The organism is Burkholderia sp. E168m22 (genome assembly GCF_001319805.1).
GTDB classification, from domain to species: domain Bacteria; phylum Pseudomonadota; class Gammaproteobacteria; order Burkholderiales; family Burkholderiaceae; genus Burkholderia; species Burkholderia orbicola.
In genome coordinates this window covers 57,029-101,438 of sequence record NZ_BBSK01000072.1, presented here as the reverse complement: position 1 = coordinate 101,438, position 44,410 = coordinate 57,029, and the positions used below count along the sequence as shown (strand labels likewise).

The window sequence follows — 44,410 nt, the reverse complement described above, 5'->3', positions numbered from 1 at the left end:
GTCGCTGTAGCCGAGCCAGCCGGCCGACGTCGTGTAGCACGGGTAGCCGTCGCGCTCCAGCGCGGCGATCCGCGCGGCCTTGCCGGGCGCCTGCCGGCGCAGCAGGTCGAGCGCTTCGTCCGGGCTCAGGCAGTCGGTCAGGTAGCGGAAGTCGATCGCCCGCGCCAGCTCCTCCGGGCTCAGGTCGGCAACGAGCCGCCACAGCGGCTTGCCGACGGCCTTCGCCCACAAATCCCACACCGCGTTGACGACGGCGCCCGTCGCCAGGTGGATCGCGCCCTTGTCCGGGCCGATCCAGCGCAACTGGCTGTCCGACGTCACGTGCCGCCAGAAGCGGCCCATGTCCTCGCGAATCCAGTCGAGGTCGAGGCCGACGACGAGGTGACGCATCGCGTCGATCGCCGCGCAGCAGATTTCGTTGCCGCGCCCGATGGTGAACGTGAGCCCGTGGCCTTCGAGCCCGTCGCGGTCGGTTTCGAGCACGACGTAGGCCGCCGAATAATCGGGGTCCGGATTCATCGCGTCGGAGCCGTCGAGCTGGCGCGAGGTCGGAAAGCGCACGTCGAGGACGCGCATCGATCGAATGATAGGCATGACGAACCGTCCGTTGAAGGGAATCAGGCCTGCACGGTACGCTGGCGCTGCTCGCCGAGCCCGTCGATGCCGAGCGTGATCACCTGTCCGGCGCGCAGGTAGACGGGCGGCTTCTGTCCAAGGCCGACGCCAGGCGGCGTGCCGGTCGAGATCACGTCGCCCGGCTGCAGGCTCATGAAACGGCTCAGGTAGCTGATCAGGTGCGGCACGCGAAACACCATCGTCGCGGTCGTGCCGTTCTGGTAGCGGTGGCCGTCCACCTCGAGCCACAGCCGCAGCGCGTGCGGATCGGGCACTTCGTCGGCCGTCACGAGCCACGGGCCGATCGGGCCGAACGTGTCGTTGCCCTTGCCCTTGTCCCACGTGCCGCCGCGTTCGAGCTGGTATTCGCGCTCCGACACGTCGTTCACGACGCAGTAGCCGGCGACGTGCGACAGCGCATCGGCTTCGTCGATATAGCGGCCGCCCTGGCCGATCACCACGCCAAGTTCGACTTCCCAGTCGGTCTTCTCCGAGCCGCGCGGGATCTCGACGTCGTCGTTCGGGCCCGAGATCGCGCTCGTCCACTTGCCGAACACGACGGGCTCCTTCGGCACCTCCATCCCCGATTCGGCCGCGTGGTCGGAATAGTTGAGGCCGATGCAGATGAACTTGCCGACACGGCCGACGCACGCGCCGAGCCGCGGCGTGCCTTCGACGAGCGGCAGCGACGAAGGCGGAATGTCGCGCAGCCGCGCGAGCGACGCAGGCGTCAGCGCGTCGCCGGCGATGTCGTCGATCACGCCGGACAGGTCGCGAATGTGGCCCTGCGCATCGAGCAGGCCCGGCTTTTCATGGTGTTTGTCGCCAAATCTCAGCAGTTTCATAGCGTCATCCGAACGGAAACGGAAAGGGGAAGTGAGCGGAAAGGGGTGGTCAGTTCGACACGGTCAGTTTGACCAGCCGCCGTCGATCAGGTGAATCGTGCCGGTGGTGAACGACGCTTCGTCGGACGCCAGGTACAGCGCGAGCGCGGCCACTTCGTCCGCGCTGCCGATACGGCCGATCGGCTGGCGCGCGACGAACGCCTGGCGCACCTCGTCGGCGGACACGTGGCGCGTGCGCGCCTGGTCGGCGATCCGCTGCTCCAGCGACGGCGATTCGATCGTGCCCGGGCAGATCGCGTTGCAGCGGATGCCGCGTTCGACGAAATCGGCGGCCACCGCCTTGGTCAGCCCGATCACGGCCGCCTTGGTGGTGCCGTACACGAAGCGGTTCGGCACACCCTTCACGCTCGACGCGGCCGACGCCATGTTGACGATCGACCCGCCGCCGGCTTCGAGCATCGCGGGCAGCAGCGCGCGGATCAGCCGGTACATCGACGTGACGTTCAGGTTCAGCGAGAACGCCCACGCGTCTTCGTCGCACTCGAGGATCGAGCCGTGATGCACGTAGCCCGCGCAGTTGAACAGCACGTCGAACGCGCGTTCGCTCGCGGCGAGCGCCGCGACCTCGTTCGTAGCGGTGACGTCGAGCCGCCGCGTGACCAGCCGGCCGCCCGCGCGTTCGGCGTCGGCCTCGAGCCGCACCAGCGCGGCTTCGTTGATGTCGGTCGCCAGCACGTCGGCGCCCTCGCTCGCGAACCGCAGCGCGGTCGCGCGGCCGATGCCCTGCCCGGCCGCCGTCACCAGCGCGCGTTTGCCCTGCAATCTCATGAGCATCTCTCCGAAAAAGCCGGCCGCCAGTCGGCCGATTGGCACAAAGGACTAAAGGTCCAACCAATCATAGGAAGGGATCGCCCGTTTGTCACGAAATCGCGATTCAGTATTTACCCGGGGCGGATCAATCCGTCCGGCACGCAAGAATGCGGCGGGCGAGTGGCGTTGAAGTCCGGCCTCTCGATTCGCGCAAACCCGGTACCGGCGGGCCTTCCAGCCGACTCTTCACCGACGTTCGGGACGACGGCCGCGCCAAACTGACAAAAAAGTCATGTTCGCGTCAGGGTGCCAACGGGTGGCGCACGCCATCATGGCGTTGCCGGACCGCGCTTCCGGTACATCGCCTCCCCGCCCGCGCCGGATCCCTGCGGGCACCTCCGTCCCCTGGCGATGTATCCCGTGACTGGGCGAGCAGACACGGCGCGCGGGCCGATTTTCCGCCCCGGGCTTTCCGTCCGGGGCTTTTTGTTCTTGGTTTTCCAAGAAAATAAGCGTGGATTGTTTCTAAATCGGCAAAAGGTAATTTGAGCCAGACAGGATGTTTTTTCCGGTCACAGACGCTTACATTTAGCGCACCACTCATGGAAACCCCTACGGATTCCCCCTTGGGTAGTGACACCCACTGCCATGGCCGAACCCGCACGGGCTTTAGGAAACGGCAAAATGAAGGCCTCCCAATCCCTGCCTGCGCTCGATCCCGCCGACGTCCACGTCGAAATCCTCGAACGTTCCGATACGCTGCTCGTCGTCCGCTGGGTCGAGCCCGGCCGCTGTCACTACGGCGAGCAACGCTGGCGCCGCCGCTTCGCGCAGCGCACCGGCACCTGCGCGCTGTCGCGCCAGGTCATCCATCGCGGCGACGAAGTGTTCCGCCCGGCCGAGCGTCCGGCCCCCGCGAACGCCGCCGCCATGATCTCCGCCGCCGAGGTACTCGCGCTGGCCGGCAGCAGGTAACACCTGCCGGCCGTGCGCCAGGCTGGCGGCGCCACGCTATCCGCCAGCCAGTCCTAGAAGCGCCGGTCTAATTCCCCTGCTTGTCTGCTCCGTCCGCCCGCACTATCGTTACACCACTCAATGTAACGATTACGTACGGCGGCCGACCGGCCGCGCCGATGGAGGCAGACATGCATGCATGGAGCGCGCGCCACGTCCCGGCGCAAGGCGGCAAGGTCGCGGTCGTGACCGGCGCCAATAGCGGCCTCGGCTGGCACCTCGCGGAAACGCTGGCCGCGAAAGGCGCGACGGTCGTGATGGGCTGCCGCGACGCCACCCGCAGCGCGCAGGCCGCCGACGCGATCCGCCGGCTTCATCCTCATGCACGCGTCGAAGTCGATCCGCTCGACCTCGCCGATCTCGCGTCGATCGCACGCTTCGCGGCCGACGTCGGCGAACGCCACGGCCGCGTCGACATCCTCTGCAACAACGCCGGCGTGATGTTCCTGCCGCTGCGGCACACGCGCGACGGCTTCGAGATGCAGTTCGGCACCAACCACCTCGGCCATTTCGCGCTGACCGGCCATCTGCTGCCGGCGCTGCGCGCCGCACGTCGGGCGCGCGTCGTCACGATGTCGAGCGGCTTCAACCGAGGCGGCCGGATTCGCGTGGACGACCTGCGCGCCGCGCATCGCTACAACCGTTATCTCGCCTATTGCGACAGCAAGCTCGCGAACCTCGTGTTCGCGCTCGAGCTGCAGCGCCGCTTCGAGCGCGCGGCGTTCGCCGGCATCAGCGTCGCCGCGCACCCCGGCTATGCGGCGACCAACCTGCAGTTCGCGGGCCCGGCAATGGACCGCTCGCCCACCCGCGCCGCGCTGATGCGTGCCGCGAACCGTTATCTCGCGCAGCCGGCCGATCAGGGCGCGCTGCCCGCGATTCATGCGGCCACGTCGCCCGATCTGGCCGGCGGCGCGTACATCGGCCCGTCCGGCTGGTTCGAATCGCGGGGGCTGCCGGCACCGGCAAGCGTGCCGCGCGCGGCGCGCAACGTGGCAACGGCGGCGTTGCTGTGGGAAGCCTCGGAAGCCGCGACGGGCGTGCGCTTTCTCAGTTCCGGCGCACCCGCGGGCCGCGCGTCGGGCCGGCCGTTCGATACGGCGGCCGAAGCACGCTGAATCGCGCGTCGCCGGCCACGGCATTCTTCATACCTATTACGCCAACCGAAAGGAAAGCCCGTTGAAAGACTGTTTCGACGCCTCACTGTTACCAGTCAGGAAACAATTTATCGTCAAATTCAGCGTTTACCCTGAACACGCCGGTGACTAACATTTGATCAATCGCTCAAGACATGGTGTCGAGAGCGAACTCAATAAAACACCGGAGGTCACCATGAAATCGCTCGTTTCCGCAGTCGTTGCCGCTGCCGCCCTGTCCGCTTCGTTCGGCGCATTCGCTCAACAAAGCACCGTGACGCGCGCTCAAGTGCGCAACGAACTGGTCCAGCTCGAACAGGCCGGCTACAAGCCGGGCGTGTCGAGCCCGTACTACCCGAACGACATCCAGAGCGCCGAAGCGCGCGTTCATGGTGTCGACAGCAGCGGCTACGGCGCGCAACCGGCGCCGCTCGTCCACTCGGGCGCGCCGGCAGCCGCTTCGTCGAACGCACGCGACTCGATCTTCTTCGGCCAGTAAGCCGATGCGCCCTCGGCGGGCGCCGCGCGTCGCGCGATGAAGTCACGCAGTCCTGACGAGCCCCCTTCGCGGGGCTCGTCTGTTTTGTGAAACGCATACCTCCGCCGCCCGGCAGCGGGTGGCTTCGCCCGGACGCCCGGCGTCCGGGTGCTTTTTCCCGGCGAGGTGTGCAAGAAGACGCCGTGTGTGCCGGTCAGCCGGCCACGGCCGCGGCCCCGGCCGGCGCCGATCGCGACAGCACGCGCCAGCGCGACAGCAACTCATCGCGATCGACGTAACAGCCCTGCAGGTGCCGACGGCCCGTCGACGGATCGAACCCGGTGCGCGCATGCAGCACGCGCCGGTTGTCGAACGCCCACATGTCGCCCGCCCGCAGCCGGCGCTGTACGCGAAAGCGCGGCTCGCGCGCCAGCGCGAGAAACCGCCGGTACGCACGATAGACGGCCGCGACCGAACCGGCCGGCGCATCGAGCGGCCCGCGCAGGAAGTTCGCGACGCGTACTTCCGTCACGTTGCCGCGTGCATCGAGGCCGATCACCGGCGCCGAACAGCGGTAGTCGCTGTTCGCGCTCTTGTTCCAGAACTCGAACGGCGTCGATGCGAGCTGCTCGAAATCGTCCGGATGTTCGCGCCGCAGCGCATCCGCGAGCGCGAAGCCGTCGAGGAAAATGCTGTCGCCGCCCGTCGCGTCGTTCGCGAGGCAATGCAGGAACTGCACGCCCGGCTGCAATTCACGCGTCGGCAGGTCGGTGTGCGGCGGAAGATTCAGCGACGTATACGCATTGCTGTCCGGGCGCGGCTTCGATTCGACGTCGAACAGCACACCGAAATTACTTTCGCGGATCAGGCCGACACGGCGTGCGATCTCGTCGACGCGGCCGCGCTCGGCCGGCACGCCTTCGACGCGCGTGAGCCCCGTGCGCTGCAACGCGCCGAGCCATGCGAGCAACGCACGGTCGTCTTCCATCACGTCGCGCCACGCGAATACGCCGATCGCCGTCGCATCGTCACCGGTCCATACGTGCCGCCCGTGCGCGGCCAGGCGCTCGGCGCGCGACGCGTCGTCGTACGCATGCGCACGCAACCAGCCCGGCGACCACGCGCTGCGGTGCCCGTCGTTCCATTCCACATGCAGCGCGCCGTCGGTCTCGACGTGCACGGTGAGCGCCGACAGATCCTCGCGCGCATCGGCGATCTCGAACACCTGTTCGCGCGTGATCGCATGCACGCACGCGGAACACGCGCAGTTGTCGCGCAGCCAGTCGAAATGGAACGGCGAGCGTCGCGCGTCGCTCCACTCGACCTCCACCGCGTCATCGCCGATCGTCGCCGCCGCGATCGCCGCGTCGGCCGAAAACGTCCGCCAGTCCTCGATACGGTGTTGCGCCGCTGCCTGCATCGTTGCCTCCCGGAAAACGCCCGCTACGCGTGTGGTGCGAGCAAGAACCCGCCGACCAGCCGGTGCATCCGCGCGGCCTGCGGGCTCGTCCCGAGCGCGCGCCAGCAGCCGTGCACCAGCCCCTCTCCCATCCAGTAGCGCGCGATACCGCCCGCCGCGCGAATCCGTTCGACGTACACGCGCGCATCGTCGCGCAGCGGATCATGCTCCGCGCCGATCGCGAGCACCGGCGGCAAACCGTCGAAGCGTGTAGCTTCGAGCGGCACCGATGCACACAACAGCGGGTTGCCGTCGCGCAGCACGTCGGCCAAGTCGCCGCCCCAGTACAGCGCGCGATAGCGATGCACGTCGTCGAGCGTCAGCATCGGCGCGTACGCTTCCGCGTCGCGCGCGGGCGACTGCGGTTCGAAACCGAGCATCGGATAGACGAGCGCGATGCCGTCCACGTTGCGTTCGCCCGCATCGCGCAGCGCGGTCGCCACCGCCGCCGCGAGCATCCCGCCCGCGCTGTCGCCCGCGAGCGTCAGCGGCGGCACGCACGGCCCCAACGGCCGATGCGCATCGCGTGCGGCACGCGTAACTTCCAGGCAATCGTCGAGCGCGGCCGGCGCGCGGTGTTCGGGCGCGAGCCGATAGTCGACGGCGATCACGTCGAGGCCCGTATCGGCTGCCAGTTGCGCGGTGATCAGCGCATGGCTGTCGAGCGAGCCGACGACGAAGCCGCCGCCATGAAAAAACAGCACCGTGCCGCGCGGCGTGCCGTGTGCGCACGTATAGCGCCGCAGTGCGATCGTGCGGCCGCCCGGTGCGCGCCACACGGCGTCGTGCTGCACGATGCCGGCCGGCAGCGCGGCCGGCGTCCATTCGGCCGCGAAGCGGTCGTAGAGACGGCGCTGCTCGTCGGGCGAACGCGCCGCCGCATCGGCCGGATACCACGCGTCGACGGCCGCGACGAACGCCGCGATTTCCGGTTCGAGCATCGTGTGCGCTCCGCGGTCGAAGATGACGATGGAAAAGATGCAGCACGCCGCTAGCGGCGCGGCGGCAGCCCGATCACGCGGCCCGCATACGCAGGCGCCGCGCACTCGCGCTGCAACGCATGCAGTTCGGCCACGCGCGCGGCCACGTCGTCGTCGAACGGTGCCGATTTCGCGCCGTCGCGCGTATCGACGTGCAGCAGCATCTGCTCGCTCGCCGACACCGCGTCGTCATGCCCGTCGGCGAACAGTTCGAGATACAGGTGCAGCCGCTTCGCATCGTGCGCGAGCACGCGCGCATCGACACGCACCGGCGTGCCTTCCTTGATCTCGTGCAGATAGTTCACGTGCGCTTCGAGCGTGTAGACCGAGCGCCCCCGCTCGCGGCGCGCGGCGTCGTCGAGGCCGATGCGATCCAGCAGCGCATCGGTCGCGAAGCTGAAGATCAGCAGGTAGAACGCATCGCGCAGGTGGCCGTTGTAGTCGACCCATTCGGGCCGCACCACGTCGCGGTAAATCGTCAGCGGGGTATCGCCGGTCATCGCCTGTCCTTTAGTCCTCGAATCGCATCCCGTGCCGCGCCTTCACCGCGGCGATCGATTTCAGCACCTCGGTGATGCACTCGTCGCGATAGCGTTCGAGCTCCTTGATGCTGCGCGTGCCCTGCTGTTCGGTCGTGCCTTCGACGACGCTGTCGATCAGCGCGTCGGTGAGCGTCGGCGCGACCAGCTTCGTCCACGGCAGTTCGAGCGCCGGGCCGAATTGCTGCATGAAGTGTCGCATGCCCGCGTCGCCGCCGGCCAGCGTGTAGGTCAGGAACGTACCCATGAACGACCAGCGGATGCCCGCGCCGAAGCGGATCGCATCGTCGATCTCGCCGGTCGTCGCGACGCCTTCGTTGACCAGATGCAGCGCCTCGCGCCACAACGCTTCGAGCAGGCGGTCCGCGATGAAGCCCGGCACTTCCTTGCGCACATGCAGCGGCCGCATGCCGAGCTTGCGATAGACCTCCATCGCGCCCTCGACCGCTTCCGGCGACGTGCGCGCGCCGCCGAGCACCTCGACGAGCGGCAGCAGATAGACGGGGTTGAACGGGTGACCGACCACGCAGCGCTCCGGATGCGTGGCCCGCGCGTAGAAATCGGTCGGCAGTAGCCCCGACGTCGACGACGCGATGATCGCGTCGGGCTTCGCCGCGCGGCTGATCTGCTCGTGCAGTTCGAGCTTCAGCGCCTCGCGCTCGGGCGCGCTCTCCTGGATGAAATCCGCATCGGCGACGCATGCTTCAATCGTCGATACGAAGCGCAGCCGTGCGGGATCGGCGCCCGGCGCGAGGCCGACGCGTTCGAGCGCGGGCCATGCGTTCGCGACGTTCGCGCGCAGTCGCGCTTCGGCGCCCGGCGCCGGGTCCCACACGACCACGTCGAGACCGTGCGCGAGCGCGCGGGAAATCCATCCGCTGCCGATCACGCCAGTGCCGATGGCGGCAAACGTCTTGATGTCGGTCTTCACAGCCATGTCAACGCATCCTTCGAATCAGGGGAAATCGGTCGGCGGCCGCGCGTGGACGCATGCCGCCGTGCCATGTCAGTCGGTGGGTGAAAAAGCTCACGCGAATTCGGCGATCGCGCGACGTTCGAGCGCACGCTCGCCGCGCGCCGGCAGGCCGAGCTTGCGGCGGCCTTCGGCCGGCGTCAGCACGCGGCCGCCGAGGCGCTCGACGATCTCGCGGGCGCGCTCGACGAGCGTGCCGTTGGTCGCATGCACGCCGCGGTCGAGCCAGATGTTGTCTTCGAGGCCCACGCGTACGTGGCCCCCGAGCAGCATCGCCTGCGCGACCATCGGCATCTGCATGCGGCCGATCCCGAAGCCGGCCCAGTGCGCGCCGGGCGGCAGGTTGTCGACCATCGCCTTCATCGTGCCCGTGTCGGCCGGCGCGCCCCACGGAATGCCGAGGCACAGCTGGAACAGCGGCGGATCGTCGAGCAGCCCTTCCTTGAGCAACTGCTTCGCGAACCACAGATGGCCCGTATCGAAGATCTCCAACTCCGGCTTCACGCCGAGTTCCTGGATGCGCTTCGCGCCGGCGCGCAACTGCGCGGGCGTCGACACGTAGATGTAGTCGCCGTCGCCGAAATTCAGCGTGCCGCAGTCGAGCGTGCAGATCTCGGGCAGCAGTTCCTCGACGTGCGCGAGGCGCGTGAGGCCGCCGACCAGATCGGTGCCCTTGCCGAAGCGCATCGGGTCCTCGCCGGGGCCGATCTCGAGATCGCCGCCCATGCCGGCCGTCAGGTTGATGATCACGTCGACGTCGGCCGAGCGGATGCGGTCGACCACTTCGCGATACAGGTTCGGGTCGCGGCTGCCGCGCCCCGTCTGCGGATCGCGCACGTGGCAGTGGGCGACCGTCGCGCCGGCCTTCGCGGCTTCGATCGCGGCGGCCGCGATCTCCTTCGGCGTGACCGGAATCGCCGGATGCTTGCCGACCGTATCGCCCGCGCCGGTGACGGCGCAGGTGATGATGACTTCGTGGTTCATGCTGGATGCCTCGCTTGATTCGGGTTGTGTCGCATTGCTAACAGCGTATGGGCGCAGGCCATCACAGGCCGAGATACGCCTTCACGGCAGGCAGGCCGTCCTTGCCGTCGAACGTCTTGACGCCCGCGAGCCACGGATCGAGCACCTGCGGGTTCTTCTTCAGGTACGCCTTCGCGGCCTCGGCCGGCTTGGTCTTGTTCATCACCGACTGCATCAGCTGGTTCTCGAGCTGCGTCGAGAAGCGCAGGTTCGTCACGAGCTTGCCCGCGTTCGGGCAGCGCGCGATGAAGTCGGGCGCGGTGAGCGTGTACACGCGCGCTTCGCCGTAGTTCGGGCCGAACGCCGCGTCGCCGCCGGACAGGTAGTTCATGCTGAGCTGGATGTTCATCGGATGCGGCTCCCAACCGAGGAACACGACCCACTTCTTGTCGCGGACCGCGCGCTCGACCGTCACCAGCATCCCCGCTTCGCTCGATTCGACGAGCTTGAAGCCGCCGAGCCCGTACTGGTTCGTGTCGATCATCTTCTGGATCGTCGCGTTCGCGCTGCTGCCCGGCTCGATCCCGTAGATCTTGCCGTCGAGTTCCGCGCGGTGTTTCGCGATGTCGTCGAAGGTCTTCAGGCCGGCCTGGTATTCATAGCTCGGCACCGCGAGCGTCGCCTTTGCGCCGGACAGGTTCGGCGGCTCGACGACGTTGATCGACTTGCTGTCGAGGAACGGTTGCAGCTGCTTCTGCTGCACGGGCCACCAGTAGCCGAGCGACACGTCGAGCTGCTTGCTCTTGAGGCCGGCGAACGAGATCGGCACCGACGCGATCGTCGTGGTCGGCTTGTAGCCGAGCGCCTCGAACACGGTCGACGCGAGCGCCGTGGTCGACGTGATGTCGGTCCAGCCGATATCCGCGAAACGCACGGTCCGGCAGGTCGTGGCCTCCGTCTCGGCCAGCGCGGCGTGCGTGAACGCGCCGGTCGCCAGCACGGCCGCGGCGAGCGCGGCGATCTTCGTCGACTTCATGGTTCGGTTCCTCCCGGTTGGTCTCGCGGCAGCCGGTGCGCGAAGTGTGCACCGGCCTGCATCGTGGGAGTAAAAGTAACGAGCCATATTCGCCGCGAGAAGACCGGCGGCGACCTGTTCTTGCCTGTTTGCGACTATGAGTGGAAACCACTAGGTTGCGCTTGAGGCTTGCCGGACGGGGGTTTGGAGTTTTTCTGGCGTGCGGCGAGATTGCCCGGATGCGGCGCACGCCTTTCGATTCCGCCACGGCCTTGCTGACAGACTTCCGACACGTCGCCGGATGCCGTGGGCGGGCCCTATGCTGGCAGTCGCCGGGCGATCGCGCGCGGCCCGCCAGTTGCCGCGCCGCCCCGGGCCCGGATGCTGCGCATCACTGAAATGGACGGAGACGAACATGACCGGCCGTCGCGATGTCCGTCTCCGGTTTCTTCGGCCAGGAGCAATACGATGCTTGTCGCTTTCTTCGTCGTCGCCCTTTTCGCCATCATCGTGGCCATGCATCGCGGCGTGACGCGCGGCGCGAATGCGAAACTTCGCGCGCGGTTCGACGCAGAAGGCCCGCGCGGCGAACTATCGCGGCGGTTGATGCGCGACGCGGGGTACCGCGTCTGAGTCATGACGTCGGTTCGACCGAACACGCGTGCCGATCAGGAAGCGGCCCGTTCAGCCCGCCGTCACCGCCCGCACGAACGCCTGCGCGAGCACCGTCGGCTCGACCGGCAACACCAGCGCGCACACCGACTGCGCATCCTCGTCCGAAATCGGCACGAACACGACGCCATCGATGCCGATGCTCGCCATCCGCGCCGGCACGATCGCCACGCCCCGGCCGGCCGCGACGAGATTCAGCATCGACGTCTTCGGCGACACGATCCGCGCGGCCGCCGGCACGAAGCCACGCTTCAGGCACAGATCGAGCACGACGCGCGCGAGGCCGCCGCGCTCCCGATACACGGCCGACACGAACGGCTCCCGCCGCAGCCGTGCTATCGCGATGCGCTTGCGGCCCGCGAGCGGATGATCGGCCGGCAGCGCCGCGCACAGGCGCTCGGCCGCCAGTTCGACGAAACGCACGCGTGCATCGCGCCGCAGCACCGGCAGCCGGACGATCCCGATATCGGCGTGGCCGTTCGCGATGTCCGTCACCTGATCCTCGGACGACGCGCGGTCGAGATCGATGCGCGCGCCCGAACAATCGCGCATGAAGCGGTCGAGATCCGGCATCAGGCTGCTGACGGGCACGGTACTGGAATGCAGCAGCCGCAGCACGCCGGCCTCCCCGCGCGACAACTGCGCCCCTTCGTCGGCAGCGGCCATCAGCGTGGCCGGGATCGACGCCACGCGTTCGCGGTAGATCGCGCCGGCCGGTGTGAGCCGCACGCCTCTCGGTTCACGGTCGAACAGCAGGAACCCGAGTTCATCCTCGAGCTGACCGATCTGCCGGCTGAGCGCCGACTGCGCGACATGGAGCGCGCCTGCGGCCGGCGTGAAGCCGCCGAGGTCCGCCACGGTCAGGAAATACTGGATTTGCCGGAGTGATGGCATGCCGAAACGAGATGGATGAGCGCCAGATTCGATATTTGCGTTATACCGGCGCGCTCCGCAGAATGAAAGCCCTCCATGCCGGGCATCGCCGTTGCGGCCATCCTTTCGGAGCGTTCATCCTCGTGGCTACCCTCCTGTCTTATCTGCTGGTCGTGGCGGCCGGCATCAGCGTCGCGTTGCAGCAGGTGCTCAACGCGAACCTGCGCGCGCAAATCGGCTCGCCGTGGTGGGCCGGCTCGGTCAGCTACCTCGTCGGCCTGGCCGCGATGCTGGCGGTCGCGTTGCTGTCGCCTCACCCGCGCCTGAGCGGCACGTTCTCCGGCGCGGGCTCGTGGTTCAGCTGGACGGGGGGATTGTTCGGCGCGGTATTCGTCGGCGTCGCGATCCTGATGGTGCCGCGATTGGGCGCGGCGACGACGCTCGCGCTGATCGTCGTCGGACAAATGACCGGTGCGCTCGTGTTCGACCACTTCGGCGTGCTGGGCATCGTGCAGCATTCCGCAAGCCCGATCCGCGTGGCCGGCGCGGCGTGCCTCATTCTCGGGGTCGTGCTGATCCGCGCGTGACGGCGGCGCGTGCGTACGTGGCCGGCATATCGGCAACGCATGCACGCGCCGCGATGCTCATGCGTAGTTCATCATCACCGACTTGCTCTCCGTGTACTGGTCGATCACTGCGCGGCCAAGTTCGCGGCCGAAGCCCGACTGCTTCATCCCGCCGAACGGCAACGCGTTGTCGAGCAGCGAGTGGCAGTTGACCCACACGGTGCCTGCGGCAATACGCGGGATCAGCTTGTGGATCGCCGCGAGATCGTTTGACCAGATGCTCGCGCCGAGGCCGTACGGCGTGTCGTTCGCGAGCTGCACGGCCGTATCGACGTCGTCGAACGGCATCGCGACGAGCACCGGCCCGAAGATCTCCTCGCGCACCACGCGCATCGCCTGCGTCGTATCGACCAGCACCGTCGGTTCGACGAAGAAGCCGGGGCCGTCGATCGCGCGGCCGCCCGCAGCGGCACGCGCGCCCTCGCCGAACCCCGAGTCGATGTACCCGCATACGCGCTCGCGTTGCTTCGCGGACACGAGCGGGCCGATCTGCGTCGCCGGGTCCATCCCCGGGCCGATCTTCAGGCTCGCGGCGATTTTCGCGACGCGCTCGATCACGCCGTCGAACACCTTCGAATGAATGTATGCGCGCGAGCCGGCCGTGCACACCTGCCCCTGGTTGAAGAAGATCGCGTTCGCCACGCCCAGCGCGGCCTTGTCGAGATCGACGTCGGGCAGCACGATCACCGGCGACTTGCCGCCGAGCTCCAGCGACATCCGCGTCATGTTGTCGAGCGCCGCGTGGCCGATCGTCTTGCCCGTCTGCGTCGACCCGGTGAACGCGATCTTGTCGATGCGCGGATCGCGCGACAATGCCGCACCGGCCGTGTGACCGTAGCCGGTGACGATGTTGACGACGCCGTCCGGAAACCCGGCCGCCTGAATCAGCTCACCGAGCCGCAATGCGCTCAGCGGGGTGTCTTCGGCGGGTTTCAGCACGACGGTGCAGCCAGTCGCGAGCGCCGGCGCAATTTTCCACGCGGCCATCAGCAACGGAAAATTCCACGGAATGATCGCGCCGACCACGCCAACGGGCTCCTTGCGCGTATAGGCAAAGATTTCGCTGTCCGGCAGGTACGGCATGCCGGCGTCGATCACGCTGCCTTCGATCTTCGTCGCCCAGCCGGCCATGTAGCGGAAGCACTGCGCGGCCATCGCGACGTCGAGCCCCTGCGCGACCAGCACCGGCTTGCCGTTGTCGAGCGATTCGATCTCGGCGAGCTCGCGCGCATTGGCCTCGATCAGGTCGGCGAGCACGAGCATCAGGCGCTCGCGGTCGGTGGTCTTCGCGCTGCGCCACGGGCCTGCATCGAAGGCACGGCGCGCGGCCGCGACCGCCTGCTGCACGTCGCGTTCGTCCGCTTCCGGCACGCGGGCGAGCACGGTGCCGTCGGCCGGGTTCACGACATCGAGCTGGCGGCCCGACGCGGCATCGCTCCACTCGGCGCCGATCAGCATCTTCTTCGGCTTCGCGAGAAACGCGCGCGTCGCGTCGAGCAACGCAAAGGTTTCGTTCGTCTCCATGTTCCTGTTTCCCTGATTCGTTGAGTGAGTCGGTCAGTAGCGATCCGCGACGCCGTCGATCCCGCGCGCCTGCAACGCACGGACGAGACCGGCGCGCACGGCCGCGACGTCGGACAGCGCGGGGCGGCGGTGCGCGGCGACTTCGGCGGCCGTATAGGGCTTGAAGTCGCGCGGCAGCGCATCGCGGTTCATCGTCGTGAGCACCCAGTTCAGCACGTCGGCCAGTTCCCGATCCGACAGCGCCGAGTTCGACGCGCCGGGCACGCGCATCACGTACTCGCGCCCGGCCGGCAGGTGCGTGAAATAGCCGAGCGAATTCGCGAGCGGCGGCACCTTGCCGGGAATGCCGCCGCCCGTCGCCGTGTGGCAACCCATGCAGTTGAGCACCCAGTGCTGCCGTGCGAGCGCGGCATCGGCCGCGCCGTCGGCCTGCGCGGACGCGGGTGCGGCGAACGCACCGGCCGCCGCGGCCGCCAGCAGCAGCCAGCACGACAGCCGATGCGACAAACCGCCGAGCCACGACGACGCCGCGCACCGCGTGCCGTGCACGGACGCGCGCACGCCGTTCACAGGCCGAGCCCCTTGATCACCACCGCGCGCTGCGCATGCACGGCCGTGCCGTCCATCTGCTTCGCCCGCGCCGCACGGATATCGGCCGCGGTGAACGGCTTCGCGTCGCCGTGCTGCGCGTTGAGGTCGAACACGACGTAGTTCAGCACGTGCGCGATGTCGTCGTCGCTCGCGCTCGCGAACGACGGCATCTTGAAGTTGTAGCGTTTGTCGTGCACCTCGATCTCGCCGAACATCCCGTGCAGCAGCGTCGCGATCAACTGCGCCCGCCCGGCTTCCGCCGCCGCGTACTTGCCCGGATACTCGGTCAGCGGCGGCGCGAGGCCGTCCTGTCCTTTTCCGCCCGCCTGGTGACACACCGCGCACTGCGCGTCGAACAGGCTTTTTCCGACCGGGTAATGCACGGCTTCCTGCGCGTGCGCCGCGGCGGGCAACGCGAAGGCCGTCGCGGCCGCCATGCATGCAACGATGCGCTTTCCTGCTTGCTTCACTTTCATTGCTTCGCCGCTCCCAGCAGAACCGAAACCGAACAGTGGTAATTCGAATTACCGTTCGCCATGCACCAGTTGATGTCGTTGTTCAACGACAGCTTGTACAGCGGCTTCTCGCGCTCGTTGCGGTTGCAGAAGCACTTGCCGCACGACGTCTTGCCGCAGCAGTCGTTGTACGACACGATGTAGTCCGAACCGTCGTGAGGATTGCGGCAGGTGCCGATCCACGTGATCGGCGAAGGCGTCGTGCCCGGCGGGCAACTGCTCGACGTGCCGCCGCAGCAGCTGCAGAGCCAGCCGTCGATCGCGCAGTATTTCCAGTAGTCGCAGCTCGTCGGGTCGTCGCTCGCGCCGGCACCGGATGCACCCGACGCCCCCGATGCCGCATCGGCCGCATATGCGGTGCGGTCGACCGGCAGCAGCGGCAGCAGCGCCGACCCCACCAGCACCTTGCCGAGCTTCGCCATCGCGCTGCGCCGCGAACTGTGCTGCGCGACGCCGCGCGCCGACCGCTCGAACCATGAATCAAACACGCCCATGTCGTCGTTCTCCAATGACGTTGAAAAAGGTTCGGCCGGTCACGCGTGCTGCGCGTGCCCGTCGTGGGCATCGTGGCTGTGATCGCCATGCACGAACTGCTGCAGCGACGCGACGCCGCGCTCCTTCGCCTCGAACAGGCTCTCGAGATGCTCGCGCGTGTTGACGAGCCCCTTCGCGCGCACGGTGCCCGTTTCGTCGAGCAGCACCGCATACGGCAGCTTGCCGATCTGGTACGCGAAGCCGAGCTCCTGCGACAGCACGTACGGGAAGCGCCCGAGGTCGTGCTTTCGCGCGAAGCGCGTGTGTTCGTCGGCATCGCCGTCGCTCGCGAGCACGATGTTCACCGGCGTCGCCTCGCTGGCCTGCAGCGACGGCAACAGCGGCAGCAGCTTCTTGCAGACCGGGCACGTCGGCGACAGGAAGAACAACAGCGTGGCCTTGCCCATCGCGTCGATGCCGCCGACCTTCACCTGCGCGCCGCGCATGTCGGTCAATTCGAACGTCGGCGCGATCGCGCCGACCGCAGGCCCCTTGTCGATCATCAGCGCGCCGGCCGGCATGATGCGCTCGTACAGGATGCCGATCTGGCGCACCAGCGCGAGGCAGATCGCGCCGAGCGCGAGGACGGCCACCCACAGCAGGGCGGTGGAAACGGTGAGAGCGGTTTGCATCATGAATTCCTCAGGTGGGAAAGGCGCGGGACGTTGGCGAGCAGCACGTCGACGGTGAGCAACGCGCAGACGATCAGCAGCACGGAGAAGAACAGCGTCAGGTAGTCGAACCACACGACGGCGCGCGTGCCCGGCTCGACGAACGCGGTCGCGGCCAGCGCGACGAGCAGCAGCACGCGCCCGACATGCAGCCAGCCGATGCCGCGCGGGACGTCGGCTCGGGCGGCGGTGAAGCCGGAACAGCCGCAGTCGATGTCGGTATGACCGCGCAGCAGGTTGATCGCGAGCCCGGCCGCGAACGCGAGAAGCAACGCGATCAGGCCGGTCGCGCCGGCCGTGCGCGTGTCGGGAAACAGCAGCACCACGGCGGCGACGGCTTCCGCGAGCGGAATCGCGAACGCGACGGGCGCGGTCAGTGCATCGGGCAGCAGCCGGTAGCCGGCGAGTGCCTGGCGGAACGCGGCGGGCCGGCGCATCTTCGCGAAGGCGCCGAGCAGCACGACGACGGCCGCGCCGGCCTGCGCGCTGGTGGCGAGTACGGGATCGAGGGTCATCGCGGCCTCACGGGTTGACGAGCAGCGACGACGTATTGCCGACCTGCTTCTCGACGTGCTGCAGCGCGCCGGTGCGCGCGTCCATCACGACGAGGTCGGAGGTCGCCGTCAGCCCGTAGAACAGCGGCTTGTCGTCCTCGCTGACCTGGATCGACACGAGCGGATCGACCTTCAGCTGCGCGAGATCCCAGCGCGCGACGCGCTGCTTCGACTTCAGGTCAATCACCCACACCTGCGTGCCGGCGTCCTTGTGCGAGCCGTCGGTGCCCTTGTGCATCAGCACGTAGTAACGGTTCTGTTTTGCCTGCACGGCCGTCTGCTGCATGCCGCCCGGGCGCCAGCCTTCGGCACGCTCGGCGTCCGTCAGCAGCGGCCACGGCTTGCCGAACGCCGGCTTGTCACCGCTGAAATCGGCGCTGCGCACGTTGCCGCCGTAGGTGGTGAACAGGTATTCGCCCTTGTACCGCGACGCGTTCACGAACGCCGGATCCTTGTCGACGTCGATGAATGCCTCCGACATCGTGCGCTTCGTCTCCTTGCCGTTCGCGTCGAGCGTGACGGTCAGTGCCTTGCCGCTTTCGCACAGCGCGGTGAAGCGGTCGTTACCCGACGGATACGCAAGCACGCATGCGGCCGTGTCGATCTCCGACAGCACCTTCTTCGAGACGGCGTCGATCACCGTCACCGACGCGGACGGCGTGATGTTCGCGACGTACAGCCGCTTGCCGTCGGCGCTGAATGCGGTGTTGTACGGCGACGGCACGTGCTGCGCGTGCTTCGCCGGAATCACGATCTCGCCCGCGTGATCGAGCGTCGCGTTGTCGATCATCTCGACGACGTCCGTGCGCGTGCCGTGCGAGCCGCGCGAGAAGTAGGTCGTCGCGACGAAGCTGGTCTTGCGATCGGGCGAGATCGCGAGGCCGGGCGCGAAGCCGCCGTCGATCTGGCCGAGCAGCTTCTTCGCATCGGCGTCGTACACGTAGATGCGCCCGTCGGTCATCGACGGCATCGAGATGTCGACGATATAGACCTCGTGCGGATGCCATGGCGGCATCTTCTGCACGACCAGTTCCTCGGGTTTTTCCACCGCGTTTGCGCCGCCGGCCCATGCCGCCACCAACGCCAGCGTCGCCGCGAGCGCCGCGGTTCGTCGCCTTGTCCTCATGCCGCCTCCAGTGGGGATTCACGTTATGTGGGGCGACTGTAGTTCGACAATAAATCCCGTCAGCACCCGGACCGGCAACGCGTACGTGCCGATTCGGGATATTGGAAATGCGCGTGAAAGCCACGCTGTTGCGCACCCTTCCGACCCTCTGAAACCCGCGCGCGGAATAGCGCTCCCCCGTATTGCGCCGACCGCTCGGCCGGTTTAATCTTGCGCGGTCCAAACGACCGCCGGAGGCGCCGTGCTCGTGTTACATCAGAGGTTCGACGACGCAGACCGGCATGCCGAGGCGCTGCGCGGCTGGAATCAGCGTTACGACCAGATCGGGTCCGGCGCGTATCGCAGCGCGGTCAAGCACGCGGTGCTCGACGGCGTGCAGCTGTTCCAGGAAACGGCGAACGTGCGCATCATCCAGCGCGGATGTTTGCCGCACGGCCATACGGTGTTCGGGATGCCGCTCACCGGCTCGGGCACCTTCGCGTTCGGCGGTGCGCGCATCGAGCGCGGCACGATCGTGATGGCGCGCGGCGGCATACCGTTCGAACTCCATTCACCCGACGACATGTCGCTGATCGGCGTGGTCGTCGAACCCGAATTGATGCAGCAGATCGAAGATGCCGCCGACGTCCGGCTGGACGCACGCGCGCTGCGGCACGGCGTCGTCGAGGTGCCGGTCGCCGCGCGCGAACGCGCGAGCGTGCAGCTCGCGACGCTGCTCGAACGCGTGCTGTCGGCGCCCGATACGTTCGACGCGGCACGCGCGCAGTGCGCGATCCGCGCCGACGTCGGCAACGTGCTCGTCGATCTCCTCACCTACCGGATGCCCGAGCCGTCGAACCGGCTCACGCACGCCTGCCACGCCGACATCGTGCGCCGCGTGCACGACTACGTGATCGAGCACCCGGAAGCGCCCGTCGACATCCTGAGCCTGTGCACGCAACTGCGCGTGAGCCGGCGCACGATGCAGAACAGCTTTCAGTCGGTCGTGCAGACGAGTCCGCTCAACTACACGCGCTCGCTGCGCCTCGCGCAGGTCCGACGCCTGCTGCTCGACACGCGGCAATCCGACCTGCCGATCAGCGAGGCGGCCGCACGCTGGGGCTTCCTGCATCTCGGGCATTTCGCGAGCGTGTACAAGGCCCAGTTCGGCGAATTGCCGTCGGCGACGGCGCGCCGCACGGTGCATCGCGCAAAAACGCGCTGAACGCCGGCAAAAAACCGCGATAATTCCGGCTTGACCGTTCGGCGCCCGCGAGCCGGGCGCGGCCCGCGCCGGCCCGCTCGCCGCGTCGCGCGACGACCACCTGCTTCCACCCCACGCCCCGATGCCCGAGGATTTCCACTTCCTGCTGCTGCCCGGCTTCTCCGCGCTCGGCTTCATGTCCGCGGTCGAGCCGCTGCGCGTCGCGAACCGCTTTCGCACCGAGCTGTATCGCTGGCACGTGATCAGCGCGGACGGCGCGCCCGTCGCCGCAAGCAACGGCATTCCGGTCGCCGCCGAAGCCGCGTGCGCGGACGTCCCGCAGGTCGATACGGTGTTCGTCGTCGCGGGCTTCGATCCGCTCGTGTGCTACACGCGCACGCTCGGCGACTGGCTGCGCCGCCAGCACCGGCATGGTGCGACGCTCGGCGGCATCGACACGGGCAGCTTCGTGCTCGCGGAAGCCGGGCTGTTCGACGCGTCGCAGCCGCTCACGCTGCACTGGGAAGCGCTGGCCGCGTTCCGCGAGCGCTATCCCGGCCTGAACGCGACGCAGGAGCTGTTCGAGATCGACGACCGGCGCATCACGTGCGCGGGCGGCACCGCGTCGATCGACATGATGCTCGACCTGATCGGCCGCCGGCACGGCGCCGATCTCGCGGCGGCGATCTCCGAGCAGTTCGTCGTCAGCCGCATCCGGCAGCGTTCGGACAGCCAGCGGCTCGAGATCGCCGCGCGCTACGGCGTGCACAACCGCAAGCTGATCCAGGTGATCGGCACGATGCAGCGGCACATGGAGAACCCGCTCGGCTCGGACGCGCTCGCACAGGAAGTGTCGATCACGCGGCGCCAGCTCGAACGGCTGTTCAGCGCGACGCTGAACGACACGCCGACGCGCTTCTACCTGAACCTGCGCCTCGATCGCGCACGCGAACTGCTGCAGCAGACCGACATGAGCATCACGTCGGTGTGCGTCGCGTGCGGCTTCGAATCGCCGTCGCATTTCTCGCGTACCTATCGCGCACGATTCGGGATGAGCCCGCGCAGCGACCGGCGTGCGACACGCTGATCGTCACGGCTTTTGATCACAATCCGGCGCGGTATTGCACGTTCCGGCAGCGTTTCCCGCCGCTCGCTGAACAATGCCGGCAATTGATCGACCAACCGAAGCGGTCGTCGAAAATAATTTGGAATGTCGCTGAAAATATTCTGTAACATATCAAACAAAGTTAGATAGGCAGCCTAACGACACGCCTGCTGCATCTCGGCGCGCGTCGCGCCACGCAGGCTGCCCACCGATATCCAATATCGATCCGAGGGGTATGACATGACGATGCTCGCTTCGCCGTCGCCGCACCTGCCTGCCGTTCGCATCCCTTCACGCGCGTCCCCCTCTTTGCCTGCCCGCTTCTTTTCGACCTGAGATTTAGTTCTCCTTAGTCAGTCGATACTCCCTACACCGCTTCGCCGCACCGGTTCCATCGAACCGGCGCGCGGGCCGTGTCGTGCCTGCTCGCCACGAGCGCGCGGGCGTGTCCAACCGTTGAGATGAGGATCACGTATGCAGACATCACGCAAAGCATTGCCGCTCGCCCTGAGTCTCGCGCTCGGTTTCGGCATCGTCGGCGGCACCCTGGCCGATACGAAAGTGTCGAATCCGCAGGCCGCCAGCCTGCGCGAAAGCCTGACGCGCGGCGTCGCGCCGCCGGCCGCGAAAGCCGATACGGCCGCCGGGCAATTCCGCGCGGACGGCGTCGCCGTCACGCTGTACAACCCGGCCTGGCGCGTCAAGAAAGCCGCCGCGACGCCCGCCGCCACCGCGCGCGACTTCGTCGCGTCGCAAGCGGCGCAGCTCGGCCTCGACGCGGCGGCGCTCGCGAGCCTCGTCGTCACGTCGGAACGCAACGATGCCGACTTCACCGTCGTGCGCCTGCAGCAGCAGGCTGCCGGGCTACCCGTGTACGGCAGCGACATCGCGGTGACCGTCGCGAAGGACGGCCGCATCCTGTACGTCGCAAGCAACACGATCAGCGGCGTGGTCGCGACGACGCGCAAGTCGCAGGCCGTCGACCAGCAGCAGGCGCTCGACCGCGCCCGCGCGTATCTCGGCGTGAGCGGCTTCACGCATCTCGACGCCCAGCTCGTCGCATTCGTCGACCAGGCCGGCACGCACACCGCGTGGAAGGTGCGCGGCCGCCCGCAGGACGGCCCGAAGGGCGACTGGGAACTGCTGATCGATTCGGGTAGCGGCGAAGTGCTGCGCGCCGAGGACAAGGCGTTCTACGCGACCGACGGCACCGGCTTCGTGTTCCGCCCCGATCCGCTGTCGCCGACGAAGAGCAGCTACGGCAGCACCGGCTACAAGGACAGCAGCGACGCCGATTCGACGCAACTCACGGCCGCACGCGTGCGCGTGACGCTGAAGGAGCTCGCGCAGTCGGGCACGCGCTACACGCTGACGGGCCCGTACGCGGCATGCATCGATTTCGATGCGCCGCTCGACAAGGCGTGCCCGTCGCAGTCCACGCCCGCGTTCGAATTCACGCGCGGCAACCTGTATTTCGAGGCCGTGAACGCGTACTACCACATCGACACGTTCCTGCGTTACGTGAACCAGACGCTCGGCATCAAGGCGCTGCCGTACCAGTACACGGGCGGCGTGCAGTACGACCCGCACGGCGAATCGGGCGACGACAACTCGTCGTATTCGTCGAGCAGCGGCCGGCTGACCTTCGGGCAAGGCGGCGTCGACGACGCGGAAGACGCGGACGTCGTGATCCACGAGCTCGGCCACGGCATCCACGACTGGGTCACCAACGGCGGCCTGTCGCAACAGGAAGGCCTGTCGGAAGGCACCGGCGACTATCTCGCCGCCGCGTACAGCCGCGACTTCAACCAGTGGAGCCCGTCGGATGCGCAGTATCAGTGGGTCTACAACTGGGACGGTCACAACGAGTTCTGGGGCGGCCGCGTGACCAACTGGAACGTCGGGCGCACCTATGCGCAGGCGCGCGGCGCGGAGATCCACACGGCCGGCCAGTACTGGGCGTCATGCAACCTCGTCGCGCGCGATGCGATCGGCGCGCAGGCGATGGACAAGGCGTTCCTGAAGGGACTGTCGATGACCAACAGCTCGACCAACCAGAAGGCGGCCGCACAGGCCGTGCTGACGGCCGCCGCCGCGCTCGGCTACAGCAGCACGCAGCTCACCGCGATCGGCAACGCGTACAACAAGAGCTGCACGTACGGCGTGACCGTTCCGCAGAAGTCGTAATGCCGCAGCAGGCGGGAGCGCGTCGCACGACCTGCGGCGCGCTCCCTTCTCCGACATCGCCATCCTCACGAGACCGAACATGCCTACTCTGAAACCGACCCGCCTGAGCGCCGCGCTGGGCGGCATGCTGCTGACCGCCGCCGCGCACGCGACGCCCGTCTGGATCACGCTCGGCGACACCGCGTTCCGCCAGCTCCAACGCATCGATGCGACCGCAACCGCGCAATACAGCACGACCGTCGACGCCGGCAAGGCGGCCGACGGCGCCGCGCGCCGCGAAACCGTTCACGTCGTCGAGATCGACGATACCCGGCTCGGCGAGCTGGCCCACGCGGTCCACCACACGCGCGGCCACGGGCCCGGCTACGTCATTCACGATTCGTTCGACGACGCGCGGCAGGCGCTGCAACCGTTGCCGGCGACGCTCGCGAAACAGGCCGCCGCTCCCGCGTACACGGTGTCGAACGTGCCGCAGATCGGCACGTGGGTCCAGCAACTGCAGGCCAGCAACATCGTCGGTACGATCACGTCGCTGTCCGGTTTCACGAACCGCTACTACACGACGTCGCACGGCGTCGCCGCATCCGACTGGCTCGCACTGCAATGGAAGCAGCTGGCGGGTTCGCGTGCCGACATCACCGTCGAGCAGTTCGCACATACGGGTTTTCCGCAGAAATCCGTGATCCTGACGATCCGCGGCAGCGATCCGGCCGCGGGCACCGTCGTGCTCGGCGGCCACCTCGATTCGACCGTCGGCCGCACGACGGAGAACACGCGCTCGCCCGGCGCCGACGACGATGCGTCGGGCATCGCCAGCCTCACCGAGGCGCTGCGCGTGCTGCTCGCGAACAACTACCGGCCGAAACGGACCATCAAGTTCGTCGGGTATGCGGCCGAGGAAGCCGGCCTGCTGGGTTCGAAGGCGATCGCGAAGCAGTTCCGAACGCAGAATGCGAACGTGGTCGGCGTGCTGCAGCTCGACATGACGAACTACAAGGGCGATCCGAAGGACATCTACCTGATCACCGACTACACGAACGCGGCGCAGAACACCTACGTGAAGAACCTGGCTGCGACCTACCTGCCGGAGCTGGCGATCGGCACGTCGCAGTGCGGCTATGCGTGCTCGGATCACGCGTCGTGGAATGCGCAGGGGTATCCGGCATCGTTCCCGTTCGAGGCCGACCAGAACGACAGCCCATACATCCACACGGTGAACGACACGCTGGAGAACTCCGATCGACAGGCCAACCATGCGCTGAAGTTCGGCAAGCTGGCGCTGGCCTATGCGGTCGATCTCGGCGGCATTGCCGGCGCGACGGTCAAGCGCTGAGCGTACCTCGCCGAGCGGTTTTCTCGCATTCGGCAATGAAACGGGCGTTCATCCGCGTGGGTGCGCCCGCTCGAATGCCTTTTCTCCGTCGGGCTAGAATCGTCGTTCGACCACTCGCTACACGCTTGCCCATCATGACCGAACCCACTCGCTCCATCGACGACCTGTCGCCCGCCCGCGTCACGACCGCGTTCGACCTGCCCGGCCATACGACCGTTCGCTCGCTCGGCGTCGCGCAGGGCATCGTCGTGCGCTCGCGCTCGATCGTCGGCTCGTTCGGCGCGTCGCTGCAGACGATCTTCGGCGGCAACATCACGCTCTATACGTCGCTGTGCGAGAAGGCGCGCGAGCAGGCGTTCGACAAGATGCTCGCCGAGGCGCGCAAGCTCGGTGCGAATGCGATCGTCGCGATGCGCTACGACTCGACCGAGATCGGCTCGGGCGTGACCGAAGTCATCTGCTACGGCACGGCCGTGCGCGTGACGCAGGACGCGTGACGTGTGATGCGCGTCACGCGTCGCGTTCGAGCGACTTCATGTTCGTGAGCTGCGGAAAGAGCCGCATCCACGCCAGCGCGACGGCGATCGTCGCCGCGCCGCCGACGGCGATCGCGGCCGGCGCGCCCCACCACGCGGCCGTCACGCCCGATTCGAATTCGCCGAGCTGGTTCGACGTGCCGATGAACAACGAGTTGACCGCGCTCACGCGGCCGAGCATGTCGTCGGGCGTACGCAGCTGCACGAGCGACAGGCGCACGACGACGCTGATCACGTCCGACGCGCCGAGCGCGGCCAGCGCCACGAGCGACAACGCGAAGTGCCGCGACAACCCGAACACGATCGTCGCGATGCCGAACGCGATCACGCCGCCGAACATCGCGCGGCCCGGCCGCCCCTTCAATGGAAAACGCGTGAGCCACAGCGTGCCCGCGAGTGCGCCGACCGCCGGCGCCGCGCGCAGCGCCCCGAGCCCCCACGGGCCGACCTGAAGGATGTCGCGCGCATAGATCGGCAACAGCGCGGTCGCACCGCCGAACAGCACCGCGAACAGGTCCAGCGACAGCGCGCCGAGAATCGCCGGCTCGCGCCGGATGAACGCGATGCCCGAGAACACCGAGCGCAGCGTGACCGGCTCGCGCGCGGGCGGGGCGCTGCGCAGCGGAATCGTGCCGCTCAGCATCGCCGCGATCGCGAAGGCCGCGACGCTCGTGCCGAACGCGACGGGCGCGCCGATACCATAGAGCAACCCGCCGAACGCGGGCCCGAGGATCTGCGCGGCCTGGTTCGCGGACGTCGACAGCGCGGTCGCGCGCGGCAGGTCGCTGCGCGGCACGACGGCCGGCAACAGCGACGACACCGACGGCGACTCGAACGCACGCGCCGTGCCGACGATCGCCGCGAGCGCATATACGGCCGGCGCGGCCAGCCACCCTTGCACCGCGCCGAGCAGGAACACGCCGGCGGCCAGTGCCTCGACGCTCTGGCAGATCGTCGCGATGCGCCGGCGGTCGTAGCGGTCGGCCACCTGCCCGACGACGAGCGTCAGCGCGAACATCGGCACGAACTGCGCGAGGCCGACGAGACCGAGTGCGAACGCGCTGTGCGTGAGCGCATATACGTACCAGCCGATCGCGACCGACAGGATCTGGAAGGCCAGCGACGACATCACGCGCGTGCCCCAGAAACGCTGGAACGGTGCGTGGCGAAACAGGTTGGCGGGTAACGGGGATAACGGACTGGAATCGGGCACGGGGGTGGTCATCGGGGTCTCGGCGGTCGGCGGTGCGCACCGCAGCCGTTCGGGAAAACGACGACGCACGCGGGGGCGTGCGGCAACGGTGCGGACGCGGCCAAAGCGCGATGATATGCCAACCGCCGAAAACCGGCCGGCCGCCTGCCGCGAGCGCCATCGAGCCGGCGCATCGCACAAAAAAAAAGCGCGAACCGCGGTTCGCGCCAAAGAGAGACCTCGCTGAAGACGTCACACCATTCCCACCACTGCGCTCAGAACGAATGCCGCATCCCGATCCGCACGTCGGCCTGCGTCTGCGTCGTCGACGGCGTGAAGCTGTAGCCGACCACCGCATCGACGCCCTGCGACGCGCGCAGGTAATCGCCGGAGATGTAGATGTCGGTGCGCTTCGACAGCAGGTAATGCAGGCCCGCCGTGCCCTGGTTCCAGTGATGGCCTTCGAAGCGCGTGTGCTGGTAGCCCGCGATGAAGCTCAGCGCCGGCGTGAACTGGTACAGGCCGCCGCCTTCGTACACCTGCATGTGCGACGACTGGCCGAAGCCCTTGATCGTCGTGTACGAGTAGTTGGCGTCGAGCGTCAGCTTGCCGATCGTGTAGCTGGTGCCGATGCCGAACGTGCCCTGGCTGTCGACGTCCATCGGCGTGTTCGCGAACAGGTCGGTGCGCGCGCCGGTCGCCGGATCGACGGTGACGGTCTGCTGGCCGAGGAACGTGTGCGTGCCGATCATCGCGTACGGATCGAACGCGTAGATGCCGTTCGGGTTGTTCAGGCGCGTGTACGCGGCGCCGATCGAGAAGTCACCCTTCGTGAAGCTCGCGCCCGCGCTCCATGCGCTGTTGCGATGGAAGTTGCCCGCGACGTTGCCGAACGAGTACATCGCGCCGAACTTGAAGCCGCTCAGGTCGTTCGACAGGAACTTCACCGAGTTCGGCAGGCGGTCGCCGTTGAAGCGGTCGAAGTCGCCCTGGTGGATCGCGTAGCCGCTGCCCCACGCCGAGATGTTGTAGATCGATACGAGTTCGTTGGTGATGTCGAGCTGGTTGCCGAACGACAGCGTGCCCCAGTCGTTCTGCAGGCCGACATACGCCTGACGGCCGAATTCCGCGCCGCCGAAGCCGAGTTGCCCGTTGCCGAGATGGAAGCCGCTCTCGAGCGTGAACACGGCCTTCAGGCCGCCGCCCAGGTCTTCGGTGCCCTTGAGGCCGAAGCGGTTCCCGTAGGCGACGCCGTCGTCGAACTTGACCACGTGCGAACCGCCCGTGTTGTTCACGTACGTGATACCCGCGTCGAGAATCCCGTACAGCGTCACGCTGCTTTGCGCATGTCCGACGGCGGGAATACAGGCCGCGCATGCAAGCGCGGCGGCTACGGCAACTTTCGTATGCTTCATTATCGACCACCCTCCCTGAACCGTTCGATGGATAGAATCTCGTCCCGACGCGTGCCGCGATGCGCCGGTGGATTCGAATTCAGACCGCCCCGCTGGCTTCGGTATTTCGTTTTCCGCAATAACGCAGCCATTGGCGAAAAATACAAACCCATATTTCAGGCCACCCGTCTGAAGGCGACACTAAATGGTCGCCATGCGACGGATCGGGAAAACACGTAGACAGGCGGCACGGTAAATACCGGCCGCCCGGAGGGAGGGAATCAGCGGCCGTCGAGGGCCGCGCGCACGGCCGGCAGGCCCGGCGCGCCGGCCGCCGTCGTCACGCCGTCGAGCCAGCCGGCGACCAGCGCCGGCTCGGCCTTCAGCGCATGTTGCGCCGCGAGTGCGGGCGAGGTCTTGTTGTCGAGCATGTCGGCGATCATCCGGTTCTCGACGTCGACGGAGAACGTCATCTGCCGGAACAGCCGCGCGAGGTTCGTGCACTGGCCGGCGAACCCGGCACGCGTGACCGTGTTGACCGTCGCGCCGCCGTAGTTCGGGCCGAAGTACGCATCGCCGCCCGACAGATACGTCAGATGAAACTTCGTGTTCATCAGATGCGGCTCCCACGCGAGAAACACGATCCAGCGCTTGTCGCGCACCGCCCGCTCGACCTGCGTGAGCATGCCCGTCTCGCTCGATTCGACGAGCGACCGGTTCGCGGGCCCCAGCACGTGGTCGGACAGCATCCGCTTGATGTTCTGGTTCGCGGGTGCGCCGGGCTCGATCCCGTAGATCTTGCCGCCGAAACGGTCCGCGTAGCGCGCGAGATCGGCGAACGTGTGCACGCCGGCCGCGGCCACGTAGTCGGGCACCGCGAGCGTGAATTTCGCACCACTCAGGTTCGCGTGCAGCACGTCGATCGATTTTTCGTCGACGAACGGCTTCACGAGCGGCGCCTGCGCGGGCATCCAGTTGCCGAGGAACACGTCGACCTGCCCTTTCTTCAACCCCTGGTACGTGATCGGCACCGACAGGTTCGCCACGTCCTGCCGGTAGCCGAGCGCCTTCAGCACGACGCCCGCCATCGCGTTCGTCGCGTCGATGTCGGTCCAGCCGGGCGCCGCCATCTTCACGGCGTCGCACGTCTGCGGATCGGCGGCATGCGCCGGCTGCGCCGCCACGCACGCGGCGGCGGCAAGCGCCGCGCCGATCCTTCGGATTGCTGCATTGCATTGCCGTTTCATCGTCCGCTTCCTCCGTCGTTCATGAATGTTCGCACCGCCGGACGCTCAGCGCCCGACGCGCGGAAAACGCGCCATCGCCTCGAGCGTGTCGAGTTCGATGTGATTGCGCATGTAGCGCTGGCTCGCGTCGGTGAACGGCTGCCAGTCCCACGCGTGGATGCGGCCCTGCGTCGTCGCCGCGTAATGGAAGCGCCGGCGCCGCTGGCTCGCGCGCACCTGCCGGTCCAGCTCGGGCAGGTTCCAGCGCTGTGCGGCCTCCACGCGGAACGCGGCGAGCACGTCGGCGGCTTCCGGCTGCCCGGCCAGGTTCGTCAGCTCGCGCGGGTCGTCCGACAGGTGGTAGAGCTGGTCGGGATCGGCCAGGCAATGCACGTATTTCCAGTCGCCGCGGCGGATCATCACGACCGGCGCGAGCGCGCCTTCCGCGAGGTATTCGCCGAGCGCGACATCGTGCGCGGGCGTGCCGTGCAGGTGCGGCACGAGGCTCGCACCGTCGACCGGGTCCGGCCATCCGGCGTCCGGCCAGCCGCCGGCGGGCGTGGCGCCGGCCAGCTCGACGAGCGTCGGCAGCAGGTCGACGTGCGACACGGGCCCGCGCACCCGCGCAGCGCCGAAGCGGCCCGGCGCATGCACGATCAGCGGCACGCGGCAGCCGCCTTCGAAGAACGTCATCTTGTACCAGAGCCCGCGTTCGCCGAGCATGTCGCCGTGGTCGGACGTGACGATCACGATCGTGTCGTCGGCGAACCCGCATTGCTCGAGGGCGGCCAGCACGCTGCCGAACTGCGTGTCGACGTAGGACGTCGCGCCGTAATACGCGCGGCGGGCGGCGCGGATCTGCGCGTCGGTCGGCGGCGTGCGGTCGTTCTCGCAGACGAAGCGCAGCCGCTGCGAATGCGGATCGCTTTCGGCCGCATCGAGCCGCACGGCCGGCATGTCGATGTCTTCGTCGCGGTACAGATCCCAGTATTCGCGCGTGATCGCATACGGGTCGTGCGGATGGGTCAGCGACACGACCATGCAGAACGGCCGCGTATCGTGTCCGGCCGCACGTTCGCGCGCGACGTCGTACAGCTTCTGTTTCGCGGCGAACGTCACTTCGTCGTCGAAGTCGAGCTGGTTCGTACGCACGCACGGGCCGGCATCGAGCACCGAGCTCATGTTGTGATACCAGCTCGGCCGCTCGGTCGGTTGATCCCAGTCCGGCACCCAGCCGAAATCGGCCGGATAGATGTCGGTCGTGAGGCGCTCCTCGAAGCCGTGCAACTGATCGGGCCCGCAGAAATGCATCTTGCCGGACAGCATCGTCCGGTAGCCGCCCGCGCGCAGGTAGTGTGCGAACGTCAGCGTTTGCGCCGGCAATTCGGCGGCGTTATCGTAGGCGCCGATCCCCGACGGCAGCTTGCCGGTCAGCAGCGAGAAGCGCGACGGCGCGCACAAAGGGCTCGCGCAGTACGCGGCGTCGAACACCACGCCTTCGGCGGCGAGCCGGTCGAGCGTCGGCGTACGGGCGACGCGGTTGCCGTACGCCGGCAGCGCGAACGGCGTGAGCTGGTCGGCCATCAGGATCAGGATGTTGGGTGTCGGGTTCGTCATCGGCGATCGTGGGGAAAGCGGTGTTCGAATGGAACGGCGCGCCGCCTTGGCAGCGAGACGTCCGGCATGACGGAGGCGGTCCGCAGAAACTGCCGCGCGCAGGGGCCGCGCTGGCTAGAATTGCCGAATGCATTGCGCGGCGGCGCGCGAAGCGCATGTGCCGTACCGTCCGCTGCACTATCGCCCGCCCGAATTCACGCGGGTAGGCGTCCGGCCCTTATGGGGCCATTAGAGGGACTTATGTCGAAACCCGAACCGTTACCGTCGATGCAGGCGCTGCGCGCGTTCGAATCGGCTGCCCGGCTGGCGAGCTTCACGGCCGCCGCGCGCGAGCTCGGCTCGACGCAGCCGGCCGTGAGCCAGCAAGTGTTCCAGCTCGAAGCCGAACTCGGCGTGCCGCTGTTCGAACGCAGCCCGCGCGGCGTCACGCTGACGGCCGACGGCCAGTGCCTGTACGAAGCCGTGCGGCTGAGCCTCGACACGCTGCGCGGCGCAACCGCGACGTTGCGCGCGCGCCGCGAGCACGGCGCACTCACGATCGTCACCGACTTCGGTTTCGCGACCTACTGGCTGATGCCGCGCCTGGCCGGGCTGAAACGCGTGATGCCGGACGTCGACGTGCGCGTCGTCACGTCACAGGATTACGACGCGCAACGCGACCACGGCGACATCGCGGTCCTGTTCGGCGACGGTCACTGGCCGTCGTGCACGGCCGCGCGGCTGTTTCCGGAATCCGTCACGCCCGTCTGCTCGCCCGCGTTCCGCGATGCGCACCGGGGCGTCGCGCGGGCCGAGCACCTGCTCGCGCTGCCGCTGCTGCACGTACAGCCGACGCGCCCCGAGCGCTGGCTGTCGTGGTCGGGCTGGTTCGACGCGCACGGGCTCGAATCGCCGGCCGCCACCCGCGGCGTGACCTTCAACAGCTATGCGCTCGTGATCCATGCGGCGCTGCTCGGCGAAGGCGTCGCGCTCGGCTGGGCGCCGCTCGTCGACGAACTCGTCGCGGCCGGCCAGCTCGTGAAGCTGGTCGATGCGCCCGTCGTCACGTCGCGCGGCTACTTCCTGGTGCGCCCGCCACAGCGGCCCGAGCCGGACGCGACCCACGTGTTCCGGCGCTGGCTGCTCGACGCGTGCGCGGCGGCCTGACGCAGCACGCGCCTTCGCGTCCGTTCCGCTTCTCCGCGCCCCTTCCCCGCTCCCGCCCGCTGGCGCACCGATACCAGCCACACGGCGCGTTGGTTCTATCCGCGCTGAAATCGTCCTGATTTACTTGAGCCTCCCGCTACCCGCGCGGCGCGGCGCTGTCGTGCGCCGCCGCGCGGCCGTGCGCCCTGCCATCCGAGGAGTCTCATGACCGCCGAGCACCGCCCCGATCAATTCGTCCTGACACTGTCGTGCCCGAGCGCGGCCGGTCAGGTCGCCGCCGTCGTCGGCTTTCTCGATCGCCATCGCTGCTACGTCGATGCGCTGAACGTGTTCGACGACGATCTCAGCAACCGCTTCTTCGTGCGCTGCGTCTTTCATCCGACGGATGAAACGCTGCAGATCGACGCGCTGCGCCAGGAATTCGCGCCAATCGCGGCCGGACTCGGCGGCCACGATGGCGACAACCAGTGGGCGATCCACGACGTCAATGCGCGGCCGAAGGTGCTGATCATGGTGTCGAAGCTCGAGCACTGCCTCGCGGATCTGCTGTTCCGCTGGCGCATGGGCGAGCTGAAGATGGACATCGTCGGCATCGTGTCGAACCATCCCGATTTCGAGCCGCTCGCCGCGCAGCACGGGCTACCGTTCCGCCACTTCCCGATCACGGCCGACACCAAGGCGCAGCAGGAAGCGCAATGGCTCGACTTCTTCGAATCGAGCGGCGCGGAGCTCGTGATCCTCGCGCGCTACATGCAGGTGCTGTCGCAGGAGACGAGCGCGAAGCTCGCGAACCGCGCGATCAACATCCATCACTCGTTCCTGCCCGGCTTCAAGGGCGCGAAGCCGTATCACCAGGCGCATGCGCGCGGCGTGAAGCTGATCGGCGCGACCGCGCACTTCGTGACCGACGATCTCGACGAAGGCCCGATCATCGAGCAGGTCGTCGAGCGCGTCGATCATGCGCTGCGGCCGGAGCAGTTGCTCGCGGTGGGGCGCGACGTCGAAAGCCTCACGCTCGCGCGGGCGGTGAAGGCGTTCATCGAGCGGCGGGTATTTTTGAACGGCGACCGGACGGTGGTGTTTCCGTAAGCGGGCGGCGGCCGCACCCGAACGCGGCGGAAACGAACAAGGCCCAACCGGCGTGTAACCGGCTGGGCCTTTTTGTCGTCGTGCGACGGCGGCGCGCCCACCTTACCGCATCACTTCACCCACGCGAAGTAATACGACAACCAGATCGTCAACGCCGCGCCGATCAGCGCCGCATACGGCATCAGGCTCAGCCATGGCGCGCGCTTCGGCACTTCCAGTTCCATATCCCGCTGCATCTGTGCGGGGAAACGGCCGCGATCTTGCCAGTAGTGGCGGAACAGGAACACCGGCACGATCAGCAGCATCGCGATCAGCCCGTTGCGCAGCGTGCCTTCGCCCTGCAGGTTCGCGCCCGCGCCGACGTAGACGAGGTTCGCGTAACCGCAGATCGCGCCGCCGACGAGCAGCCAGGTCGGGCAGCGGAACGGCCGATCCCAGTTGCCGCGATCCATCCGGTGGATCCAGCCCGACTGGAGATTCAGGAATACGAACAGCATGTAGCAGACGTTCGAGATCGACAGCACCGTCATGTAGTCCGACATCATCAGCAACACGAGGTTGAAGCCGAGGTCGGTCCACATCGCGCGCGTGGGCGAGCCATGCTCGTTCACGTGCGACAGGTACTTCGGCAGCCAGCCGTCGACCGATGCCTGGTACAGCGTGCGGGACGAACCCATCATCGACGTCATCACGATCAGCAGGATCGACAGCATCAGCATCACGACGACCGCATTCGCGACCCACGCGCCGCCGCCGACGATCTTCGCCATCGCGGCCGCGACGCCGGTGCCGTCGCCGATCGACGGATCGAGCATCGCCTGCGTGCCGAGCGCGCCCTGGAACGCCATCGGCACGAGCGTCATCACGACCAGACACAGTGCGCCCGACCAGAAGATCGCCTTCGCGGTGTCGCGACGTGGATCGCGGAACTCACGCGTGTAGCAGACGGCCGTCTCGAAACCGTACGAGGCCCAGCCAGCCATGAACATCGCGCCGAGCGCCATCGTCACGCCCTGCCCGTTCCACGAACCGAAGCTCGCGGCCGTGAGGTTGCCCTGCGCGTCGTGACCGAGCGGCAAGAGCGGGAGCAGGTTCGACATCGGCACGTCGCCGGTGACGAACGGTACGATGCCGACGATCAACAGCGGCGTGAGCGATGCAATGCCGAGAATGCGCTGCGTACGTGCAGCCTTCGACGCACCGCTGTGCTGAAGCTTGAACGTGATGAGAAGCAGAATCGTCGCGATGATGAACGTCGCGTTGATCCGCAGGGACAGACCCGGCTTGATGAACCCGAGATCCGCAACCTTGAGCTGCCAGTGCAGCACCGCCGCATTGGCGGGAAAGAGACTCGTGAGCGCGTAGCTCGCCGCGAGGCCGCAGCCGAGTGCAAGCATCGGCGACCACGCGAGCCAGTTGCACCACACGGAAACCGGGGCAATCAGCTTGCTGTAACGCACCCAGCCAATCGCGCCGTACACCGACGCGCCGCCCGATTTATGGGGAAATAGCCCGGATATTTCCGCATAAGTCGCGCTTTGAATCAGCCCCATCGTGATCGCGGCGATCCAGATCGCCCACGCGGGCTGGCCGATCGTCGCGCATACGCCGCCGATCGTGAACAGCACGCCTGCCGGCACGCCGCTCGTCACCCAAAAAGCGTCTTTCCAGGTCAGGCCACGGTGCAGCGTATGGCCCGTCGAATCATGTGAGATGGTTGCCTCAACATCACTGGTGCGATTAGCACGCAGTCCTGCCTGACTCATCCAGTTCCTCCTCTCGATCAGTGTTAGCGCGTTGGCGCTTACGCTGCTCCGATACAAAGCAGATGACTCCGCACAAGGGCGCTAGTGTAACAACTTACGCGCTTTTTTGCAGAATCCGCAAAAGAATTCCGGGATATGGCCGCATTGCATCCTGATTGTTTCGGATTCCTGCATGCCATTCCCGGCGTATTTTTATGATGATTCGTACGACGTAGATCGAGGCGCTTACTGTGCGCCTTCCGTCCACGAATTCACGCGATCGGCATGCGCCGCAATCCACGCATCCGCGGCCGCTTCCGGCTTCGAGCCGTTCTGGATCGCCAGCATCACGCTGTCGATTTCACCCGGCTTCCACTGGAATTTCTTCAGGAACGCGACGACCGGCTTCGCCTTGGTTTCGAGGCCCGGATTCACGACGCTGTCGACGTGCTCGGCGCCGCCGAACACCTTCTTCGGATCCTCGAGGAAGCGCAGCTTCCACTTCGCGAACATCCAGTGCGGCGCCCAGCCGGTCACGATCACCGGCTTGTTCGCGCCGACCGAACGCGACAACTCGGCCGTCATCGCGCTGCCCGAGCTGGGCATCAGCGTGTAGTTCAGCCCGTAGCTCTTGATCGCGTCGTCGGTCTTGCGCATCACGCCGGCGCCCGCATCGATGCCGACGATCCGGCCGCCGAAGCTGCCCTTCTCCGCATTCAGGTCGTCGATGCTCTTCGCCTTCACGTACGCGGGTACGATCAGGCCGATCTTCGCATCGGGGAAATTCGCGCCGAGGTCGACGACCTTGGCCTTGTACTCGTCCCAGTACGAGCCGTGCGTGACCGGCAGCCACGCGGACAGCGTCGCATCGAGATCGCCGCGCGCGACGCCCTGCCACATGATCCCGGCCGCGACCGGCACGAGCTTCACCTCGTAGCCGAGCTTCTTCTCGATGACGCGGGCCGCGACGTTCGACGTCGCGACGCTGTCGTCCCAGCCTTCGACGTAGCCGATTTTCAGCGTCGGCTTCGTATCGGCCAGTGCCGATGCGCTCAATGCCACCATTGCCGACAGGGCGCCGGTCCACAACAGTTTTCCGAACAGTTTCATGGTCGATCTCCTTGGTCTGCGCACCGTGCGCGTTGTCTCTCTAGGTTCTTCAACCACAAATCCGCGGTATCGTTGTTTTCCGACAGATGCTTGTCCGGACGCGACGCGCCCGGACAGCCGATGGCGTGCTTCGACTACTTGTCGATCACGAGATCCGACAGCGGCTTGCTGCAGCACAGCAGCACCATCCCCTGGTCGATCTCGCGCTGGCGGATACCGCCGTTGTGCTTCATCTCGACCTGCCCCGACACGAGCTTCACCTTGCAGGTGCCGCACATGCCCTGCGTGCACGAGGCGGGCAGCCGCACGCCCGACTGGCGCGCCGCGTCGAGCACGTGCTGCTCCGAGCCGCACGAAATCTCGCGGTTGCTCTTCGCGAAGCTGACCGTGTACTGCTTCGTCGCGGCGTCACCGCCTTCGACCGGCGGCACGAGTTCGGCGAGCACTTCGTCGCTCGCGGTCTGCGCGAGCGTTTCGAACGAGAAGCTTTCCTCGTGATACTGCTTGCGATCGAAGCCGGCTTCGTCGAGCAGGTCGCGCACGGCCTTCATGTACGGCGCGGGGCCGCACGTGAAGATCTCGCGTTCCATGAAATCCGGCGCGATCAGCTTGAGCAGCGGCAGCGTCAGGAAGCCCGTGACGCCCGGCCAGTTGGTACGTGCGCCGACGCGCTCGACGACGAACGACGTGCGGAAATTCGTATGGTTCGACGCGATCAGGTCGAGCTCGCGCGCGAAGATGATGTCGTCAGGCGTACGTGCGCTGTGCACGAACAGGATGTCGCGATCCTCCGCGAGATCGTGGTGCGCGCGGCTCATCGACATCAGCGGCGTGACGCCCGAGCCGGCCGACAGGAACAGGTACTTGCGCGCCGGATGCCGCGCGCAGGTGAATTCGCCGGCCGGGCCGAGCACGCGCACCGCCGCGCCCGGCTGCAGGTTGTCGTGCAGCCAGTTCGACACCTTGCCGCCCGGCACGCGCTTGACCGTGATCGAAATCGTGTGCGGCCGCGCCGGCGACGACGAGATCGTGTAGCAGCGGTTGATCGTCTCGCCGTCGATGTCGAGCTCGAGCGTGATGAACTGCCCGGGCTCGAACGAGAACGTGCGGCCCTGCGGCGAACGGAAGAAGAAACTCTTCACGTCATGGGTTTCCTGCCGCACGTGGCAGCACACCAGCGTTTCCTCGACGTCGCTCGTCCAGCGCTCGGGCAGCGCGTTCCAGAACGCCGGGTGCGTCACCCGGCTGTCCGCCGGCTCGAAATTGGCCGCATCTCGCATCATGTCTTGCTCCGCATATACGCTGCTAAGTACTACGCGCCGGTTTTTTCGGCGAGCCGGCCGATATACCAGGCCGAGAATTTTTCGACGAGACCTTCCGTGTACGGCGAATACGGGCCCGGCTCGTACGCGCTGCTGTTCGCCCCGCGCTGCGAGAATTCGACGAGCGCGCGATCCTGGTCGTTGGTCGCGTTCCACACGGCCGTGAGGTTCTTCACGTCGTAGTCGATGCCTTCCTTCGCGTCCTTGTGCACGAGCCACTTCGTGCGCACGAGCGTCTTGCCGGCCGACAGCGGGATCACCGAGAACGTCACGATGTGATCGCTCATGAAGTGGTGCCACGAGTTCGGCTGCGTCCAGAACGACAGCCCGCCGAGGTCGGCCTTGTCGAAGCCGCCGAGCAGCTTCTTCGACGCGACCTTCGCATCGAGCGTCTGCGATTCGCCGTGACGGTCGAGCGGCAGGCGCTGCGTGCGGAAACCCGTCACGTCGAGCAGTTTTTCGATTTCGGCGGACGGCAGGCCCATCTCGGCCCACTCCTTGCCGCGCCGCACGCAGGTTTCGGCGAACGCGTCCATGCCTTCGGCGTTCGCGTCGGAACGCTGGTAGCCGAAGCCGTATTCGTACAGCGAGATCGTCAGCTCCGGATGGTTCGCGACGCAGTGATAGCACTCGCGGTTGTTCTCCATCGTGAGCTTCCAGTTGCCTTCCTCGATGATGTCGATCTGCGCGGCGATCTTCGTGTTCGGCAGATCGTGCGGCAGCAGGTACGGCTCCATCTCGGCGCGCATCTGCGCGAAATCGACCGGCGGCTCGTCGGCGAGGCAGATGAAGATCAGGCCCGCGAGATTCTCGACGTGCACCGACTTCAGGCTGTGCTTGCAACGGTCGAACTTCTCGCCCATGTGCTCGGCGAACATCAGCTGGCCCGTCAGGTTGTAGGTCCAGCTGTGGTATGGGCACACGATGTTGCCGACCGAGCCTTTATCTTCGTTGCACAGGCGCGCGCCGCGGTGACGGCACACGTTGTGGAACGCGCGGATCGCCATGTCGTCGTCGCGCACGATCAGGATCGAATCGTTGCCCAGCTGCACCGTCACGTAATCGCCCGGCTCGGGAATGTCCGGTTCGATCGCCACCTGGATCCAGTGCTGGCGGAAAATCGCCTCCATGTCGAGCGCGAAGATGTCCTCGCTCGTGTAGAACGGTGCGTCGAGGCTGTGCCCTTCCTTGCGCCGCTCGATCAATGCACGAATGTCTGCCGATACTTTCATCGTTTGCTCCGGATTCCTTGCATCCCTGGGTTTCTTGCCGACAGGCATCAAAATCAGTAGTCGATGAGCTGATGCTCGCGCAAATACGCGAGGATCACTTGTGCTTTTTCGACCGAACTCCCTTCATTTACGACGTTGCCGCCACGGCTTTCGGTCGTCGTCGCGGACAGCATCCGGGCATGCCCGGAGCGCTTCTCGGCGGCGACCAGCTTTACGGGTTTACGCTCGACCGGGCCGACCGTCCACGCGGTGGCGTCGGCGTCCGCACCGGGCGCCGCGAGCGCCGGCCGGATCGCGCCGGCGCGCAGCCGCGCATACGCATAGCGCGGCTCGACACCCGCGAGCGGATGGACGGCGACGACGGCCGGCAGCGCCGCGTCGACACGCCGCCGCAGCCCTTTCGGCAAAAATTGCCGGACCGCCGCACGGCCGCCCTCGACCGTCACGTCGACGGCCGAGCCGACGAGCGGATAGCCGAGTGCCGCGGCGACGCGGTACGGCAGCATCCCGGTGTCGTACGCGCCCTCGGCGCGCGTGCCGGTCAGCACGAGGTCGTAGCCTTCGACGCGCGCGGCGAGCGCGTGCACGGCATCATCGCCGTCGCGGCAGGCCAGCACCTCGACCTCCCGCGCACCGAGCGCGAGATACTCGGCCAGCGCCGAATTCGCGGGGTCGCCCGCGTGGATCACGTCGAGCGTCGCGCGATGCTGCTCGGCGAGCTGCCGGCCGGTTTCGAGCGCGGCCGCATCGTTGCGGCTGTAGCGTGCGACGCCGCTGACCGGATGCCGGCCGACGGACACGAGCACCGCGATGCGTTGCAAGGGGCGAGGGGCGTTCATGCGGCGACTCCTTCGGGTTCACGGGTGCCGACCGCGGCCGGCGATTCGCCGCGCGCGGCCCGCGCGGCCTGGACCTGTTCGATCAGCGCGGCGATCGTCGCCTGCGCGTCGCCGACCACCGTCAGGTTCGCGCGCTTCGCGATCGGCGCGCTGCCGTCGAGGTTGACCGCGATCACGTGGCGGCAGTCCTTGATCCCCTGCAAATGCTGCACCGCGCCCGAGATGCCGAACGCGATGTACACGCTCGCCTCGACCGTCTTGCCGGTCGCGCCGACCTGCTTGTCGCGCGTGAAGTGGCCGTTGTCGACCGCGACGCGGCTCGCGCCGATCGCCGCGCCAAATACGCCGGCCAGCCGCTCGAACGCGCCGATGTCGGACACGCCGTTGCCGGCCGACACGATGAAGTCGGCTTCCTCGAGCGCGACCTGGGCTGCGTCGATTTCGTCGAGGCCGAGATCGCGGTACGGCTGCGCGGCGTCATGCGCGGGGCGGATGAAATCGGCGGCCAGCCGCTCGCCGGCGCCGACGAACGGCAGCTTCGCGTCCACCGCGTTCTGCGCGAGCAGGATCACGTCGGGCAGCGCACGGGTCGCGAACGCACGCCCCGCCTGCGCATACGCGCCCACATGCTTTGCGTCGATCTCGACGACGTGGGTCGCGACGCTCGCGCCGGCGGCCGCCGCGTAACGCCGGCCGAGATCGCCGTCGCCCGTCGCGTTGTCGGGCACGAACACGTGTTTCGGGGCGAGCGCGGCCACGCAGGCCTGCAATGCTTGCAGTTCGCTTTCGGGATCGAACGCGCGGCGATCGAAGCCGGCCAGCTCGATCAGCTTGTCGACGCCGAGTTCCGCGACGTCATCCTTCAGTTCTCCGAATGCCAGCAGCGCGACTTCCGTCTGCGCATCGGCAAGCACGGCGGCGGCGGCGATCGCCTGTCGTGAATGGTCGTCGAGCGCGCCGCGTTCGCTGTGCGCGACCACCAGCATCACGTGCTTCGGGTCCTGCAGCGCGCGGCGCGGCTTCGCGGCCGCGGCGCCATGACCATGCGCGGACCATTGCGCGGCGTTCGCATCGGCGCTGCCTTCCTCGCCGAGCGTGATGCGCTTCAGGCCGGCGGCCGTGATGATGAACGGCCGGCGCGGATCGATTCGTTTAATCGTATTCATCGATTCACTCCAGCGAGGCGGCGACGAGTTCGGCGACGTCGAGCACGTCGGGGCGCGGGCCCACGACGCCTTCGAGCATGGCCGTGCAATTCGGGCAAGCCACCGCGACGACGTCCGCGCCGATCGTGCGCGCGTCGGCGATGCGGATGTCCGGGATGCGCTGCTTGCCGGGGATGTCGGTCAGCGGCGCGCCGCCGCCACCACCGCAGCAGCGGCCGCGCATGCCGTTGCGCTCCATCTCGACGACCTGGATGCCGATCGTCTTCAACAGCTTGCGCGGTGCTTCGATCTCGCCGTTGTAGCGGCCGAGGTAGCACGGATCGTGGTAGGTCGTGCGCTTCTCCTGCAGCGCCTCGACCGCCTTCGGCGCGATCTTGCCGCTGTCGGCCAGTTCGGCCAGATAGGTCGTGTGATGCTTGACCGTCACGCGCAGCCCGAGCGCGCGGTATTCGTTGCGCAGGCTGTGCATCACGTGCGGGTCGGCCGTCACGATCTGCTGGTACGACAGCGTGCCGAGCGTGCCGATCAGGCGCTTCGCCATCTGCTGGAACGTCGCTTCGTCGCCGAGCCGGCGCGCGACGTCGCCCGTGTCGGTCTCGGTCGAGCCGAGCACCGCGTAATCGACACCGGCCTTGTTCAGCACCTTCACGAACGCACGCAGCGTGCGCTGGTAACGCATGTCGAACGCGCCTTCGCCCGCGACGAACAGCACGTCGACCGGCTTGCCCGGCTGCGCGACCGGCGCGCTCAGGTCCACCGACCAGTCGTAGCGCGCGGCCGTGTCGTAGCCGCCCATCGTGCCGGTCTCGCGCAGGTTCGCGAGCACTTCCTGGCCCTTGCCCGGCACCGTGCCGTGCACGAGCGTGCGGTTGCGGCGCATGTCGACGATCGCGTCGACGTGTTCGATCAGCATCGGGCACTCCTGCACGCACGCGCGGCAGGTGGTGCACGACCACAGCGTCTGCTCCTCGATCAGGCCCGACACGATCGGGCCGTTCGGTTCGCCGCGATGCTGGCCGACCGGGATGCCCGGCGACGGGCTGCCTGCGTATGCCGCATCGGAGCCGCCGGCCATCCCGACCACGAGATCCTGGATCAGCTTCTTCGGATTCAGCGGCTGGCCCGACGCGAACGCGGGGCACGCGGCTTCGCACTTGCCGCACTGCACGCATGCGTCGAAGCTCAGCAGCTGGTTCCAGCGGAATTCGACCGGCTTCGCGACGCCGTACTCCTGGTGCTCGATGTCCGGCAGCTTCAGCGCGGTCGGCGGCGTGGCCGTGCCGTTGCCGGTGAACGATTCGCGCGTGGCCGCGAAACGCTCCTGGCGCGGGTGGAACGCGAGATGCAGCAGCCCGGCGATCGCATGCTTCATCGGGCCGCCCTTCGCGGCGCCGACCGTCATCGTGAACGCGCCGACGCCGATCAGCAGCGCGCAGAGCACCGCGAACGCACCCGACATCGCGCCGGTCGGCACCAGCATGAACAGCACGAGACCGAGCGCGAACGAACCGAGCAGCCAGGGCAGCGTATTCCACGGGCCGCGCGACAGGCGCGCCGGCACGTCCTTCGCCGCGCGTCGACGCCACACGAACACCGCGCCGACCAGCATCGCGAGCGCCGCGAGGAAGATCAGCTTGTCGAGCCACGGCGAGTAGATCGCGAGGCCGTAGTTGACGAACACCAACGCGAGCGCGCCGATCGCGCCGCCGGCGGTCGCGACGTGGGTCTTCGCGATGTACGGATCGCGGGCGACCACATGGTGCAGGTCGACGAAATAACGCTTCGGGATCGCGAACAGGTTCGCGACGCCGAACGAGCCGGGCGCCGTGGCGCGGCCCAGACGCCAGTAGGACGAGCGCTTCGCGACCGCGAACGCGAGCCCCGCCACCGACAGCCACAACAGGGCGGTAATGAGGAAGGACGGGTTCATCTTTTAGAAATCCTTCACGAGACGCAGCGAGTCGTAGATCGCACCGTGGACGTTGTGCATCGAGATGCAGTCGCCGACACGGAACAGCAGGAAGCGGCCGTTGCCGAGTTCTTCCGACAGGCACGGCTGCGGCTCGGCTGCGAACAGCGTGTGCGGATCGATCTGGCCGCGGTTCACCGATTCCGGCTTGAGCTTCCAGTACAGCTCGTCGTTCGGCGACGAGCCGTTCTCGATCACGACCTGGTCGACCGCGCGCTCTTCCAGTTCTTCCGTGTACTCGTTACGCAGCACGGCGATCATCTTGCCGTTCTCTTCATAGACGCGATCGAGCATCGTGTTCGGCGTCGGAATCACGCCGAACGCGTACAGGCGGCGATAGAAGATCGGGAACGTCGTGCCGCCGCAATCGTCGGCCACCTTCACGTCGGGCGTCACCACCTCGACCTTCGAGCCGCGGCTCGCCATGAAGTCGGCCACGCCCGCGCCCGCATGGGTGCTCACGCCGTCGAACAGCAGCACGTTCTGCTTCGGCTCGACCGTGCCGGTCAGGATGTCCCACGCGCTGACGGCGAGCCCTTCGGCCACGCCCCACGCCGGCACCTGCCACGTGAAGCTCGACCCGCCCGTCGCGAGCACGACGATGTCCGGCTTCTCGGCCATGATCATCTTCTCGTCGGCGGCCACACCGAGGCGCCGGTCCACACCCAGACGCTTCGTTTCCATGTCGAACCAGCGGATGATCCCCGACATCTGCTCGCGCTGCGGCGCCTTCGCGGCGATCATCACCTGGCCGCCCACTTCCGCGTTCTTCTCGAACAGCACGACGTCGTGGCCGCGCAGCTTCGCGACACGCGCGGCCTCGAGGCCCGCGGGGCCGGCACCGACCACCACGACCTTGCGCTTCGGGCCGCGCGACTTCTCGATGATGTGCGGCATCGTCGCTTCGCGCGACGTCGCCGCGTTCTGGATGCACAGCACGTCGAGGCCGTTGTACTGGCGGTCGATGCAGTAGTTCGCGCCGACGCACTGCTTGATTTCGTCTTCGCGGCCGTCGCGGATCTTGATCACCATGTGCGGATCGGCGATTTGCGCGCGCGTCATGCCGACCAGGTCGATCATGCCGTTCGCGAGCAGGCGCTCGGCCTGGCCTGCATCGCGGATGCTCTGCGCGTGCATCACCGGAATCTTCACGACCGACTTGATGCCCGCCGCGAGGTGCACGAACGGCTCCGGCGGCAACGCCATCGGCGGCATGCAGTTGGCGATCGTGTTGTGCGTATCGCCGCCCGAGCCGACCACGCTCAGGTAGTCGATCAGGCCCGTCTCCGACATCGCCTGCGCGATTTCCTTCAGCGCTTCGTGATCGAGGCCGTCCTCGTGGAATTCGTCGCCGCACATGCGCAGGCCGACGCAGAAATCCTTGCCGACCGCCTCGCGCACGGCCGTCAGCACTTCGATGCCGAAGCGCAGGCGGTTTTCGAGGCTGCCGCCCCATTCGTCGGTGCGGTGGTTCGAACGCTTGCTCCAGAACTGGTCGATCAGGTGCTGGTGCGCGGCGGAGATTTCGATGCCGTCCATGCCCGCCGCCTTCACGCGCTTCGCGGCCGCCGCGAAATCGCCGATGATGCGGCGGATTTCCTCGATCTCGATGATCTTCGCGTTGCCGCGGTGCACGGGTTCGCGCACGCCCGACGGCGACATCAGGTGCGGCCAGTGCTCGCCGTGGAACGACGAGCGGCGGCCCATGTGCGTCGCCTGGATCATGATCTTCGCGCCGTGCTTGTGCATCGTGTCGGCCAGGCGCGTGAGCGGATCGATGATCTTGTCGGTCGACAGGTTCACCGATTTCCACCAGCCTTGCGGGCTGTCGATCGACACCGGGCTCGAACCGCCGCAGATGGCCAGGCCGACGCCGCCCTTCGCCTTTTCTTCGTAGTAGCGGATATAGCGGTCGCCCGGCAGGCCGCCCGGCTCGGCGTACACCTCCGCGTGCGCGGTGCTGACGATCCGGTTGCGCAGCGTCAGCTGGTTCAGCTGCATGGGTTTGAACAGGTGGGGATAACGCATCGCTGGCGACCTCTGGCGTTCGAATGTCTCGTGTTGCGGGTGTTGTTCTGCTTCAGTGAATCAATGCGTCAGTGCATCAGTGCGCGATCGGCGACACTTCGAAGACGCAGTGGTCGTGATGCTCGGCCGCGCACTGCACTTCCTTCGAGTACGCACGCGGCGCGCCCTTGCCTTCCGGCGTCGTGTCGTTGACCCAGTCCATCGCGCCCGCGAACCAGCCCGCGAACATGTAGCAGAGCTTGCCTTCCTTGCCCGGCTGCTGGAGCACGAATGACGAGTGGCGCAGCTCGATCTTCGCGCGTGCGCTCGCCGGATCGGCCTCGATGATCGAGAACAGGCCCCAGCCGCGTTGCGACAGGCGCTTCAGGTAGTGCTCGAACACGGCCACGCCGGTGATGCCGTGCTGCTTTGCTTCCTTGTCGCACCAGTGGTAGGCGGATTTGTAGCCGGCCTTGTAGAGGATCTCGGCATACGCTTC

Annotated in this window: 41 protein-coding genes and 1 pseudogene (1 of these 42 only partly in view); 12 read left to right on the top strand and 30 right to left on the bottom strand. The window is 67.4% G+C overall.

All coding sequences use genetic code 11. The features are described from left to right. The 3 genes and pseudogenes from AP428_RS17040 to AP428_RS17030 all read right to left on the bottom strand — a co-directional run. Nucleotides 1-594: pseudogene (locus tag AP428_RS17040) on the bottom strand (fuconate dehydratase); the annotation flags it as partial. A gap of 23 nt (nucleotides 595-617) precedes the next feature. Then, complete coding sequence (locus AP428_RS17035) at nucleotides 618-1,460, bottom strand: ureidoglycolate lyase (protein WP_006480696.1); 843 nt, start codon at nucleotides 1,458-1,460, stop codon at nucleotides 618-620. Between the two features lie 63 nt (nucleotides 1,461-1,523). Then, on the bottom strand, nucleotides 1,524-2,288 hold the full coding sequence (locus tag AP428_RS17030; RefSeq protein ID WP_011547133.1) for an SDR family oxidoreductase: 765 nt from the start codon (nucleotides 2,286-2,288) through the stop codon (nucleotides 1,524-1,526). Between the two features lie 666 nt (nucleotides 2,289-2,954). On the opposite strand from AP428_RS17030, the gene AP428_RS17025 reads away from it, so the two are divergent. The 3 genes from AP428_RS17025 to AP428_RS17015 all read left to right on the top strand — a co-directional run bounded on the left by AP428_RS17025 (nucleotide 2,955) and on the right by AP428_RS17015 (nucleotide 4,919). After that, entirely contained in the window at nucleotides 2,955-3,245 is a 291-nt protein-coding gene (locus tag AP428_RS17025; protein ID WP_011547132.1) for a DUF3331 domain-containing protein, read from the top strand. A 170-nt stretch (nucleotides 3,246-3,415) separates the two neighbouring features. Continuing rightward, nucleotides 3,416-4,402, top strand: coding sequence for an oxidoreductase (locus tag AP428_RS17020; RefSeq protein WP_011547131.1), 987 nt, complete (start codon nucleotides 3,416-3,418; stop codon nucleotides 4,400-4,402). A gap of 214 nt (nucleotides 4,403-4,616) precedes the next feature. Beyond that, nucleotides 4,617-4,919, top strand: a complete 303-nt coding sequence (locus AP428_RS17015) for a DUF4148 domain-containing protein (protein WP_006480691.1) — start codon at nucleotides 4,617-4,619, stop codon at nucleotides 4,917-4,919. 193 nt (nucleotides 4,920-5,112) lie between these two features. On the opposite strand, the gene AP428_RS17010 is transcribed toward AP428_RS17015, so the two are convergent. The 6 genes from AP428_RS17010 to AP428_RS16985 all read right to left on the bottom strand — a co-directional run bounded on the left by AP428_RS17010 (nucleotide 5,113) and on the right by AP428_RS16985 (nucleotide 10,848). Then, on the bottom strand, nucleotides 5,113-6,318 hold the full coding sequence (locus tag AP428_RS17010; RefSeq protein WP_011547130.1) for a TauD/TfdA family dioxygenase: 1,206 nt from the start codon (nucleotides 6,316-6,318) through the stop codon (nucleotides 5,113-5,115). A 23-nt stretch (nucleotides 6,319-6,341) separates the two neighbouring features. Next, a complete protein-coding gene (locus AP428_RS17005; protein WP_011547129.1) occupies nucleotides 6,342-7,298 on the bottom strand; it encodes an alpha/beta hydrolase in 957 nt (318 codons plus the stop codon). Between the two features lie 50 nt (nucleotides 7,299-7,348). Then, entirely contained in the window at nucleotides 7,349-7,837 is a 489-nt protein-coding gene (locus AP428_RS17000; protein ID WP_006480688.1) for a thioesterase family protein, read from the bottom strand. Between the two features lie 10 nt (nucleotides 7,838-7,847). Further along, complete coding sequence (locus AP428_RS16995) at nucleotides 7,848-8,813, bottom strand: L-carnitine dehydrogenase (protein ID WP_011547128.1); 966 nt, start codon at nucleotides 8,811-8,813, stop codon at nucleotides 7,848-7,850. Between the two features lie 90 nt (nucleotides 8,814-8,903). Next, the gene (locus AP428_RS16990) at nucleotides 8,904-9,833 is read right to left on the bottom strand and encodes a 3-keto-5-aminohexanoate cleavage protein (protein WP_011547127.1); all 930 of its coding nucleotides are present in this window, start codon (nucleotides 9,831-9,833) and stop codon (nucleotides 8,904-8,906) included. Between the two features lie 61 nt (nucleotides 9,834-9,894). Then, nucleotides 9,895-10,848 carry a choline ABC transporter substrate-binding protein gene (locus AP428_RS16985; protein WP_011547126.1) on the bottom strand — a complete coding sequence of 318 codons (954 nt, stop codon included), beginning with the start codon at nucleotides 10,846-10,848 and terminating at the stop codon, nucleotides 9,895-9,897. Nucleotides 10,849-11,208: 360 nt separating this feature from the next. On the opposite strand from AP428_RS16985, the gene AP428_RS36755 reads away from it, so the two are divergent. Then, entirely contained in the window at nucleotides 11,209-11,460 is a 252-nt protein-coding gene (locus AP428_RS36755) for a hypothetical protein (RefSeq protein WP_125381613.1), read from the top strand. 51 nt (nucleotides 11,461-11,511) lie between these two features. Here AP428_RS36755 and AP428_RS16980 read toward each other — a convergent pair whose 3' ends face one another. Then, nucleotides 11,512-12,393 carry a LysR family transcriptional regulator gene (locus tag AP428_RS16980; RefSeq protein ID WP_011547124.1) on the bottom strand — a complete coding sequence of 294 codons (882 nt, stop codon included), beginning with the start codon at nucleotides 12,391-12,393 and terminating at the stop codon, nucleotides 11,512-11,514. Nucleotides 12,394-12,515: 122 nt separating this feature from the next. Here AP428_RS16980 and AP428_RS16975 point away from each other — a divergent pair, with 122 nt between their 5' ends. Beyond that, on the top strand, nucleotides 12,516-12,959 hold the full coding sequence (locus AP428_RS16975) for a DMT family transporter (protein WP_011694819.1): 444 nt from the start codon (nucleotides 12,516-12,518) through the stop codon (nucleotides 12,957-12,959). Nucleotides 12,960-13,016: 57 nt separating this feature from the next. Here the strand turns inward: AP428_RS16975 and AP428_RS16970 are convergent, their stop codons facing one another. From AP428_RS16970 to AP428_RS16940, 7 genes are read right to left on the bottom strand one after another with little or no spacing between them, the layout of a single operon-like run. After that, a complete protein-coding gene (locus tag AP428_RS16970; protein ID WP_011547122.1) occupies nucleotides 13,017-14,522 on the bottom strand; it encodes an aldehyde dehydrogenase family protein in 1,506 nt (501 codons plus the stop codon). Nucleotides 14,523-14,555: 33 nt separating this feature from the next. Further along, on the bottom strand, nucleotides 14,556-15,092 hold the full coding sequence (locus tag AP428_RS16965; protein WP_011547121.1) for a cytochrome c: 537 nt from the start codon (nucleotides 15,090-15,092) through the stop codon (nucleotides 14,556-14,558). Continuing rightward, nucleotides 15,089-15,589, bottom strand: a complete 501-nt coding sequence (locus tag AP428_RS16960; RefSeq protein WP_011547120.1) for a cytochrome c — start codon at nucleotides 15,587-15,589, stop codon at nucleotides 15,089-15,091. Before AP428_RS16960 ends, AP428_RS16965 begins: the two co-directional genes overlap by 4 nt. Continuing rightward, nucleotides 15,586-16,122 carry a methylamine dehydrogenase light chain gene (locus AP428_RS16955; protein ID WP_011547119.1) on the bottom strand — a complete coding sequence of 179 codons (537 nt, stop codon included), beginning with the start codon at nucleotides 16,120-16,122 and terminating at the stop codon, nucleotides 15,586-15,588. Before AP428_RS16955 ends, AP428_RS16960 begins: the two co-directional genes overlap by 4 nt. Nucleotides 16,123-16,161: 39 nt before the next feature. Beyond that, complete coding sequence (mauD, locus tag AP428_RS16950) at nucleotides 16,162-16,797, bottom strand: methylamine dehydrogenase accessory protein MauD (protein ID WP_011547118.1); 636 nt, start codon at nucleotides 16,795-16,797, stop codon at nucleotides 16,162-16,164. Beyond that, a complete protein-coding gene (locus AP428_RS16945; RefSeq protein WP_011547117.1) occupies nucleotides 16,794-17,348 on the bottom strand; it encodes a MauE/DoxX family redox-associated membrane protein in 555 nt (184 codons plus the stop codon). Before AP428_RS16945 ends, mauD begins: the two co-directional genes overlap by 4 nt. Before the next feature lie 7 nt (nucleotides 17,349-17,355). Further along, nucleotides 17,356-18,513, bottom strand: coding sequence for an amine dehydrogenase large subunit (locus AP428_RS16940; RefSeq protein WP_011547116.1), 1,158 nt, complete (start codon nucleotides 18,511-18,513; stop codon nucleotides 17,356-17,358). Between the two features lie 241 nt (nucleotides 18,514-18,754). On the opposite strand from AP428_RS16940, the gene AP428_RS16935 reads away from it, so the two are divergent. The 5 genes from AP428_RS16935 to AP428_RS16915 all read left to right on the top strand — a co-directional run bounded on the left by AP428_RS16935 (nucleotide 18,755) and on the right by AP428_RS16915 (nucleotide 24,818). Then, complete coding sequence (locus tag AP428_RS16935) at nucleotides 18,755-19,717, top strand: helix-turn-helix domain-containing protein (RefSeq protein ID WP_011547115.1); 963 nt, start codon at nucleotides 18,755-18,757, stop codon at nucleotides 19,715-19,717. Nucleotides 19,718-19,838: 121 nt separating this feature from the next. Next, a complete protein-coding gene (locus AP428_RS16930) occupies nucleotides 19,839-20,783 on the top strand; it encodes a GlxA family transcriptional regulator (RefSeq protein ID WP_006480675.1) in 945 nt (314 codons plus the stop codon). Nucleotides 20,784-21,275: 492 nt separating this feature from the next. Beyond that, nucleotides 21,276-22,988 carry a M36 family metallopeptidase gene (locus tag AP428_RS16925; protein WP_011547114.1) on the top strand — a complete coding sequence of 571 codons (1,713 nt, stop codon included), beginning with the start codon at nucleotides 21,276-21,278 and terminating at the stop codon, nucleotides 22,986-22,988. Nucleotides 22,989-23,067: 79 nt separating this feature from the next. Beyond that, nucleotides 23,068-24,321: a M20/M25/M40 family metallo-hydrolase gene (locus AP428_RS16920; RefSeq protein ID WP_011547113.1), complete on the top strand. Its 1,254-nt coding sequence runs from the start codon at nucleotides 23,068-23,070 to the stop codon at nucleotides 24,319-24,321. Between the two features lie 134 nt (nucleotides 24,322-24,455). Continuing rightward, nucleotides 24,456-24,818, top strand: a complete 363-nt coding sequence (locus AP428_RS16915) for a YbjQ family protein (protein WP_027807238.1) — start codon at nucleotides 24,456-24,458, stop codon at nucleotides 24,816-24,818. Between the two features lie 13 nt (nucleotides 24,819-24,831). On the opposite strand, the gene AP428_RS16910 is transcribed toward AP428_RS16915, so the two are convergent. From AP428_RS16910 to betC, 4 genes are all read right to left on the bottom strand, one after another. Beyond that, a complete protein-coding gene (locus tag AP428_RS16910; RefSeq protein WP_011547111.1) occupies nucleotides 24,832-26,082 on the bottom strand; it encodes an MFS transporter in 1,251 nt (416 codons plus the stop codon). A 242-nt stretch (nucleotides 26,083-26,324) separates the two neighbouring features. After that, a complete protein-coding gene (locus AP428_RS16905; protein WP_011547110.1) occupies nucleotides 26,325-27,464 on the bottom strand; it encodes a porin in 1,140 nt (379 codons plus the stop codon). A 260-nt stretch (nucleotides 27,465-27,724) separates the two neighbouring features. Then, nucleotides 27,725-28,690 (bottom strand): choline ABC transporter substrate-binding protein, encoded by a 966-nt coding sequence (choX, locus tag AP428_RS16900; RefSeq protein ID WP_011547109.1) that lies wholly within the window; start codon nucleotides 28,688-28,690, stop codon nucleotides 27,725-27,727. Nucleotides 28,691-28,735: 45 nt separating this feature from the next. Next, nucleotides 28,736-30,286: a choline-sulfatase gene (gene betC, locus AP428_RS16895; RefSeq protein ID WP_011547108.1), complete on the bottom strand. Its 1,551-nt coding sequence runs from the start codon at nucleotides 30,284-30,286 to the stop codon at nucleotides 28,736-28,738. Nucleotides 30,287-30,526: 240 nt separating this feature from the next. Here betC and AP428_RS16890 point away from each other — a divergent pair, with 240 nt between their 5' ends. Both AP428_RS16890 and purU read left to right on the top strand, forming a co-directional pair. Further along, nucleotides 30,527-31,432, top strand: a complete 906-nt coding sequence (locus AP428_RS16890) for a choline sulfate utilization transcriptional regulator (protein ID WP_006480666.1) — start codon at nucleotides 30,527-30,529, stop codon at nucleotides 31,430-31,432. 204 nt (nucleotides 31,433-31,636) lie between these two features. Then, entirely contained in the window at nucleotides 31,637-32,521 is an 885-nt protein-coding gene (gene purU, locus AP428_RS16885; protein ID WP_011547106.1) for a formyltetrahydrofolate deformylase, read from the top strand. Between the two features lie 110 nt (nucleotides 32,522-32,631). Here purU and AP428_RS16880 read toward each other — a convergent pair whose 3' ends face one another. The 9 genes from AP428_RS16880 to AP428_RS16840 all read right to left on the bottom strand — a co-directional run. Then, entirely contained in the window at nucleotides 32,632-34,287 is a 1,656-nt protein-coding gene (locus tag AP428_RS16880; RefSeq protein ID WP_011547105.1) for an APC family permease, read from the bottom strand. Nucleotides 34,288-34,512: 225 nt separating this feature from the next. Then, a complete protein-coding gene (locus tag AP428_RS16875) occupies nucleotides 34,513-35,376 on the bottom strand; it encodes a glycine betaine ABC transporter substrate-binding protein (protein WP_006486270.1) in 864 nt (287 codons plus the stop codon). 134 nt (nucleotides 35,377-35,510) lie between these two features. Further along, nucleotides 35,511-36,659, bottom strand: coding sequence for a hybrid-cluster NAD(P)-dependent oxidoreductase (locus AP428_RS16870; RefSeq protein ID WP_011547102.1), 1,149 nt, complete (start codon nucleotides 36,657-36,659; stop codon nucleotides 35,511-35,513). Between the two features lie 29 nt (nucleotides 36,660-36,688). Then, nucleotides 36,689-37,930 carry an SRPBCC family protein gene (locus AP428_RS16865; protein ID WP_011547101.1) on the bottom strand — a complete coding sequence of 414 codons (1,242 nt, stop codon included), beginning with the start codon at nucleotides 37,928-37,930 and terminating at the stop codon, nucleotides 36,689-36,691. Nucleotides 37,931-37,983: 53 nt separating this feature from the next. After that, nucleotides 37,984-38,769, bottom strand: a complete 786-nt coding sequence (locus AP428_RS16860) for a drug:proton antiporter (protein WP_011547100.1) — start codon at nucleotides 38,767-38,769, stop codon at nucleotides 37,984-37,986. Continuing rightward, the gene (locus tag AP428_RS16855) at nucleotides 38,766-39,935 is read right to left on the bottom strand and encodes an electron transfer flavoprotein subunit alpha/FixB family protein (RefSeq protein ID WP_011547099.1); all 1,170 of its coding nucleotides are present in this window, start codon (nucleotides 39,933-39,935) and stop codon (nucleotides 38,766-38,768) included. The genes AP428_RS16860 and AP428_RS16855 overlap by 4 nt, the downstream gene beginning before the upstream one ends. A 4-nt stretch (nucleotides 39,936-39,939) precedes the next feature. Continuing rightward, nucleotides 39,940-41,865, bottom strand: coding sequence for a (Fe-S)-binding protein (locus AP428_RS16850; RefSeq protein WP_011547098.1), 1,926 nt, complete (start codon nucleotides 41,863-41,865; stop codon nucleotides 39,940-39,942). A gap of 3 nt (nucleotides 41,866-41,868) precedes the next feature. Further along, nucleotides 41,869-43,932 carry an NADH:flavin oxidoreductase gene (locus tag AP428_RS16845; RefSeq protein WP_011547097.1) on the bottom strand — a complete coding sequence of 688 codons (2,064 nt, stop codon included), beginning with the start codon at nucleotides 43,930-43,932 and terminating at the stop codon, nucleotides 41,869-41,871. A gap of 76 nt (nucleotides 43,933-44,008) precedes the next feature. Continuing rightward, nucleotides 44,009-44,410: the 3' portion of a DUF5943 domain-containing protein gene (locus AP428_RS16840; protein ID WP_011547096.1), read on the bottom strand. It continues 132 nt past the right edge of the window; the window shows 402 of its 534 coding nt (coding positions 133-534); its start codon lies off the right edge, out of view — the gene reads right to left on this strand; it ends in the stop codon at nucleotides 44,009-44,011.

What these genes read in the sequence shown, in the direction of transcription:
- AP428_RS16930 (WP_006480675.1), top strand. Translation starts at nt 19,839, where the DNA reads ATGCCCGAGGATTTCCACTTCCTGCTGCTGCCCGGCTTCTCCGCGCTC.
- AP428_RS16980 (WP_011547124.1), bottom strand. Translation starts at nt 12,393, where the DNA reads ATGCCATCACTCCGGCAAATCCAGTATTTCCTGACCGTGGCGGACCTC.
- AP428_RS16850 (WP_011547098.1), bottom strand. Translation starts at nt 41,865, where the DNA reads ATGAACCCGTCCTTCCTCATTACCGCCCTGTTGTGGCTGTCGGTGGCG.
- AP428_RS16970 (WP_011547122.1), bottom strand. Translation starts at nt 14,522, where the DNA reads ATGGAGACGAACGAAACCTTTGCGTTGCTCGACGCGACGCGCGCGTTT.
- AP428_RS16860 (WP_011547100.1), bottom strand. Translation starts at nt 38,769, where the DNA reads ATGAACGCCCCTCGCCCCTTGCAACGCATCGCGGTGCTCGTGTCCGTC.
- AP428_RS17010 (WP_011547130.1), bottom strand. Translation starts at nt 6,318, where the DNA reads ATGCAGGCAGCGGCGCAACACCGTATCGAGGACTGGCGGACGTTTTCG.
- AP428_RS17030 (WP_011547133.1), bottom strand. Translation starts at nt 2,288, where the DNA reads ATGAGATTGCAGGGCAAACGCGCGCTGGTGACGGCGGCCGGGCAGGGC.
- AP428_RS16955 (WP_011547119.1), bottom strand. Translation starts at nt 16,122, where the DNA reads ATGGGCGTGTTTGATTCATGGTTCGAGCGGTCGGCGCGCGGCGTCGCG.
- mauD (WP_011547118.1), bottom strand. Translation starts at nt 16,797, where the DNA reads ATGATGCAAACCGCTCTCACCGTTTCCACCGCCCTGCTGTGGGTGGCC.
- AP428_RS16905 (WP_011547110.1), bottom strand. Translation starts at nt 27,464, where the DNA reads ATGAAGCATACGAAAGTTGCCGTAGCCGCCGCGCTTGCATGCGCGGCC.
- AP428_RS16880 (WP_011547105.1), bottom strand. Translation starts at nt 34,287, where the DNA reads ATGAGTCAGGCAGGACTGCGTGCTAATCGCACCAGTGATGTTGAGGCA.
- AP428_RS16995 (WP_011547128.1), bottom strand. Translation starts at nt 8,813, where the DNA reads ATGGCTGTGAAGACCGACATCAAGACGTTTGCCGCCATCGGCACTGGC.
- choX (WP_011547109.1), bottom strand. Translation starts at nt 28,690, where the DNA reads ATGAAACGGCAATGCAATGCAGCAATCCGAAGGATCGGCGCGGCGCTT.
- AP428_RS16865 (WP_011547101.1), bottom strand. Translation starts at nt 37,930, where the DNA reads ATGAAAGTATCGGCAGACATTCGTGCATTGATCGAGCGGCGCAAGGAA.
- AP428_RS16960 (WP_011547120.1), bottom strand. Translation starts at nt 15,589, where the DNA reads ATGAAAGTGAAGCAAGCAGGAAAGCGCATCGTTGCATGCATGGCGGCC.
- AP428_RS17015 (WP_006480691.1), top strand. Translation starts at nt 4,617, where the DNA reads ATGAAATCGCTCGTTTCCGCAGTCGTTGCCGCTGCCGCCCTGTCCGCT.
- purU (WP_011547106.1), top strand. Translation starts at nt 31,637, where the DNA reads ATGACCGCCGAGCACCGCCCCGATCAATTCGTCCTGACACTGTCGTGC.
- betC (WP_011547108.1), bottom strand. Translation starts at nt 30,286, where the DNA reads ATGACGAACCCGACACCCAACATCCTGATCCTGATGGCCGACCAGCTC.
- AP428_RS16915 (WP_027807238.1), top strand. Translation starts at nt 24,456, where the DNA reads ATGACCGAACCCACTCGCTCCATCGACGACCTGTCGCCCGCCCGCGTC.
- AP428_RS16925 (WP_011547114.1), top strand. Translation starts at nt 21,276, where the DNA reads ATGCAGACATCACGCAAAGCATTGCCGCTCGCCCTGAGTCTCGCGCTC.
- AP428_RS16945 (WP_011547117.1), bottom strand. Translation starts at nt 17,348, where the DNA reads ATGACCCTCGATCCCGTACTCGCCACCAGCGCGCAGGCCGGCGCGGCC.
- AP428_RS17005 (WP_011547129.1), bottom strand. Translation starts at nt 7,298, where the DNA reads ATGCTCGAACCGGAAATCGCGGCGTTCGTCGCGGCCGTCGACGCGTGG.
- AP428_RS16870 (WP_011547102.1), bottom strand. Translation starts at nt 36,659, where the DNA reads ATGATGCGAGATGCGGCCAATTTCGAGCCGGCGGACAGCCGGGTGACG.
- AP428_RS16985 (WP_011547126.1), bottom strand. Translation starts at nt 10,848, where the DNA reads ATGAAGTCGACGAAGATCGCCGCGCTCGCCGCGGCCGTGCTGGCGACC.
- AP428_RS16855 (WP_011547099.1), bottom strand. Translation starts at nt 39,935, where the DNA reads ATGAATACGATTAAACGAATCGATCCGCGCCGGCCGTTCATCATCACG.
- AP428_RS16875 (WP_006486270.1), bottom strand. Translation starts at nt 35,376, where the DNA reads ATGAAACTGTTCGGAAAACTGTTGTGGACCGGCGCCCTGTCGGCAATG.
- AP428_RS16890 (WP_006480666.1), top strand. Translation starts at nt 30,527, where the DNA reads ATGTCGAAACCCGAACCGTTACCGTCGATGCAGGCGCTGCGCGCGTTC.
- AP428_RS16845 (WP_011547097.1), bottom strand. Translation starts at nt 43,932, where the DNA reads ATGCGTTATCCCCACCTGTTCAAACCCATGCAGCTGAACCAGCTGACG.
- AP428_RS16940 (WP_011547116.1), bottom strand. Translation starts at nt 18,513, where the DNA reads ATGAGGACAAGGCGACGAACCGCGGCGCTCGCGGCGACGCTGGCGTTG.
- AP428_RS17025 (WP_011547132.1), top strand. Translation starts at nt 2,955, where the DNA reads ATGAAGGCCTCCCAATCCCTGCCTGCGCTCGATCCCGCCGACGTCCAC.
- AP428_RS16920 (WP_011547113.1), top strand. Translation starts at nt 23,068, where the DNA reads ATGCCTACTCTGAAACCGACCCGCCTGAGCGCCGCGCTGGGCGGCATG.
- AP428_RS16910 (WP_011547111.1), bottom strand. Translation starts at nt 26,082, where the DNA reads ATGACCACCCCCGTGCCCGATTCCAGTCCGTTATCCCCGTTACCCGCC.
- AP428_RS36755 (WP_125381613.1), top strand. Translation starts at nt 11,209, where the DNA reads ATGCTGCGCATCACTGAAATGGACGGAGACGAACATGACCGGCCGTCG.
- AP428_RS17020 (WP_011547131.1), top strand. Translation starts at nt 3,416, where the DNA reads ATGCATGCATGGAGCGCGCGCCACGTCCCGGCGCAAGGCGGCAAGGTC.
- AP428_RS17000 (WP_006480688.1), bottom strand. Translation starts at nt 7,837, where the DNA reads ATGACCGGCGATACCCCGCTGACGATTTACCGCGACGTGGTGCGGCCC.
- AP428_RS16990 (WP_011547127.1), bottom strand. Translation starts at nt 9,833, where the DNA reads ATGAACCACGAAGTCATCATCACCTGCGCCGTCACCGGCGCGGGCGAT.
- AP428_RS17035 (WP_006480696.1), bottom strand. Translation starts at nt 1,460, where the DNA reads ATGAAACTGCTGAGATTTGGCGACAAACACCATGAAAAGCCGGGCCTG.